The 57,671-nt window shown below is 60.2% G+C and carries 47 protein-coding genes (1 of these 47 only partly in view); 13 read left to right on the top strand and 34 right to left on the bottom strand.

All coding sequences use genetic code 11. The annotated features are described in order from the left end of the window. Positions 1 to 98, bottom strand: the 5' portion of a protein-coding gene (locus tag C1719_RS07590) for an HD-GYP domain-containing protein (RefSeq protein WP_102374550.1). The gene continues 655 nt to the left of window position 1, outside the view; the window shows 98 of its 753 coding nt (coding positions 1-98); its start codon is at positions 96 to 98; its stop codon lies beyond the left edge, outside the window. 333 nt (positions 99 to 431) lie between these two features. On the opposite strand from C1719_RS07590, the gene C1719_RS07585 reads away from it, so the two are divergent. Both C1719_RS07585 and C1719_RS07580 read left to right on the top strand, forming a co-directional pair. Beyond that, on the top strand, positions 432 to 1,085 hold the full coding sequence (locus C1719_RS07585) for a DUF3793 family protein (RefSeq protein WP_102374549.1): 654 nt from the start codon (positions 432 to 434) through the stop codon (positions 1,083 to 1,085). Continuing rightward, positions 1,082 to 1,504, top strand: coding sequence for a flavodoxin (locus C1719_RS07580; RefSeq protein ID WP_102374548.1), 423 nt, complete (start codon positions 1,082 to 1,084; stop codon positions 1,502 to 1,504). Before C1719_RS07585 ends, C1719_RS07580 begins: the two co-directional genes overlap by 4 nt. 192 nt (positions 1,505 to 1,696) lie before the next feature. Here the strand turns inward: C1719_RS07580 and C1719_RS07575 are convergent, their stop codons facing one another. From C1719_RS07575 to C1719_RS07555, 5 genes are all read right to left on the bottom strand, one after another. After that, positions 1,697 to 3,430 (bottom strand): ABC transporter ATP-binding protein, encoded by a 1,734-nt coding sequence (locus C1719_RS07575; RefSeq protein WP_102374547.1) that lies wholly within the window; start codon positions 3,428 to 3,430, stop codon positions 1,697 to 1,699. Then, a complete protein-coding gene (locus tag C1719_RS07570; protein ID WP_102375977.1) occupies positions 3,420 to 5,228 on the bottom strand; it encodes an ABC transporter ATP-binding protein in 1,809 nt (602 codons plus the stop codon). Before C1719_RS07570 ends, C1719_RS07575 begins: the two co-directional genes overlap by 11 nt. Positions 5,229 to 5,603: 375 nt before the next feature. Then, positions 5,604 to 6,245, bottom strand: a complete 642-nt coding sequence (locus C1719_RS07565; protein ID WP_102374546.1) for an MptD family putative ECF transporter S component — start codon at positions 6,243 to 6,245, stop codon at positions 5,604 to 5,606. A gap of 110 nt (positions 6,246 to 6,355) precedes the next feature. After that, complete coding sequence (locus C1719_RS07560; protein ID WP_102374545.1) at positions 6,356 to 7,942, bottom strand: ABC transporter ATP-binding protein; 1,587 nt, start codon at positions 7,940 to 7,942, stop codon at positions 6,356 to 6,358. Beyond that, positions 7,939 to 8,721 carry an energy-coupling factor transporter transmembrane component T family protein gene (locus C1719_RS07555; protein ID WP_102374544.1) on the bottom strand — a complete coding sequence of 261 codons (783 nt, stop codon included), beginning with the start codon at positions 8,719 to 8,721 and terminating at the stop codon, positions 7,939 to 7,941. The genes C1719_RS07560 and C1719_RS07555 overlap by 4 nt, the downstream gene beginning before the upstream one ends. A gap of 41 nt (positions 8,722 to 8,762) precedes the next feature. Here C1719_RS07555 and C1719_RS07550 point away from each other — a divergent pair, with 41 nt between their 5' ends. Then, positions 8,763 to 9,800, top strand: a complete 1,038-nt coding sequence (locus C1719_RS07550; RefSeq protein ID WP_102374543.1) for a helix-turn-helix domain-containing protein — start codon at positions 8,763 to 8,765, stop codon at positions 9,798 to 9,800. Positions 9,801 to 10,065: 265 nt separating this feature from the next. Continuing rightward, positions 10,066 to 10,869, top strand: a complete 804-nt coding sequence (locus C1719_RS16065; protein ID WP_245874418.1) for a cysteine peptidase family C39 domain-containing protein — start codon at positions 10,066 to 10,068, stop codon at positions 10,867 to 10,869. 118 nt (positions 10,870 to 10,987) lie between these two features. On the opposite strand, the gene C1719_RS07540 is transcribed toward C1719_RS16065, so the two are convergent. Further along, the gene (locus C1719_RS07540; RefSeq protein ID WP_102374542.1) at positions 10,988 to 11,860 is read right to left on the bottom strand and encodes a type III pantothenate kinase; all 873 of its coding nucleotides are present in this window, start codon (positions 11,858 to 11,860) and stop codon (positions 10,988 to 10,990) included. Positions 11,861 to 11,994: 134 nt separating this feature from the next. On the opposite strand from C1719_RS07540, the gene C1719_RS07535 reads away from it, so the two are divergent. After that, positions 11,995 to 13,698, top strand: coding sequence for an OPT/YSL family transporter (locus tag C1719_RS07535; RefSeq protein WP_102374541.1), 1,704 nt, complete (start codon positions 11,995 to 11,997; stop codon positions 13,696 to 13,698). A 144-nt stretch (positions 13,699 to 13,842) separates the two neighbouring features. Here C1719_RS07535 and C1719_RS07530 read toward each other — a convergent pair whose 3' ends face one another. Then, positions 13,843 to 15,942 (bottom strand): sodium-translocating pyrophosphatase, encoded by a 2,100-nt coding sequence (locus C1719_RS07530; RefSeq protein WP_180963675.1) that lies wholly within the window; start codon positions 15,940 to 15,942, stop codon positions 13,843 to 13,845. 349 nt (positions 15,943 to 16,291) lie between these two features. Between C1719_RS07530 and C1719_RS07525 the strand changes: the two genes are divergently transcribed. After that, complete coding sequence (locus C1719_RS07525; RefSeq protein WP_102374539.1) at positions 16,292 to 18,346, top strand: LTA synthase family protein; 2,055 nt, start codon at positions 16,292 to 16,294, stop codon at positions 18,344 to 18,346. A gap of 82 nt (positions 18,347 to 18,428) precedes the next feature. Here the strand turns inward: C1719_RS07525 and ribF are convergent, their stop codons facing one another. From ribF to C1719_RS07480, 9 genes are all read right to left on the bottom strand, one after another. Beyond that, entirely contained in the window at positions 18,429 to 19,352 is a 924-nt protein-coding gene (gene ribF / locus C1719_RS07520; protein WP_102374538.1) for a riboflavin biosynthesis protein RibF, read from the bottom strand. Beyond that, complete coding sequence (truB, locus tag C1719_RS07515; protein ID WP_102374537.1) at positions 19,336 to 20,349, bottom strand: tRNA pseudouridine(55) synthase TruB; 1,014 nt, start codon at positions 20,347 to 20,349, stop codon at positions 19,336 to 19,338. The genes ribF and truB overlap by 17 nt, the downstream gene beginning before the upstream one ends. Beyond that, a complete protein-coding gene (locus C1719_RS07510; protein ID WP_102375976.1) occupies positions 20,346 to 21,425 on the bottom strand; it encodes a DHH family phosphoesterase in 1,080 nt (359 codons plus the stop codon). Before C1719_RS07510 ends, truB begins: the two co-directional genes overlap by 4 nt. Position 21,426: 1 nt before the next feature. Further along, positions 21,427 to 21,837, bottom strand: coding sequence for a 30S ribosome-binding factor RbfA (gene rbfA / locus C1719_RS07505; RefSeq protein ID WP_102375975.1), 411 nt, complete (start codon positions 21,835 to 21,837; stop codon positions 21,427 to 21,429). A 101-nt stretch (positions 21,838 to 21,938) separates the two neighbouring features. Next, on the bottom strand, positions 21,939 to 24,752 hold the full coding sequence (gene infB / locus C1719_RS07500) for a translation initiation factor IF-2 (RefSeq protein WP_102374536.1): 2,814 nt from the start codon (positions 24,750 to 24,752) through the stop codon (positions 21,939 to 21,941). 14 nt (positions 24,753 to 24,766) lie between these two features. After that, a complete protein-coding gene (rnpM, locus tag C1719_RS07495) occupies positions 24,767 to 25,057 on the bottom strand; it encodes an RNase P modulator RnpM (RefSeq protein WP_102374535.1) in 291 nt (96 codons plus the stop codon). A gap of 10 nt (positions 25,058 to 25,067) precedes the next feature. Then, entirely contained in the window at positions 25,068 to 26,276 is a 1,209-nt protein-coding gene (gene nusA / locus C1719_RS07490) for a transcription termination factor NusA (protein ID WP_102374534.1), read from the bottom strand. A gap of 14 nt (positions 26,277 to 26,290) precedes the next feature. Next, positions 26,291 to 26,761, bottom strand: a complete 471-nt coding sequence (locus C1719_RS07485) for a ribosome maturation factor RimP (protein ID WP_102374533.1) — start codon at positions 26,759 to 26,761, stop codon at positions 26,291 to 26,293. Between the two features lie 593 nt (positions 26,762 to 27,354). Then, positions 27,355 to 28,377 (bottom strand): DUF559 domain-containing protein, encoded by a 1,023-nt coding sequence (locus tag C1719_RS07480; RefSeq protein WP_146007867.1) that lies wholly within the window; start codon positions 28,375 to 28,377, stop codon positions 27,355 to 27,357. 283 nt (positions 28,378 to 28,660) lie between these two features. Between C1719_RS07480 and C1719_RS07475 the strand changes: the two genes are divergently transcribed. The 4 genes from C1719_RS07475 to C1719_RS07460 are packed head-to-tail and all read left to right on the top strand — an operon-like array spanning position 28,661 to position 32,311. Further along, the gene (locus C1719_RS07475; protein ID WP_102374531.1) at positions 28,661 to 29,314 is read left to right on the top strand and encodes a response regulator transcription factor; all 654 of its coding nucleotides are present in this window, start codon (positions 28,661 to 28,663) and stop codon (positions 29,312 to 29,314) included. 1 nt (position 29,315) lies between these two features. After that, the gene (locus C1719_RS07470; protein WP_102374530.1) at positions 29,316 to 30,719 is read left to right on the top strand and encodes an ATP-binding protein; all 1,404 of its coding nucleotides are present in this window, start codon (positions 29,316 to 29,318) and stop codon (positions 30,717 to 30,719) included. Beyond that, positions 30,716 to 31,447 (top strand): hypothetical protein, encoded by a 732-nt coding sequence (locus C1719_RS07465; protein ID WP_102374529.1) that lies wholly within the window; start codon positions 30,716 to 30,718, stop codon positions 31,445 to 31,447. Before C1719_RS07470 ends, C1719_RS07465 begins: the two co-directional genes overlap by 4 nt. Before the next feature lie 48 nt (positions 31,448 to 31,495). Then, complete coding sequence (locus C1719_RS07460) at positions 31,496 to 32,311, top strand: M15 family metallopeptidase (protein WP_102374528.1); 816 nt, start codon at positions 31,496 to 31,498, stop codon at positions 32,309 to 32,311. A gap of 240 nt (positions 32,312 to 32,551) precedes the next feature. On the opposite strand, the gene C1719_RS07455 is transcribed toward C1719_RS07460, so the two are convergent. The 8 genes from C1719_RS07455 to C1719_RS07415 form a co-directional block, all read right to left on the bottom strand. Beyond that, positions 32,552 to 34,036, bottom strand: coding sequence for an aldehyde dehydrogenase family protein (locus tag C1719_RS07455; protein ID WP_102374527.1), 1,485 nt, complete (start codon positions 34,034 to 34,036; stop codon positions 32,552 to 32,554). 297 nt (positions 34,037 to 34,333) lie between these two features. Then, the gene (locus tag C1719_RS07450) at positions 34,334 to 35,866 is read right to left on the bottom strand and encodes a 2-isopropylmalate synthase (protein WP_102374526.1); all 1,533 of its coding nucleotides are present in this window, start codon (positions 35,864 to 35,866) and stop codon (positions 34,334 to 34,336) included. Between the two features lie 290 nt (positions 35,867 to 36,156). Further along, entirely contained in the window at positions 36,157 to 37,746 is a 1,590-nt protein-coding gene (gene serA / locus C1719_RS07445) for a phosphoglycerate dehydrogenase (protein WP_245874416.1), read from the bottom strand. Between the two features lie 323 nt (positions 37,747 to 38,069). Beyond that, positions 38,070 to 39,152, bottom strand: a complete 1,083-nt coding sequence (gene serC, locus C1719_RS07440) for a 3-phosphoserine/phosphohydroxythreonine transaminase (protein ID WP_102374524.1) — start codon at positions 39,150 to 39,152, stop codon at positions 38,070 to 38,072. Between the two features lie 197 nt (positions 39,153 to 39,349). Then, a complete protein-coding gene (locus C1719_RS07435; RefSeq protein WP_102374523.1) occupies positions 39,350 to 39,889 on the bottom strand; it encodes a flavodoxin family protein in 540 nt (179 codons plus the stop codon). A 381-nt stretch (positions 39,890 to 40,270) separates the two neighbouring features. Beyond that, positions 40,271 to 40,549, bottom strand: a complete 279-nt coding sequence (locus C1719_RS07425) for a hypothetical protein (protein WP_102374521.1) — start codon at positions 40,547 to 40,549, stop codon at positions 40,271 to 40,273. 92 nt (positions 40,550 to 40,641) lie between these two features. Further along, positions 40,642 to 42,096: a hypothetical protein gene (locus C1719_RS07420; RefSeq protein WP_146007866.1), complete on the bottom strand. Its 1,455-nt coding sequence runs from the start codon at positions 42,094 to 42,096 to the stop codon at positions 40,642 to 40,644. A gap of 92 nt (positions 42,097 to 42,188) precedes the next feature. Then, entirely contained in the window at positions 42,189 to 43,421 is a 1,233-nt protein-coding gene (locus C1719_RS07415; RefSeq protein WP_146007865.1) for a hypothetical protein, read from the bottom strand. A gap of 510 nt (positions 43,422 to 43,931) precedes the next feature. Between C1719_RS07415 and C1719_RS07410 the strand changes: the two genes are divergently transcribed. Together C1719_RS07410 and C1719_RS07405 are read left to right on the top strand one after the other, a co-directional pair. Next, entirely contained in the window at positions 43,932 to 44,219 is a 288-nt protein-coding gene (locus C1719_RS07410; protein ID WP_180963519.1) for a type II toxin-antitoxin system Phd/YefM family antitoxin, read from the top strand. A gap of 6 nt (positions 44,220 to 44,225) precedes the next feature. After that, positions 44,226 to 44,546: a type II toxin-antitoxin system RelE/ParE family toxin gene (locus C1719_RS07405; RefSeq protein ID WP_102374517.1), complete on the top strand. Its 321-nt coding sequence runs from the start codon at positions 44,226 to 44,228 to the stop codon at positions 44,544 to 44,546. A gap of 88 nt (positions 44,547 to 44,634) precedes the next feature. Here the strand turns inward: C1719_RS07405 and ilvC are convergent, their stop codons facing one another. The 9 genes from ilvC to C1719_RS07355 form a co-directional block, all read right to left on the bottom strand. Then, entirely contained in the window at positions 44,635 to 45,630 is a 996-nt protein-coding gene (ilvC, locus tag C1719_RS07400; RefSeq protein WP_102374516.1) for a ketol-acid reductoisomerase, read from the bottom strand. A 36-nt stretch (positions 45,631 to 45,666) separates the two neighbouring features. Then, on the bottom strand, positions 45,667 to 46,149 hold the full coding sequence (gene ilvN, locus C1719_RS07395) for an acetolactate synthase small subunit (protein WP_102374515.1): 483 nt from the start codon (positions 46,147 to 46,149) through the stop codon (positions 45,667 to 45,669). Further along, positions 46,146 to 47,939, bottom strand: a complete 1,794-nt coding sequence (gene ilvB / locus C1719_RS07390; RefSeq protein WP_102374514.1) for a biosynthetic-type acetolactate synthase large subunit — start codon at positions 47,937 to 47,939, stop codon at positions 46,146 to 46,148. The genes ilvN and ilvB overlap by 4 nt, the downstream gene beginning before the upstream one ends. After that, entirely contained in the window at positions 47,936 to 49,618 is a 1,683-nt protein-coding gene (ilvD, locus tag C1719_RS07385) for a dihydroxy-acid dehydratase (protein WP_102374513.1), read from the bottom strand. Before ilvD ends, ilvB begins: the two co-directional genes overlap by 4 nt. Positions 49,619 to 50,094: 476 nt before the next feature. Then, positions 50,095 to 50,784, bottom strand: coding sequence for a response regulator transcription factor (locus C1719_RS07375; RefSeq protein ID WP_102374511.1), 690 nt, complete (start codon positions 50,782 to 50,784; stop codon positions 50,095 to 50,097). Positions 50,785 to 50,849: 65 nt separating this feature from the next. After that, positions 50,850 to 52,529, bottom strand: a complete 1,680-nt coding sequence (locus tag C1719_RS07370; protein ID WP_102374510.1) for an ATP-binding protein — start codon at positions 52,527 to 52,529, stop codon at positions 50,850 to 50,852. Between the two features lie 75 nt (positions 52,530 to 52,604). Further along, the gene (locus C1719_RS07365) at positions 52,605 to 53,264 is read right to left on the bottom strand and encodes a TorD/DmsD family molecular chaperone (RefSeq protein WP_180963518.1); all 660 of its coding nucleotides are present in this window, start codon (positions 53,262 to 53,264) and stop codon (positions 52,605 to 52,607) included. 84 nt (positions 53,265 to 53,348) lie between these two features. Further along, complete coding sequence (locus tag C1719_RS07360) at positions 53,349 to 53,927, bottom strand: 4Fe-4S dicluster domain-containing protein (protein WP_102374508.1); 579 nt, start codon at positions 53,925 to 53,927, stop codon at positions 53,349 to 53,351. A 15-nt stretch (positions 53,928 to 53,942) separates the two neighbouring features. Then, positions 53,943 to 56,600 carry a molybdopterin-dependent oxidoreductase gene (locus tag C1719_RS07355; RefSeq protein WP_102374507.1) on the bottom strand — a complete coding sequence of 886 codons (2,658 nt, stop codon included), beginning with the start codon at positions 56,598 to 56,600 and terminating at the stop codon, positions 53,943 to 53,945. A 230-nt stretch (positions 56,601 to 56,830) separates the two neighbouring features. Here C1719_RS07355 and C1719_RS07350 point away from each other — a divergent pair, with 230 nt between their 5' ends. Further along, the gene (locus C1719_RS07350; protein ID WP_102374506.1) at positions 56,831 to 57,391 is read left to right on the top strand and encodes a YdeI/OmpD-associated family protein; all 561 of its coding nucleotides are present in this window, start codon (positions 56,831 to 56,833) and stop codon (positions 57,389 to 57,391) included. Positions 57,392 to 57,671 lie beyond the last annotated feature (280 nt).

Raw genomic sequence — 57,671 nt, 5'->3', positions numbered from 1 at the left:
ACAAGCGATGCCCGCTTCGTCGCACATGTGCCGCATGCCTCGATTTCATACGCGCTATCGCATGCGATCTCGTCGCCAATCGGCCGGTACCCTTTCATAGTTCTTCTGCCTATCGATTCTTCACCATTGTTAGATTTAGCTAACTTTATAGCACAGATGAGGAATCAGAGCAACGAAGTCGACAAAGGCGTCGCAAATGAAGGGCAGCACGCAAAGGTTTTCGGATGGCATGTGTTTTCTTCCGCATATCCCGCTACCTCTTGACAGGGCCATCCTCTATTCGCTATATGTTAGCCATAGTTTACTTTCCTGCCGCAAAGTAGGTTACGATCACTTGAGAGCAGATTGCGGTCAACCAGGATGGCCCGCAATCAAAGGCCCGTGCGCGTTGGCGCGCCGGCATCGTAATCGCATAAGACCGAAGGAGCGCTATGGAAGAACCGCTGACGCCTTTGCGTTCGCTCGAACGAAAGATAGTACGCCATTGCACGCCTACGCTCGCAGGCCTCAAGCCCGCGAATCTTTTCACCATCCCCGCAAAGACGGCGCAAAAAGAATGCGATTCAGGGTTGCTGAACACGTGCCGCGAACGGCTCGAACCGCATGGGGTGCGGCTCGAGATTCTCGCGCGGCGCGACTCGGGGGCGCTTCTGTTCGTTTATCGCCCGACCACCCTGACCGCAAACATCCAGCAAGCCGACATCGCTTCGTACCTCAGGAAGGCAGGCTACGATCCCGACAACCTCGCGAGCTGCATAGAGCGGCTCCACCACCGCATATGCGGAACCGATCTCGAAAGCAGGCTTTTGGGAACCTGCGAGTTCCCCCATGAGATAGGGTTCTTTCTCGGGTATCCGTTTGACGACGTCGTCGGATTCATCGAAAACGAAGGCAGGCACTGCCTCTGCAGCGGATGCTGGAAGGTGTATGCGAACGCCCGCGATGCACAGGCATGCTTTTGCCGGTACAAGAGCTGCACGAACCTCTATCAAAGCCTCTTCGACAACGGTGCGACGCTCGAGAGCCTCACCGCGTTTGACGATCTGAATCAGGTAACCGTCCGAGAAAAGGAGTTAGCAGTATGAAAAGCGTAGCAATCGTCTATTGGAGCGGCACGGGCAACACCGAAGCCATGGCGCAGCTCATCGCCGAAGGAGTGCAGGGCAAAGGAGGCAAGGCCGACTTGATCCAAGCTGCCGATTTCGGACCCGGTAAGCTCGATGCCTATGAATCCTTCGCATTCGGATGCCCTGCCATGGGCGACGAAGAGCTCGAAGACTCCGAGTTTTTGCCCATGTACGACGAAGTGGAGCCGTTGCTTGCGGGCAAGCCGGTCGCGCTGTTCGGCTCGTACGATTGGAACGACGGCGAATGGATGGAGTCATGGGAAGACCGCGCCGTCGGCGCAGGCATCGAGCTTGTCGACTCGGTCATCGCCAAAGACTATCCCGACGACGAGGCTACGGCAGAATGCATGCGCCTCGGAGCGCTGCTCGCCGAATAGGCGATCAGCCCGCTTGAGACGCCCCGGCGCCTCCTGGGCGAGCTACTGCGCGCTCGGCGCTGCGCCGGAGACACCGGAGCGGCGCTGCGCCGGAAGCACCGAACTCAAGCAAGCTACCGCGCGTACGACAAAGCCCCCGGCCGAACAACATCTCGGTCGGGGGCTTTCCTGTCGAGGCCGCTCTCTCAGCCTCTAAATCGCCCAACTTGCACTTGTGCTCTGAAGCTCGACCATGCGACGGTACGCGCCGTCGGGATCGGCCATGAGATCTTCGGGTGCTCCCTGCTCGGACACGCGGCCTTCCTTCAGCACGACGATCTTGTCGGCGTTGGCAACCGTGCGCATGCGATGCGCGATCACGAGCACGGTCTTATCGGACAGAAGGCGCGAGAGGGCCGCCTGAACCTGGCTCTCGTTCTCGACGTCGAGCGAAGCGGTCGCCTCGTCGAGCAGCACGATCGGGGCATCTTTGAGAAGCGCGCGGGCGATCGAGATGCGTTGCCGCTCTCCTCCCGACAGACGTGCGCCGTTCTCGCCGACGAGCGTCTCGTAGCCCTGCGGCATCCGGCTCACGAACTCGTCGCACATCGCCGACCTCGCCGCCGCGAGCACTTCCTCGTCGGTGGCGCCCCGCCTTCCGAGGCGGATGTTCTCCATCACAGTGTCGTCGAACAGGACCACGTCTTGAAACACCTCCGCGTAGTCGGCGAGCAGCGTTTCCGGATCGACTCCCGAAACGTCGACCCCGCCGACGCGCACGCTGCCCGAATCGACATCCCAGAACCGGGCGGCGAGCTTGGCAACCGTCGACTTGCCCGAGCCTGACGGGCCGACGAGCGCGGTCACTTCGCCTTCTTTCGCGCAGAAGCTCACGCCGTCGAGCACGCGCTCCCCCGTCTTGTAGGAGAACGATACGTCCTCGAATACCAGATCATGGCCCTCAGGATCGAACGAGGAGGAACCTGCCATAACCGGCTCAGCTGCGATATCCTGCGTGCGCTTGATGGAAAGCCGCATCGTGAGCAGCTCGCCGATCGATTGGAGAACGATGTTGATAGGGTCGTACACGCGCGTGACCACGAGAAGAAACGCAAAGTACACCATGAAATCGATCTGCCCCGAAACGATGAGCGACGCGCCGACGAAGACGGTCGTTCCGATGCCGAGCTTCAGAAACGCCTGTGCCGAAGTGATGCAGGCGCCCGTCGTCAACTCGGACACGATCTGAGAGCGCTCGAACGCATCGAGTTTGCCGGTCAGCGTATCGAGGAAATCCTGCGATCGGTTGGTCGCGCGAATCTCCTGCGCACACTCGAGGAATTCCTGAACGCCATCGGACATGACGAGTCGAGCGTCTTCCATGACCTTCGCCTTGCGCTGCTGGTACTTGCTCGACAGCGCCATGATCACCAGCGCTACGGGCACCACCCAAAACGCCGCAAGCGCAAGGCGCCAGTCGTAGAAGAAGATGCTGACGACGATGATGGTCGTCGAAATGCCCGTTCCGAACAGCTGGGGCATGATGTGCATGAACAGACGCTCCTGATCGGCGCAATCTTTCATGATGGTGTTCGTGAGGTCTGACAGATCGCGCCGTCCGAAGAACGAAAGCGGAAGCTGCCGCAGATGCTCTGCCAAGTCGGTGCGCTTGCGGGCGCTCTCGTCGTACACCTTGTGATACGTGTTGGCGTATTCGGCCCACTGCGTAAGCGCGATCACGACGAGGATGGCGACAGCACCGAGCATGTACGGCAAAAGCTCGGGAAGGGGCGAACCCGTGGTCAAATGGTTCATGAACTCGTTGACAAGCATGAACAGGATCCCGATGGGAGCCATGAGCACGAGATTGGCGAGTGCGCAGCAGAACACGCCGAGCTTGAAATTCTTCGCACCCTGCTCGGTCAAGCCGAAAGCCCTACGCAACATGGTCGGCCCCCTTTCCTTCGATGCGCCATGAGGCCGAGGTTTGGTAATCAGCCCACATGCGCGCGTACAGGCCGCCTGCGGCTGCGAGCTCTGCATGGGATCCCTCTTCGACCAGGCGCCCCCCGTCTATGACGTAGATGCGATCCGCACCCGTCACGGTCGAAAGGCGGTGGGCGATCATGAGCACGGTCTTGCCCTCGGTGAGCTTTGCGAGCGCACGTTGGATGAGCGCTTCGTTCTCAGGGTCCGCGAACGCGGTCGCCTCGTCGAGCACGACGACGGGAGCGTCCTTCAGGATCGCGCGGGCGAGCGCAATGCGCTGACACTCGCCGCCTGAGAGGTAGGTGCCCTTGGTGCCCACCACCGTGTCGAGGCCCTCGGGGAACTTCGCGATGATGTCGTCGCACTGGGCGGCGTGTGCCGCCGCCTCGACTTCAGCGCGGGTAGCCAACGGCCGAGCTGCGCGTATATTATCGGCGAGGCTCTGCTTGAAGAGCCTGTCGTTTTGGAACACGAACGCGACCCGTTCCATAAGCTCGGCTTGCGGAATGTCGCGCACATCGACTCCGCCCACACGCACCGTGCCCGAATCGGCATCCCAGAACCGCGGCACGAGAGAGGCCGCCGTGGTCTTGCCGCCGCCCGAGGGGCCGACAAGCGCCACCGTCGCGCCCGAAGGCACCTTGAGGGTGACGTCGGAAAGAGCGCATGCGTCGTTTCCGGGATAGCAGAATGTCACCTGGTCGAACTCGATCGAGTCATCTGCCGGGCGTTTCGCCTCTGCGGCTGACACCTCTTCCATGAGGGGCGCCGAGAGGATTCCCTCGATGCGCGTGACCGCATCCTGCGCTTCGGTGACCGCCTGAGATGCGTACATGATCTTGCTCATCATGGTAGTCGTCAGCGCCGAGAAGATGACGTAGAACAAGAAGTTCGTCAGAAACGCCCCGAAATCACCTGCCGAGGCGGCAAGCAGGATCCCTGCGGGAACGAGCACGAAAAACGTCGAGTTGATGGCGACGAGCTGCGCCACCTGAGGAGTTTTGCAGAGCTTCACATATGCGGTCGCGAAATCACGGTACGCGATGATGGACTCCTGGAATGCGCGGAACGACTGCACGGTCTGCTGGAACACCTTCACGACCGGTATGCCGCGCACGTATTCGACGGCGGCTTTGTTCATACGATCGAGCGCGTTTTGGTAGTTCATCATGAACGCCATGGCATTGGAGTTGCCATCGCCGTCTTTGCTTCCCAGGCCCCCTCCCATCATGAGGAACATGCAGAACGCCGAGACGATGATGGGAATGAGGCAGACCAGCCCCATGACCCAGTCGAACACGAACATCACGACCAGAAACGCGATCGGCGTGACGAGCGCCCCGACAAAGTCGGGGATCCGGTGCGCAAGCACGCCTTCGGTCAGCCCCGTCGATCCTTCGATGATGCGTCTGAGCTCGCCGGTGGATCGGGTGCTGTAGAAGCCGAGCGGTACTTTCGCCAGATGGTCGAGCGCCGCCTTTCGCATATTGCGTGCCGTGCGAAACGCCGCCAGATGCGTGCACATGAGCGCTGCGAAGTACACAGCCAGCGCGATGATGGCGAATGCGAACGCCCAGGCGCCGTACATCGGCGCATTCTGCGCGGCAGCCCAGTCGGGAGCGACTGCCACAAGGTCGCGCACCACGAACCACACGCACACGAGCATCGCAATGGACAGCAGGGCGTTCACCGCCGAGAGCACGCACCCAAGCACCGTCAGCCGTTTGTGCTTACCGGCGAAATCAAGCAGGCGCATGATGGGGTTTTTCTGCTTGGACGCGCCGCGCTCTTCCGAGCCGCCTGCGCGGTCGGGTGCACCTGCCGCTTGAGATGGACGGGTCTGCGCCTCGCCTCTCTCCTCGGACATGACAACTTCCTTTCTTGTATGGGGCATGCGCAGCGGACCGCATCTGGCCGAGAACCGGGCGCGGCCCGCTTGGCATGATCCCTTTTGTTAGACTAAGGAAACAATATAGCGATTCTTCTAAAACACAGATCGATATCGCTTCGTTGTGACGCTCAAGCCGAAACAGATGTCAGGTGCACCGAAAAGAGATTCGCAATCGGCGCCGATTAATCAACCCGCAGGCTGCAGCCGATAGCGGTCTTAGAGTTGCTCTAAAGCCTTCGGTTACGCCGCGATTTTCGCGAAGTGCTTCTTGAACAGCTTCGACCCGATCCAGCCGCCGATGAGCGGGCATGCAACGGTTCCAACGAAGGCTACGAGCATGAGCGGACTCGATTGGAAATCGACGAGCGTCTGGCCGTACTCGGCGCTCATGCCCATCTCGACCACCATGGCGACGTACGACTGACCCGCCATAAACACCATGGCTTGCTGGCCCACCCAGAAGCACAGCGTGAACACCGAGAATGCGACGATGCTGCGCACGGCCGTGCGCTTGTCGCCCGCACCCGCGATGAGCTCGGCCGCTATGCCGCCCACCACGATGCCGACAGGACCCGTCCACACCATTCCGAGCAGCAGCGCAACCACCGCGATGAGCACCGCCATGATTGCGAACGCGCCGCGCTTGGGAACCTTCGCGGCGAGATACATCCATACGATGCCCGCCACGAGCGACCCCACCGCATGGGTGAACCAGAACGTGTTCGCATTCATACCGAGGATCATCGAAAAGGCGAAGAACACGACGAAGAGCAGCAATCCGAAGATGGCTATCGTTATGTAGTCCTTCCCGACGAGCTTCCCAGCCTTGGCGTCGCCTCCTACCATTTTCCCTGTGTTCCGCATCCGAGTTGTACCGTCCATTATCTGTGCTCCTTTCGTAGAGGTTGATACCTATCGCATTCGAATCGGCCCGCCTCGGCCCACCGTGGCGCGACGGCAAAGCGAGCGGCCGTACGGCTCGGCGCGCATGCTCAGCTGCCGAACCCGAGAATTTCCCTGATGCGCAGCGCATTCTCCTCGCTCACCGAAAGCGTCTCGCCTACCCGTCCGTCGCATACGACCGCAGCCGCATCGCACGCCGAGCAGATGAATTCGTAGTCGTGAGTGATGACGATGGCGCACGTTCCGTCGTCGCAGACGCGCCGCAGCTCATCGGCCACGCGCTGCATGTTGTCGAAATCAAGCCCGCTTGTCGGCTCGTCGAGCACAAGCACCGCGGCCCCCTGTGAAATGCCGACGGCGATCGCGAGCCTTTGCCGCTGGCCGCCCGAAAGCGAAAGGGGGTGCCGCATCGCCTGCTGTGCAAGCCCGAAACGCGACAGCGCCTCGTCGACCGCCGCTTCGGATGCAGCAGGCTCCCGTGCGCCTCCCTGCGAAAGCGCCCCGCCAAGCTCGCCGCGAACGCTGTCGCTGAAAAGCTGGTAGCCGGGTTCCTGCATGACGAGGAACGCGTGCTTCGGGCGATCCCGCCGTTTCGGGCATTCGCCTTCGAAGCTGATCGTTCCGCCGCTTTCGCGATGAAGTCCCACGATGCACCGTGCGAGCGTTGTCTTGCCCGCCCCGTTCTTGCCGATGAGCGCCGTGATGCTCCCCCGCGAAAACGAGGCGCTTGCGCCGCAAAGCACCTCGGCAGATCTCCGATAGACGGCATGAAGATCGTCGGTCGACAGCGCATCTTCGCCCGACGGGACCCGATTCGCGCCTTTCGCCAAGCGCTCGCCTGAAGGCGCTTGCGAGGACCCGTCTGCTTTGTCGGGGAACCGGCGGCACCGCAGCTTCGTTTGCGAGACGTCCCACGAGCGCAGACCGAGGGCAGTGCTTTCAGCGCCGCTCATCCGTGCGAAACCATCGGCGGAATCGTCGTAGACTATGCGGCCGTCCCTGACGACGACCACCCTGTCGGCAATATCGGACAGCCACCAGAGACGATGCTCGGCGACGACGATCGTTTTGCCGAGGGCCTTAAGCCGTGCGATCACCTGGGCGAGTCTGCGCATCGAAATCACGTCGAGCGAGGCGGTGGGTTCGTCGAACACGAAGATGTCCGGCCCCATCGCACACGCCGAAGCGATCGCGACCATCTGCCGCTGTCCGCCCGAAAGGGCAAAGATGTCGCGATCTTCGAGCTGCTCGATTCCGAGCAGCATAAACGCCTCATCGACGCGGCGCTTGATCTCGTTGCGCGTTATCCCGATGTTTTCGCAACCGAACGCCACCTCGGACGTCGTGTCGAGATTGAAGAACTGGCTTCGCGGATTCTGGAACACCGAGCCGACCGTACGGCACAGCTCGTCTTGCTCCCAATCGAGAAGAGGGATGCCCGCGATGCGAACCGATCCGTCGAGCATCCCGCGATACGAAGCGGGAATGAGGCCGTTGACAAGCCGCGTCATCGTCGTCTTCCCACAGCCCGAGGGACCCGTCAAAACCAGGCACTGGCCCCACGGAATCTCGAGCGACACCCGATCGAGGGCGGAAGCGCCTTGCTCGGCTTCGTAGGAGAAGCTCACATCGCAAAACTCGACCGCGCTGCCGCTTCTCTCGCACGGCGCCGTCATGCAACCACCCCGAATTTGAAAAGGACGACATAGGCCGATACCGCCGTAAACAGGATGAGGAACACGACATCGGCCCCCGACACCTTAAGCTCGTAGTATGAGGTGCGCTTCGCGTCAGAATCGATGCCCCGCACGATAGCGGCGTTCGAAAGCTCGTCGGCAACGATCGCCAAGCGGCTCATAACCGGGACCATGAGGTTCTCGGCGAACAAGGCGGGATGGCGCAGCACCGATGCGGGCGTGAGAGAGTATCCGCGCACGCGCATCGCCTCGGCTACCGACACGAACTCCTTGCCCATGGTCGGAAAGAACCGAAGCGCCACGCTCACCGCCGTCACCATGCCGCGCGGCAGATGAATGAGCTGCAGCGCCGATGCCATCTCCCCCACCCGCGTGGTCGCGATCATGTTCGACGCGAACATGCCAACGCAGAACACGCGCCGAAACGTGAGGATCATGGCTGCGAACGACGCGGTCGCCTCGTTGGGGAACTGCACGATCAAGAGTGCACCGCAGAAGATCACGGCATAAGCGACAAGCCACCGCAGTGCCGCCGCAAGCCTTCCGCACCAGATCATGACGATGGCGCAAAGACATGCCGCGCACACTTCGGGCCATAGGTTCGTCGGCGCGAACGCAGTCACGTTGAGTATGAGCAGTATGTACAGGGAAACGCGCGGGTCGAGGCGCCGCATCGCGCGCGGTGCGGGTTCTGTTGATTCCGCCGCCCAAACGCTTGATGCAAGCGTCGCTTCTGATGTATTCTCTAAGTTAGCCATGTCTAATAATTTAATGAATAGGCCGAAAGGAGAGCAGAAGGATGAACGAACGTGACGTTTCAGATGAAATTCCTGACGCTATCGCCGAAATCGAGCAGATCTTCCCGAGCGGCGGATCCCCGTCATATTTCGACTCGCTGTTCGTTCCGCAAGCGACCGCCATGCACGGCGTTCCCGTCGATCCCGCGCTGCGAGGCCGCGTTGGCAGGCTCTGGGAAATCGACGAGAATTACGGCACGGGTACGTATTGGTTCTACGCGATCGACGACCTGATGGGCGTTGCGGTATACAACCTTCGGTTCAAAACGGCGCTTGAATTCTCATGCGAAACGCCCGATTTCTTCTGCTTCGGCTCGTACGGCAGAAACATGGTGCCCTACTTCGGCATCAAGGAAGATCCCGCCGACCGCACTCTGCTCGGATACGTATGGAAGGGGCAACCTTACATGCAATCGACCAGGGAAAACGAACAGCTCGATGTAACAAGCATCGTCCTTTTGCCCAAAGCGATGCAGTTTTTGAGCATCCGCTGCCACTGCGATCCCGTCGTCCTTTCGCGGGCCATCGCCTCGCTTGACGGCAGCTGCGACGTACTCGGGCTCAACCAGGTTTTCGACGAGATACGGCAGGCCCGCCCCTCGGCAGTGACGGCAAACGCCTACTATGAAGCAAAGATCACCGAAGCCGTCGCCCTTCTCGTCGACTGGAACCTCATTCAGGCCCAAGGGCAGCGAAACACGCTCAGACCCCCTGATCGCGGAGCGCTCAACCGCGCACGCATGCACATACAGGACAACATCGATCGCCATGTGCCCACAAGCGAGCTCTGCCGTCTTGCCTGCATGAGCCCGAGCAAGCTTACGCGACTCTTCAAGCAAATCGAAGGCTCGACGCCGCAAGAATACGCCCGATCGATTCGCATGGAGCGAGCGCGCCGCCTGCTCGAGACATCCGACATTCCCCTTGCCCAGATATCTCGACAGCTCGGATTCAACCACCAGGGAAGCTTCTCCGAGGCTTTCAAGGAACGCTACGGCATAAGCCCGCGAGCCTATCGCGGACTCAAAGGACCACGCTGAATCCCGTCTCGCGCGCCCCGCGGGCATTTGCACGCGAAAGCAATCCCAACCCCGCAGCGGTAAACGAACTGCCAGCCGATCGGTGCGCCCACGCGTCCAACCGTTGCCGAACCGTTATGTAGGTTTCTTGCAGCACTTATGGCGCTTCCCTGCAGGATCGGAGCAACGTGTGTTCAGGCATCCTCCAATCCGATAGCATACTGCCCGCTCTCGAGACCGAACCACACCACCAACCCACCACCGGTCCAGAAAGGCAGGAAATCACTTGCTGGAACGTCGTTTCCGCAGAACCGCCATCGCACTTGCCGCGGTTGCTGCTTGCTCCCTTCCCCCAACGCTCGCGCTCGCCGCCGAATCGGATCACTCGGATGCTCTCCCGCCTGCGCCTTTCGCCATATCGGCAGAATCGAAAAGCTCGGTTGAGTCCGAAATCATCATTCCCGAACCCGACCCGGTCGAAGCCTACGAAGCGGCACAGTCCCTTTCGGCCGCACTTCCCTTTTCGTCGTTCGATATCGAGCAGACCTCGCCGCTCGATGCGCTTAAGGAACGCTACGAGCAGCGGCTCGCTGCCGAAGAGGATGAGGCGCGGAGGGTCGCAGAGCTCGAGAAGACCGACAAACTGCTCGCCTACGATCCCGTCCTGATAGCCGCTGTCGGCAATCAGGTTTCAAGCGGTCACACCATCTGCTGCCCCGGCTACGCCTGCGCCTATGGCGATGCCATCGTTCAGGGCGTCGCCGTCGACCACGCCGCCTACGGCTGCGGCATGTGCACCTGGCCGGGATGGGGCGGCGGGAATTCGTCGTTTCGATCCCTCGGATCGAACGAAGCGCTGCTGCGCGAAGCCTACGACCAGATCGCTGCAGGAAAACCGACCGTCATCCACGTGACGGGAACGTCGAACGAACATTGGATCACCCTCATCGGCTACCGAGGGGCGACGAACCTCGATGCGCTCAGCCTTGATAACTTCGTGGCGCTCGACCCCTGGGATGGTACCGAAATCATCGCGGGAGCGTCGTATTCGCTCTACGGAGATTTTTGCGAGCACATCTCGCAAGCCTGATCGTAAAAGGGGCCGAAAGCGCTCGGGTGCCGGGCACGCCTTGCAAACGACACCCGAGCACCTTGTCCGCTGACGGCGCGGCTTATCTTGCCGCCAGGCGCTCGGCGGCAAAGCGGATTCAGCGCTTGCTGTTCAGCGCATACAGCATGCCGAGCCCCCGCAACACCAGCGGTTCGTCCGCGCACTCGACCCGCTGAGACAGAGCTGCTACGATGCCCGCCTGCACGCCGGTCGCTACAACTTTCGTCGAACACCCGAGTTCGGCCCATATCGCATCGACAAGCCCGTCGATGCGGGCAACCTCGCCAAGCACCACTCCGGCTTGCATGGCCTCGCGCGTGCTTTTCCCGATCGTCGACGACGGAACCTTTATCTCGATAACGGGCAGCCGCGCCGCTGCCTGCGCGAGCGCCTTGGCCGAAAGGGCGATGCCGGGCGCGATGACCCCGCCCGCGAAGGCCCCCTCACCGTCAAGCACATCGAAGTTCGTCGTCGTCCCCAAATCAACGACGATCAGCGGATACCCGTAAGCCTCGCGAGCCGCCACCAACGTTGCAACCCGATCGGAACCGACTTCGGATGGGTCGTTGTAGTGCATCTTCAAGCCGGTCTTCAAACCCGGCCCGACGACGAACGGCTTTCTTCCGCATTCGACAGCAAGCGCGCCTACCCATATATCGGTTAAGTCAGGGACAACCGACGAGAGAATGGCGTCGGTCGGGTTTCCGACGAACCTGCCGTCATCGGAAAAAACGCTATCGAACAGGCGAGCGTCATCGCCCTTTGCCTGCGCGCGCGTCCTTTCGCGCTCGAGCATATTGAGGAAATTCGCGATTTCCAGTCGAGCTTCATCCGAAGTCATGCGCTCGCGCGTTGCAAACTCCCATGAAGCAGCAAGCACGCCGCGGGCGATCAAGCCGAACCTCGTCACGGTGTTTCCGACATCGACCGCCAGAACAAACGCAGCATCCCTGTTCGCATTCGCCGCCATTGCGCAACCACCCGTCTTTCCGCCGTATCGTACAAAATGAAGTGCAATCATCGCGTATGGCGATTATACTGTACGAGTCCGTTCAGTAACCCGACTTCCGAAGGAAGCGGATATACGAGAAGGAGCTTTGCATCATGAACCCTGCGAAAGGTCAGTTGACCGCGCGCGGCATCGCCATAGGATGCGTCGGCTGCGCGATCATCACCGCGGCATCGGCCTATACCGCCCTCAAGATGGGCGCGCTCCCCTGGCCTATCATCTTCGCCGCAATCATCTCCCTGTTTTTCCTCAAAGCACTCGGGAACACGAATCTGCACGAAGCCAATGTCACGCATACGATCATGTCGGCTGGAGCCATGGTTGCGGGAGGACTCGCATTCACCATTCCCGGCATCTGGATCATCACCAAGGCGAACGACGTCAACTGGTGGGAAATGCTCATTGTGGCGCTTTCGGGCGTAATCCTCGGGCTTATATGCACTGCGGTTCTGCGCAAGCACTTCATCGAGGATGCCGATCTCGAGTACCCCATCGGACAGGCGGCAGCCCAAACGCTCATAGCGGGAAACAGCGGCGGAAAAACCGGCAAGAAACTGTTCGGGTCGATGGCGCTTGCGGGCATCTACACGGCGCTGCGCGACTGGTTCGGCATGATACCCGCCATGCTGTTCGGATCGGTTTCGATACCGGGCGTGGCGTTCGGCATCTACAACTCCCCCATGCTGCTTGCCGTGGGCTTTCTCGTTGGAACCGCCTCAGTCGTCGTGTGGTTCGTCGGGGCGATAATCGGAAACTTTGGAATCATCGTCGGCGGCAGCGGACTCGGCCTGTGGGATACAGCGACCGGTCAGGGCATCACCGCCAGCCTCGGCATGGGCGCCATGATGGGATGCGGCATCGGCGCCATTCTCAAGAACATCCTTCCGAAGGCGATCGGCTTGATCAAGGCGACATCGGCCTCGCCGGCGCCTCTCAAACCGACGACGCCCGCAGCTGCCGGGCAGCCCGAGAGCCGCAAGCGGCGCATGCGCTGGACGGCGGGAGCCATCGCACTCGCCGTTGCCGCAGTTGCGTTGCTTCTATGCTTCGGGCTCCGACTCGACCCGCTCGCGAGCGCCATCGTCGTACTGCTTGCTTGGGTCACCACCGCCATGGGAGCCCAAAGCGTGGGCCAAACGGGCATCGACCCCATGGAGATATTCGGCCTCATCGTACTGCTCATCGTTGCCGCCGCGTCGAACGTCGCGCAGGTGCAGCTTTTCTTCGTTGCGGGAGTCATCGCAGTCGCCTGCGGCCTTGCGGGCGATGTCATGAACGACTTCAAAGCGGGACACGTGCTCGGCACCGATCCGAAGGCCCAGTGGATCGGCCAGGCCATCGGCGGCGTGCTCGGCGCGCTTGTCGCCGTTGCCGTGCTGTTCGTTTTAGTGAGCGCATACGGCGCCGATGCGTTCGGCACGCAAGGCACGTTCGTTGCCGCCCAGGCGTCGGTGGTCGCCACGATGGTATCGGGCATACCCTCGGTACCCGCGTTCGCCATCGGCCTTATCGCCGGATGCGCGCTCTACCTGCTCGGCCTGCCGGTCATGATGCTGGGCCTGGGTATCTACCTGCCCTTCTACATGTCCTTCACCGCGTTTCTGGGCGCCATGGCGAAAGTCGGATACGATGCCGTCTGCAAACGCCGCCGCGCAAAACTCCCAGCCGATGAAGCCTCCGATAGAAAGAAGGAGCAGGAAGAAACCGGATTGGTAGCCGCATCGGGCCTGCTCGGCGGCGAATCGGTGGTCGGCGTGCTCGTCGCATTCGCTTCAGTCACCATGGGACTGGGATTGTAGCAGCAAGCGAGAACAGCTGCTCGCGTCCACAGGAAAACGGCTCGGAACCGCGAAGGCTCCGAGCCGTTTCTTCTTGCATGCGCAAACGCTTGGCGCAGATGCGCATCCGCTGGGCGCAAGCGTGCTTCGGCGGATGCGAACGCCCTACAGCATCGTCTGGATGGCGATAAACAGCGGGGTGAACGTCAGGGACACTATAGTCATAAGGTTGATGAGGATGTTCATCGACGGACCGGACGTATCCTTGAACGGATCGCCGACGGTGTCGCCGACAACGGCGGCCTTATGGGCCTCCGAGCCCTTGCCGCCATGCGCGCCGCCCTCGATGTACTTCTTGGCGTTATCCCACGCACCGCCCGCATTCGACATGAAGATCGCGAGCAGCATGCCCGTTGCCACGGCACCGGCCAAAAAGCCGCCGAGCATAGCCGGGTTGAAGCACCCGATGACCACAGGGATCACGATGGCGAGAATGCCCGGGAGCATCATCTCGCGCAATGCCGAATTGGTGGAGATGGCCACGCACTTGTCGTACTCGGGCTCGGCCTTGAACTCCATGATGCCCTTGATTTCCCGGAATTGACGGCGAACCTCTTCGACCATCGCATGAGCAGCACGGGATACGGCGCCCATCGTCAAAGCAGCGAACATGAACGGTATCATCGCACCGATGAAGATGCCTGCGATGATGAGCGGATCCGTGAGCGTGAGCTCGAAGTTCGGAATCGAATGATGCATGGTCGCCTGATAGGAGACGAACAGCGAGATGGCGGACAGGCCCGCGCTTGCGATCGCGAAGCCCTTGGCGATTGCGGCAGTCGTGTTGCCGACCGCATCGAGCGAGTCGGTGCGTTCGCGCACTTCTTCGGGAAGGCCGGCCATTTCGGCGATGCCGCCCGCGTTGTCGGCAACGGGGCCGTAGGCATCCACGCCGACGGTGATGGCGGTGTTGGAAAGCATGCCGGTCGCGGCGAGCGCAACGCCGAACAGGCCGACCGCAATGCCGCCCTCGGGGGTCACGATGTTGGCGAACGCCATGTTGCCGCATGCGTAGGCGCCGATGATGGCGAACGCAACGAGCAGGATCGGGATGATCGTGGAGAGCATGCCCGTCGAAAGGCCCTGGATGATGTTGGTGGCGGGACCCGTTTCAGACGCCTCGGCGATCTGATGGACGGGCTTGTAGTGATCCGAGCAGAAGTACTCGGTCGTCTTGCCGATAAGCAGACCTGCGACGAGGCCGCAGAGAACCGATCCGAACAGCCAGATGGGCTGGTTCGCGCTCTGGCCGTTCCAGATGAAGAAGATCACGAAGATGGCGATGATTTCGATGCCGGCAGCCACGTAGGTGCCGCGGTTGAGCGCCTTGTGCAGCTCGGAGCCTTCCTTGGTGCGAACCGCGAACAGTCCGATGATCGACGTGATGATGCCGCACGCAGCGATCATCAACGGGACGACGACGGCCCACGTCGCATCGACGGTGCCCACCGCGCCGAAGTAACCGAGTGCGCCGAAGGTCACCGCGAGGATGGTCGGAGCGAGAATAGAGCCGGTGTAGGACTCGAACAGGTCGGCGCCCATGCCGGCCACGTCTCCCACGTTGTCTCCCACGTTGTCGGCGATGGTCGCAGGATTGCGAGGGTCGTCCTCGGGAATGCCCGCTTCGACTTTGCCCACGAGGTCGGCTCCGACATCGGCAGCTTTAGTGTAGATGCCGCCGCCGACGCGGGCGAAAAGAGCAACCGCCGAGGCGCCGGTCGCAAAGCCCTCGACCATGCCCACATGCTCGTGCATGAGATCGAACGTGTCGACTCCGAACACAAGCAGCAAAAGCCACAGCGAAAGGCCGAGCAACGCAAACGAAGCGACGGAAAGCCCCATGGTCAAGCCCGATTTGAACGAAATGTTCAAGGCTTTGGCAACGCTTTCCTCAGCTGCATACGCAGTACGGGTATTGGCGCGCGTGGCAACATGCATGCCGATATAACCCGCAAGCGCCGAAAGGATTCCGCCCGTGACGAATGCCACGGCCGTGATCGGCGAGAGGGCCACGGCCATAACGACGGCCACGATAACCATGAAGATGACGAGCAGCTTGTACTCGCTCATCAGAAACGCCTTCGCACCCTGCTGGATCTTCAGCGAGATGTTGTTCATCTTTTCCGGACCGGGATCTTGTTTCAGAACCCACGACCCGAGGTAGCCCGCCATGCATATGCCTATGAGAGCGCAGATGGGGGCCATCCATGCGACTTGGACGGTCACTTGTTCCTCCTTGATTTGTCTTACAGTTTCATGGATTCTTCGGGCCGGGCATCGAGGCCGGAAGAATGCACTCTGCCCATTCTAGGGTATTTGCACCTGCTCGGGAACTGACAACGGGGCATTTTTCGACCGCGCGGGAGCCCGACGCGGCGAATAGCGGGCGGATTACCGCACACACCTACTCCCTCAAGATGATACGCAGGCGCCGTTTGCGGTGTTCGGATGAGGCTGTACTCGAATCTGCTATAATCGAAACGGATATAGTAATAGATTACCGCAGCGCTTAAGCTCGACCGCGCACTGTCGATACGTTGGAGTTTCGCACATCATGGAATGCATCAAGTCCCTCACGGCACCATGGGACAAGGCCACCAAAGCGAGCGTCGTCTCGTTCTTCGTCCTTCTTGCCGCTTACTGCGCGTTCGATGCCGCAGGTTTCGTCATTCACGAGAGCTCCTGGACGACACCTTCGGTCATCGCCGTATTCGTAGCGCTCATTGCCGCGCTGGCGCTTCGACCTCGAGTTCTCGGCCGATACGAGCGCATCGTCGTGCGCGCGAAACCCTTCGTGCTCGGCGCACTCGTGCTTCTCGCCTTCTACTTGTTCGAAAAGCCCTACAACCCGGCGCTTTTCGACATCGGCGCATACTACACCTTCGTCAACCTCTGCGTCATCGCCGTCTTGTTCTGCATCGTCTATTTCGCCGGTCAGCAGACGAAAACGGCGGCGATCGCGTTTCTCGCCGCCTGCTTCATCGCCGGCACTGCAAATTACTTCGTCATCGCATTCAAGGGACAGCCCGTCCTTCCAGCCGATCTGTTCGCGCTGAGTACAGCGGCTGCGGTGGGCGGCGGATACACCTACGCCGTCAACGACAGCGTCGCTATTGCCTTCGCTGCCTTGGCCTGCGGCATCGCTTTGGTTTTGTTTCTTCCGAAAACGAAGTTCGCCGTCAAGCGGAGCGCGGCCAACGCCGCCGTTGCGGCAGCGTGCGTGGTCGCGTTCGGATTCTGGTTTTCCAATTTCGACATAGAAAAAGCCTACGGCTGCCAGGTTGACGGATGGGCCGCGTCGGATTCTTATGCCCAACAGGGCTCCGTTCTCTGCTTCCTGAAACGGGTGCAGGATCTCAATCCCGCCGAGCCGGACGGATATTCGAGCGCTGCCGCCGCCGAAATCCTCGCCGCCTACGAAAGCGAGGACGGCTCTCGCGCCGATATCCCCGACGAGGAAAAGCCCATCGTGATCGCCATCATGAACGAGACGTTTTCGGACCTTTCGCGCTACCCCAACCTGTCGGACGCCTACGACGGACCCGAGTATTTCAATTCCATATCCGATGCCTATCTCAAAGGCACCGCTTACGCATCGGCGCTGGGAGCAGGCACCTGCAACAGCGAATTCGAATTCCTCACGGCAACGAGCATGGGGAACCTCGGCGCCGGCGTCTACCCCTACATGCTCTACGATCTCGACGGCACGGACAATCTTGCAACCTATTTCAAATCGCTCGGGTACGAAACCACGGCGATCCATCCGGCCGATGCGACCAATTGGCGACGCGATACCGTCTACCGACAGCTGGGATTCGACCGGTTCCTCGACGTCACGGCCTTCGAGGGCGCCGATACGCTGCGGGGCTTCACGACCGACAAGGCAACCTACGATGCCATCCTGCAGCTGATAGGCCAAAGCGACGCGCCGCAATTCATCTTCGACGTAACGCTGCAGAACCACGGCGGCTACGACACGGGGCTCATCCCCGACGAAATGGCCCTCGAGGTACCGCTCGATTCGGATCGCACCGACGAGCTCGAGGAATTTGCGAGCTGCATCAGGCAATCCGACCTCGATCTGCAATACCTGATCGAATCGCTCGCAAAACTCGATCGGCCCGTGGTGCTGTGCCTGTTCGGCGACCATCAACCGGGTTTCTCCGATTGGCTGTCAAGCCTCGCCTTCGACAAGGATGTCGCAGATTTCACGCTTGGGGAAGTACAGGCCCGCTACGAGGTACCCTACCTCATTTGGACCAATTTCGAAACAAGCGAAGCACCAGCACGAAGCGGTTCGCTCCTTGCGGAATCCACCGAACCCGACCTGGAACAGCTCGAACGGCCCCTCTATCCCGATTCGACCGATATGAGCCTCAACTACCTTGGGGCGCACATGATTGCCGCAGCGGGGCTTCCACTCGATCCCTACCACAGCTTCCTGCTCGACTCGCAGGCCGTCCTTCCAGCCGTCAACATCAACGGATATCTCGACGCGCAGGGAACGTGGCGCTGGATCGACGAACGCCACGACGATCCCGCCGACGAAGCATCAGCCGCTCTTGCCCGAATGGCGATCGTTCAGTACGACATCCTGTTCGGATCGTAGAAAACCGCACACCGTGCATCCGAACCTCGGATCGCGTTGTTGCCGGCCGCGACGCTGGAAACCGGGTGCGGTGCGCCCGATCTTACATGTTTCCCCTAACCCAAGCAATATTGCCGTTGACGGTGGCGATGAGCTCGTCGATGGTCTCGAACTTGATCATGGGGCGCAGAAAGTGGAGGAATTCGACCTTGATCGCCTTGCCGTACAGATCGCCCTCGAAATCCAGCAGATGGGCTTCGCACGTTGCGTCCGTCTTATCGGCGAACACCGGAGAGACGCCCACCGACACGGCGGCTTTGTAGCGCATCCCATCGACGTGCGCATAGGCTCCGTATACGCCGGCTCCCAACGCCTGGAGCTGAGAGGGAACCTTGAGATTCGCCGTCCTGAACCCGAACTCCTGACCCTCGCCCCGACCTTGCTGCACGGTACCGACCAGATAATACGGCCTGCCCAACAGCTTGTTGGCTTCGATGATGTCGTTGTCGCCCAGAAGCAGCCGGATGCGCGTCGCCGTAATAGGTGCCCCGTCAGCGCTTTTCAGATCATGGGCGCATACTTCCGTTCCGGCATCCCGAGCCCAGTTTGCGAGCTCCTTGACCGTGCCCTTCGCCCGCGCGCCGAACCTGAAGTCGTACCCGACGTGCAGATACGAAGGGGCATGGCCGTTGAAGGTGTTCAGGAGAAAATCTTCGGGGCTCGATGCCGAGAAGCGCTGCGTGAACGGCAGCACGACCACCGCGTCGACCCCGCTTTCCGAAAGCGTCTTGATACGCTCCTCGTTGGTCATGAGCTTTTTAAGGCGTTCGGGATGGAATACCTCGTCGGGATCGATGTCAAACGTGAGCGCCACGCTCGCTCCCCCGTTTTTGCGCGCTGTTTCCTGCGCGCAGGAAAGCAGGTACTGATGGCCGCGATGCACTCCGTCGAACACGCCGAACGCGCACGACGACCATGTAAAGAACGAATGGTCGAACATCTCGTCACATTTAAAAATCTCTGCCACGTGATACCCCCATAGCGAACACGCACCGCGGCTTCAACGCGTTGCGCATCCCATCGTACTCGTACAGTGCAACCAGCTTGTTCTCGGCGATCACCGAGATAACCTCGCCGGACGTTAACGGTTTTTCACTCTGCCTGACGCCTGCCGTGCATGCGCACAGCTCAGCCGCGATACCGGCCCGCCTTCGCTCGAATACCGTACAGCTCTCAGCGAGAAGAAGCGAGCCGTTGGACACCGCAGCGGCAACATTGCCGTCTGCGAACAGGAATCGGAATCCCAAAAGCCTTACCGGATCGAGTGCCGCCGCTTCACCGCGCTTCTCAAGCATCTCGAGCGTCACACACTCGGCCAGATCGAGCGCGCCTGCGCATGTCCGCTCGAGCATGCTGACGTATGCAGGACACCCTATCATGTTGCCGATATCACGGGCAAGCGAGCGGATGTAAGTGCCCTTCGAAACCCACACGGAGACGTCCCATGCGGGAAGGCCGTCTTCGCCTGCCGCAACAACGCGCTCGAGCTCCGCTTCGTAAATCTCGATATCGCGCGGAGCCAGATCGATGATCTTTCCCTCACGCGCCGCTTTGTACGAACGTTCGCCATCGACCTTGATGGCCGAGTACACCGGCGGCATCTGCTTGTGCTTGCCGACGAGCGCAGCGACGAACCGTTCTGCATACTCGTCGTCGAGCACGCAAACGGGAGCATCGCCCCGTTTGATGATTTCACCGCCCGCATCGTCGGTATCGGTTCCGATGCCGAACGATACGCGAAAGCGGTAGCGCTTGTCGTGCTCGGTAAGATACGAGTCGAGCCTGGTCGCCGGGCCGACGCAGATGAGCAGCGCGCCTTTCGCCAAAGGGTCGAGAGTCCCGGTGTGCCCTACCCGGCGCTCGCCGAAAATACGCCGGCAGCGGTTCACCACGTCGTGAGAACTCATGCCGGCCGGTTTGTTGATTCCTACGACTAGGGAAAGCCCCGATGCACCGCGTTTCACAGACGAACAGCCTCCGTATTCGATGCATCGGCAACCCGCGCCGCCTCCGTCTGGCCGCAAGCCTCCGCACAACGTTCGTCATCGTCCACGCCGAGCGCTGCGGCGACGACGGCGTCGACGCGTTTTATCGCCTGGTCGAGCGGCTCGCGAAGCGTGAAACCAGCTGCGGCTCTGTGTCCGCCGCCGCCCATCGCGTTAGCGATTGCCGCCACATCCGTATCGTCCTTTGCGCGGAAGCTGCCGCGAATGTGCTCAGGTTCCTCGCGCAGGATGCAAGCTACGCGAACTCCCGTTATGGCGCGAATGGTGTTGATAAGCGGCTCGGCATCGGTTTTCACCGCGCCGACCTCGTCGAAATCGGCGCGCGTCAGATAGCTCGACACGTAAGCCCCGCCGAATGAGGATCGCATTCGGGACAGCATGATGCGCTCGAGTTCGAGCGAAGCGACAGAGCGGTTCTGGAACACCTCGCGGGCAACGGCTGCCGGATCGGCTCCCGCCGCCACCATCTCGAACGCAGAAGCGAAGGCGGCCTTATCGGTATTTTGGAATTGGAAGCGCCCCGTATCGGTAACGAGGCCCGTGTAGGCGCACGTCGCGATTTCGGGCGTACGCTCGACGCCGAGAAGCGCCGCAAGCTCCCAAACCAGCATGGCCGTAGCGGCCGCATCGGGATCGACGTACGTGTAGGCCGACATGGTCGTTTCGCTTGCATGGTGGTCGATCGTGACCGTAACAGGACATGCCGCCTGCACGGCCGCCGCGTCGTCTCCGATGCGCTCGACGGTTGGCACATCGAGCGCAACGAACACATCGGGCTTCCCGTCGTAGTCGGCCGCAACGACCATATCGTCTACCCCCGGCAAAAAAAGCAGTCCGGTCTCGATCGGGTCGGCCTTTGCAAGCAGGCAGGTCACGTTCTTTCCCAAAGCCTTCAGAGCGTGGTACACGACAAGCTGCGATCCGAGGCAATCGCCGTCGGGTCCCACATGGCCGCACACGGCAAAACTCTCGGCACCGCGCAGCACCTCTGCTATTGCGGCCAGATCGGCATTCGTCTGCGACGTCACAGCCACGCTATTCATCCCCCGCATCGCAGGTGTCGCCATCGATCTCTTCGCCGGCATCGGCCCGCTCGCTCGCTGCATTGCGCGCGGCGTCGCGCTGCAGGGCAGTCGCGATACGCTCCGCTTCGTCGACGCTCTTATCGAGCATGAAGCGCAGCTCGGGCGCAACGCGCCACGAAAGCTCCTTTGCCATAAGCGAGCGAATGCGGCCCGCCGCCTTGGCGAATGCGTCGGCAACGGCTTCGTAGCGCTCCGGCTCGGTTGTGTAGTATACGTTGCAGACGCTGCGATCGTAGCTCACTTCGCAGCCCGTGATCGTAACGAGGGTCAGACGCGGGTCGGATATCTCGAACAGAAGAATGCTCGCGATGACCTCTCTCGCCTGCTCGTTCACCTTCCTGTTGGATGAACTCTGCTTCATGGCATCCATCTCCTTTCGAAAGAAGAGGTTATGGGAAAAACCGATGGCCCGGCAAGCAAACTCCGAGCCATCGGTACATGGTAACGCTTCTCGTGCCGAACTTACTCGGTACGCTCGACTTCCACGATCTTGTAACCTTCGATCGTATCGCCGATCTTGATATCCTGGTAACCGGTGATGCCGATACCGCATTCGTATCCGCTGCGAACCGATTTGACATCGTCTTTGAAGCGGCGCAGCGAATCGATCGTGCCTTCGAAAACGACGGTGCCGTCGCGCACCACGCGAACCTTGTCGTCACGCGAAATCTCGCCCTCGATGATGTAGCAGCCGGCGATCGTTCCGGCTTTGGGCACCTTGAACGTCTCGCGAACTTCGGCGATGCCGGTGTCCTCTTCGACGATATCGGGCGACAGCAGACCGACGCGGGCGGCATTGATCTCCTCGATCGCCTGGTAGATGACGCGGTACAGGCGAATGTCGACTTTTTCCTTCTCGGCTTGCAGTTTCGACTTGCCCGTCGGGCGCACGTTGAAGCCGATGATGATCGCGTCGGATGCCGAAGCCAGCGTAACGTCGGTTTCGGTGATGCCGCCGACCGCCGAGTGCACGATGTTGATGCGAACCTCCGATTGGTCCATCTTGTCAAACGCATCGCGCAACGCTTCGATGGAACCCTGCACGTCCGCCTTCACGATGAGGTTCAGGTCGGTCTGCTTGCCCGCCTCGATGCGGCTGAACAGATCGTCGAGACTCATATGCGACTTGGTTTCCTGCTCGGCGAGGCGCGCTCTCAAAGCGCGTTCCTCAGCCAACTTGCGGGCATCGCGCTCGTCTTCGAACACACGGAACTCGTCGCCTGCGGTCGGAACCGAGTTGAGACCGAGGATCTCGACCGGGTCGGCCGGATACGCTTCGTCGACATGCGTGCCACGCGGATTCACGAGCGCACGGACACGGCCGTAAGACGCTCCCGCAACGATGGAATCACCGGGGCGCAGAGTGCCGCGATGCACGAGCACCGTAGCCACAGGGCCCCGCCCCTTATCGAGATTCGCTTCGATGACGAAGCCGGATGCAAGCGTATCGGGGTTCGCTTTGAGTTCAAGCACGTCGGCCTGAAGCAGAATCGTCTCAAGCAGATCGTCAATGTGAAGTTTCTGCTTGGCGGAAACTTCGACGAACATGTTGGTGCCGCCCCACTCCTCGGGGATCACGCCGTACTCGGTGAGCTCCTGGCGCACTCGATCGGGGTTGGCTCCGGGCTTGTCAATCTTGTTCACCGCCACGACGATCGGCACTTCGGCCGCCTTCGCATGGTTGATGGCCTCGATGGTCTGCGGCATGACGCCGTCGTCGGCGGCAACCACGAGCACGATGACGTCGGTCACCTGAGCGCCGCGGGCGCGCATGGCCGTAAACGCCTCATGGCCGGGCGTATCGATGAATGTGATCTGGCGGCCGTCGATATTGGTAACCGATGCGCCGATATGCTGGGTGATGCCGCCCGCCTCGCCCTCGGCGACACCGGTATGGCGGATCGCGTCGAGCAGCGAGGTCTTGCCGTGGTCGACGTGGCCCATGACGGTCACAACCGGCGGACGCGGCTTCAGATCTTCTTCGCTATCATGGTAAACGACCGCGTACTCTTCTTCCGGAGACACGACGCGCACCTTGCGGCCCATGTCATCGGCGATGAGTTCGATGAGATCGTCGCCCATCGACTGGGTGAGCGTGAGCACCTGCCCGAGCATGAACAGGCGCTTGATGATGTCGTTGGGCTGCACGCCGAGCAGTTCGGCGAATTTGGAAACCGTCGCACCCTGGGGCACCTCGACGACCGAATCGTCGAGCACGAGCGTGGGATCGAGTCCCTTCTCGATGGCTTCCATCTCCAGACGCTCGCGGTTTTCCGCTTCACGCTTCTCCTTGCGCTTCTTGCGGCGTCCCTCGCCTTCTTGCGTCGCCGCTTCAACGGCCGCACGGGCTTCGGCAAGCACTTTGTCGCGCTGGAGCTTCTCGGCCTGAACCGCCATCTGAGCGTAGCGGTCTTCGCTTGTCGCCTGCTGGTTCAGTTCGGGAACCTCGGGTTCGAACGTGCGCTTGGCCTGCTGTTGCGACTGGAATTGGGGCTTTGCGCCACCCTGCTTCTTGTCGGCTCGCTGGGGCTTTTGGCGCTGATTGTTCGCCGCACCCTGCCGAGGAGCGTTCTGTCGCTCGGCCTTCTGCTGCTCGATGCGGGCTTTCTCGGCTTCGATCTGCGAAAGCAGCGAATCGAACGACGATTTCGGCTTCGCACCGAGCACGGGGGCCTTCTTGGCCGGCTCGCTGTGCTTCGCGCCCTTGCCGCCCGATTTCCGTGCCGCAAGCGCCTCGGCGACCGCCTGCTTCTTGGCAACCTCCTTGGCGGCCACTGCCGCGCGGGCTCGCGCTTTCGCCTCTTCGGCCTCGCGGGCAACGCGCTCCTTCTCGCTTTCGATCTGGCTCGCCAAACGCTCGAACGCCGAAGCCGCGGGACGCGCGGCGCGCTCTCCCGATTCGTCTTCGCCGTCGGAATCTTTTTCGTCTTCGGAAGGCTGCTCTGAAAGGCCGCCCATGCGACGTGCGGCTTGCTCGGCCTCGCGGCGCTTGCGCTCCTCTTCGACGGCCTCGCGGCGCTTGCGCTCCTCTTCGGCCTTCCTCTCGGCCAGCGCACGCTGCTCTTCCGCAAGCTCGGCCGCCTCTTTATCTTCGAGCTGGCCGGTGCGTTGCTTTATCTCAGGCTCCAGATTCTTCCTGATCTTGGCAACATAGGCATCGGCGAGCATGCTCGCATGGCTTTTCGCAGGGATCTTCATCTCCTGAAGCCGATCGAGCAGTTCCTTACTGGACATGCCGAATTCTTTTGCCAACTCATGTACACGCATGCTGGCCATACATTCTCCTCATTCTATCCTGTAGCTCCACGGATCGCCTTCTTCACGTCCAAGGCCACCCGTTCGTAATCCTCTTCGGTCAGCGACGCGCGAAGCGCCCGACCCAGCCTTTTCGATGCAACCGCCTTTTCGAGGCAGGCTTCGGAGCACACGTACGCCCCCCTGCCCGCCGCCTTGCCCGACGCATCGAACTCAATGACGCCTGCAGCCGTTTTCACGACGCGGTACAGTTCGCCTTTGGCCGCCTTGCCGCCGCAGGCGATGCAGCTGCGCTGGCGTTTCGGCTTGTTCTGCACCTCGGCCATCGCTTCCCGCTTACGCTTCGTCACCCGCATGGATGCCGCAATACCTGCTGCCCGGACGGGCATGGTTGCGGCAGCGCACGCCATCTTCGCTGACGTGGGCGCATACGAGCTCCTCGTCAGCGGGAAGATCCTCGTCGATGAGCATGTTGTCCACCGCAGGCGGCTCACCCGCGAACGACGCGCTCTTGATATCGATATGCCATCCGGTCAGCCGAGCGGCCAGCCGGGCGTTTTGACCCTCTTTGCCTATGGCGAGCGACAGCTGGTCGTCGGGAACGACGACGGTGGCGTAGTGGTTGTCCTCATCGATGGTCACCCGCGTGACCTTCGCCGGCGAAAGAGCGTTGGATACGTAAACAGCAGGATTCTCATCCCATTGGATCACGTCGACGCGCTCGTTGCGAAGCTCTTCGACCACCATGCGCACACGCGAGCCTTTCGGACCGACGCATGCGCCGACCGGATCGAGGTTGGGCTCGCGCGATGATACGGCGATCTTCGAGCGCGCTCCCGGTTCGCGGGCGATCGATTTGATCTCCACCATGCCATCGTATATTTCAGGCACTTCGATCTCGAAAAGGCGACGGATCAGATCGGGGTGGGTGCGCGAAACCACGATCGAGGGACGCGCCTGCTCGCCACGCATCTTGGGTGCATCCGAATTCGGATCGCGCACATCGATGATCAGCGTCTTGAGGCGCTGGTTATGACGATAGTGCTCGTTTCCGGGACGCTCGTTGCGCTCGGACGGATTGCGTTTGAGGTCATAGTGCGGGAGCTCGGCTTCCACGCCGTCGCGTATCTTGATGATCGTGAAATCGGGAGTGCCCTGCAGCACGGTGCCCGTCACAAGATCGCCGACGCGGCTCGAGAATTCCTCGTAGATGCTCTGGCGACCCGCCTCGCGGACAATCGAAGAAATGACGCCCTTGGCGTTCTGCGCAGCGATGCGGCTCACATCGTCGGGAGTCACATCGCGCTCCTCGAACTCCGAGTATTCGCCGGTCTCCTCGTCGGGTTCGCCGACGGGAACGAGCTCGTACACGTAGATCTGACCGGTCGATCGGTCGATCGTCACGCGAGCGTCCCATTCCAGATCAAGTATGTGCTGATAGCTTTTAGCCAAAGAGGCCTCAAGGCGCTCGATGAGATAGAACTCGTCTATCTTCCTCTCATGAGCCAGCGCCTGCAGGGCCTCGATCAATTCCGAACTTGCCACGATGCTTTCCTTTCCTACGAACCGAAGTCCACCGCGCCCTTAAGGCGGGCTCGCTTGATGTTGCCTATCTCGATCTCCTCTTGCGCGCCGTCGACATCGATGACGATCGCCTGGCCGCGCACGCCTGCGAGCGTGCCCGTCCATTTACTGCGTCCGTTCTGCGGCTCAACGGCCGTGACGACGGCGGTCTCACCGGCAAAGCGCTCGAAGTGCTCGAGCGTGCGCAGCGGTCGGTCGATGCCAGGCGATGACACCTCTAGGGTGTAGGCGCCCGGAAACGGGTCGAGTTCGTCCATGATGTCGTTTATCCACGCCTGGGCGTTCGATAGCTCATCGAAGCTCACGCCCTCGGGTGTATCTATATAAACGCGAATGGTCGGCGATTTCTTCGCCCCCACGACTTCGACGGTCACGATTTCGATACCATGCTCGGCAGCCTGCTTCTCAAGCGCTTCGAGCAAGCTTCGTTCTTTTGCGGTCAACATGCAGGTCACCTCCCAGATAAAAAGAAAGCGGGATAAACCCACTTTCACCTAACGTTCGAAAGTATGTTATCGCCCATGCATATGACCTGTGCATGGACAATCAATATTTATAGCATATTTCTTTCAGCGTGAAAAGGTGTTTCGTGCACAGCGACGCAACTTCGGGGGAAATCCACAGTTCGCAAACGCCACGGGCCGGCAAACCCATGAATGGCAAACCGACGACAAGAAGAAGGCAAGGCAGCAAGACGCCTGTACGCCGCAAAAGCCCAAGGATGAAAATAGGTAAGGTACTTTGGGGACAAAATCAAGGAAAATGCACACCCGAACGGTCGTCCGATCGCCAAAGATCATATCGTTGCAGCTATCTGATCTTCCCTATACCAGGTCAAAGCGATGCCCTCTTCTCCGCTTATGCAGGCAGTCGCGTACCACTCGCACATTCCCCCCGATTCTGTCCCGCTAACTTCTTACCCTTTGCGCGCCGCAACCGCCCGCCGTTGACGTCATCTTTTACGTGTGGTCGACTGCGCACCGCCGACGTCATCTTTTGCACTCCGCCGACGATGCGGCCTCACCGGCGAAGTCCGGGGCTACCGGGAGCAGGTGCGCCAATCGGCAAAGCTTAAGAGCTCGCGCCTGAGGTCGAGCTGTGCGCGAGAGCCGCTGACCCGTTCCAAACGGAGCCGTCTTCCCAGCTTCCGGGCAATGCTGCTAGCAACTTCGTCCATCGATCGGCGCACGACCACCTGATCCCACGTAACGACGATAACGGAAATGCCCATGGCGGAAAGCGCGTTTCGACGCGCCGAATCGTTCGCCTTCTCTTTCCTCTTCAGATGGTGCTCGTTGCTGTCGTACTCAACGTCGAGCTTCGCTGCCGCCCAGTAGGCATCGCAGACGAAGTAGCCTTTCGGCGTAAACTTCCGAGCGCTGGAGGAAACGTCGATCCGATAGTTCATCGAAGGCGTCGGCAGACCGTATCCTCCTTTCTTCATGGGAAGGCACAAAAGCATCGTCATGATCGTTTCCATCGGGGACCAGGATCCCTCGAGAACATGCCGAAGCGCATTGGCGGCGAGGGTGCTTCCTTTCGTCCCCGCCGTCTTTCTCAGGAGGCGTTCGATCGCCTTGACGTTCGTAAGCGGGCGCCGCTCGTAGAATCCGGTTCTTCCCGAATAGCGGCTGTAGGACCCGCAGAACTCGAACCCGATTTCGACAAGACGGGAGAAAGACCGAACGCTTGCAAGCTGCTGAAAGCACAGCTCGGGAGAGCAGACGAATACGCCTTCGGCAACCTTGACAAGGGATCCTTCAGGCAAAGACGAACTGCAAACGTGAGCCGTCACCCGCTTGCCACGGCGGCGGGCGGCGGCTTCTTTCACCAGCACGTGGAAAGGCGCGAGGGGAACCCATTCCAACTGCAGGGGCAATGCCTCGATTTCCGCGGCGGAAGGAGCGCACGACGGCAAGACGGAAATCCCCTTCGGGCGCACGCGCGCAAACGTCGAAGAGCGTTTCAAGCGCCAGAATTCCAAGGCCGTTGTATGCGACAGCACGATGTCCATGCGCGCAGGATAGCACGGCTGCGACCGCCCTGTTTCGACTATTTTCACAGTGTATGATCTGGTGTTACTCCGGTTCTCCCCCAGTGTCGTTCCGTGTAAGGAACAGCGTTGATTCGCTTCCGGTTTCGGTATGATCCGATGAAATCCCGAGCTACAGGCAGGTCTGGTCTGACTCCTTTTCCGGCGAAAAGCGCCGCGAGCTCCCAGACGGAACCGCGCGCGAGGCCGAAATCCAGAAGTCCGGCCGGCTGGACGCCAAAAACCTGCGCGGTTTCAGGATGTTTGCCGTTTCGATGCCGAAACGAGGTATCGTGTCATCAGGAGGTGTTTCGTGGTAAAAATCCTCATTGTCGAAGACGAACCGCCCATTTCGAACCTGCTGCGCCTGAGCCTCTCGAAGGCAGGCTACGTCTGCATATGCGCCCCCGACGGGGCGTACGCGGCCGACATCATCGAGCGCGAGCGCTTCGACTTGGTGCTGCTCGACATCATGCTGCCGGAAATCGACGGCTACGCACTCATGGACTTCATAGCGCCTAAGGACATCCCCGTCATCTTCATCACGGCGAAAGGCGCGCTCGACGAGCGGGTCCGCGGACTCAAAGCCGGTGCCGAAGACTACATCGTCAAGCCGTTCGAGATCGCCGAGCTGCTCGCGCGGGTCGACGTGGTGCTGCGCCGCTGCAAAAGAAGCGACGCCGTCACGACGATCGGCGACCTCGAAATCGATACCTGCGCCATGCGCGTGCGCAAAGGCGGCGAAGAGGTTGGCTTGACGAAAAAGGAATTCGACCTCGCCGTCCTGTTCTCCCAGAACCGTGGGCGCGCCCTTTCCCGCGAGACAATATACGAGCGGGTATGGGGCGAGCCGTACCGCTACGGCAGCAAAACGGTCGACCTCCACGTGCAGCGGTTGCGCAAGAAGGTCGGCTGGGAGGACGATCTGCGCGCCGTCAACAAGGTCGGCTACCGGCTCGAGGCATAAGATGACCTTCCGCCTGAAGATCACGCTTTGCATGGTGGGGCTTTTGTCGGTGCTCTTCGGCATCGGCGGAAGCCTGCTTGTCGCCCTCTCCTTCCAAAGCTCGCTCGAGCAGGAGCAGGAGGCCGCATACGGAGCCTATCAGATGGTGATCGGAACCCTCACGGTCGTCGACGACGTGAACGGCAGTTTAAGCGATGACGACATAGCCCGCACGCTCAAACAGCTCACCGAGCAAAGCCGCAACGGATGGACGTTCTTGCGCCTCGCGACGGCCGAAAACACCCTCTACGAGCACGGCGCGAGCCTGCATTCCAGACATTTCGGCACGTACCCGGAAGCGGGTACCTGCACGATCCGCTACGAAGCGCCCGCCTCGGGAGAGCATGCCGTGGTGCTTTCCGGCGCGCTCGAGACCAGCGGCAAGACGCTCTATCTGGACATGACGCGCGACGTCTCGGCCCTCATTGAGGCGCGCGACGCGCAGCAGCAGACGTTTCAACAGGTGTTTCTCCTAATGGTCGTCCTCTGCGCCCTTCTATCCTACACGGTCGCCCGGGTACTCACCGCCCCGCTCGTCGACCTGTCCCGCACCTCCCGCTCCATCGCGGCCGGACGCTTGTCGAGCCGTGCGAACATCGCTTCGCGCGACGAGATCGGCCGGGTCGCGCGGGATTTCAACGAGATGGCCGATGCCCTCGAATCGACCATCGCAGAGCTCGAGGATGCAGCGGAACGGCAGAACCTGTTCACGGGCAGTTTCGCGCACGAGGTCAAAACCCCGATGACATCCATCATCGGCTACGCCGACCTGATACAGAAACAAGCGCTCGAACCGGACGAGCTGACCGAAGCCGCGCGCTATATCTTCACCGAGGGAAAGCGGCTCGAAAGCCTTTCGGGCAAGCTTCTCGACCTGCTCGTCTTGCACGGGCAGAGCATCGCCCTCGCGCCGGCAAGCCCCGCCTCGATCGTCGAGGAGCTGACAGGGCGGCTCGCGCCGATCTACGCCGAACAGGGAATCGCACTCGTCTGCGAATGCGAAGAAGGGACCTGCCTTCTGGAAGCCGACCTGGTCGCCTCGCTGCTCGTGAACCTCTGCGACAACGCGCGCAAGGCGATGGACGAGGCAGGCGGCACGCTCTCCGTGCGCGTTGCCATGGCCCCCGACGGCTGCAGGATCGCGATCGGCGACACCGGGCGCGGGATCCCTCCCGAAGCCCTCGCCCACCTCACGGAGGCGTTCTACCGCGTCGACAAATCGCGCTCCCGCAGCCAAGGCGGCGTCGGCCTCGGGCTCGCGCTCTGCCGCGAGATCGTCGCGCTCCACAACGGAAGCATGCGCTTCGCAAGCTCCGTCGGCAAAGGAACGATCGTCACGGTCTGGCTCAAAGGAGGTGCGGCATGAAACGGATGGCATCGGTTGCGGCGGTGCTTTGCACGGCAGCGCTCGTCGCGCTTGGCGCGGCTCTTCCCGGGCTTGCCGTGAATGCGCTCGACCGGCAGCTCGAGCAGGAAAGCACCGAGCGCGACAACGGTGCCGCCGCCCTTGCGCTAGGCGAGACGGCCGATCTTTTGCAGATGTTGGATCTGTTCGGATCCAGCCCCTCGGAAGTGGAGCTCGCCGAAGGCGTCCGCCTTGATGAGGAAGGAGCGCTGCAAGCCGCCGAAGAGCTGATCGACGCAGTCGGCGCGAAACCTTTCGCGCCGGACAGCGCGCACACATCGCCGGTCCTCATCACCGGTACGAGCACAGGCGCACCTTCGGGCATCGTCTGGATCTGCACGGGAAACCAGAGCGCCGGCGACGCGCAGGAAAGCGTCTGGATCGACGATGCGAGCGGAAAGGCGGTCGCGTTTTTTCTGCAGACCGGCAACACGACGCTCGTCGTATCGGAAGACGGCTTGCCCGAAGAGATCGAATCCCTGCTCTCCTACTACCGCGAAAACGGCGAAATCGATTCCGCTGAAGCGAGCATCGGGCTCTACGACGAACTCTCGAGCGAATACGCGATCGAGCTCAAACGGACCGACGAAAACACGGCCGCATCGTACACGGCTCCCGCCCTGCTGATGGAAGGAACGCTCCTTTTCAACCTCGGATGGCAAAACGATGCCCTCGCGATGCCGTCCTGATAAACCGCTCTCTTACGGTAGCGATACCGAAAGAGAAAGGCGGTTTCCATGGGTCCGACAAAACGAGTTCGCTACCGCAGCGCACAAGGCCGCTCCATCACCCGCAGAGGGTTTTTAGCAGGCGCGCTTCTCGCCGCCGGCTGCGCGGTCGCCACGGCTAGCCGAGTGATCGGCAGCGCGCCGCCCGCAGGGTCAAACGCAACATCATCACCAGAAACAGCCGATGCAGGCGACCTCCGGCAAACGGACCTGCCGGTTGACGCCGCATCGCCCGCCCGCACGTACAACGGATCCCCGAACGATTGGAGCCTCGTGCTCGTCAACGCGGAAAACCCGCTCCCCGAAGGATACGAGCCCGCACTCGCGCCCCTCGAACAGGGCTTCTATGCAGACGAGCGCTGCACAGCCGAGGCGATGTCCATGATGGACGCCTGCCGCGAAGCAGGGCTCTCCCCCCTCATCTGCTCGGCGTACCGCTCGAAGGAAGTGCAGGAAGGCCTTTTCGCCAACAACGTGCAAAAAGGCCTCGCCGCAGGTCTTTCGCTTGAGGACGCGCGGGCGGAGGCGGGGAAATCGGTTGCCGTGCCAGGCGCGAGCGAGCACCAGCTCGGCTTTGCGCTCGACATCGTCGATCTCAACAACCAGAACCTCGACGAGACCCAAGAGAGCACGCCCGTCCAGCAATGGCTTATCGAACACTGCGGAAAGTTCGGGTTCATTCTGCGCTACCCCACTGGGAAAAGCGCCGTGACCGGCATCATCTACGAGCCGTGGCACTACCGCTACGTCGGCAGAGAGGTCGCCGAGGAGATCCGCGAACTCGGCGTTTGCCTCGAAGAGTACCTGGCTCTGATCGGCGGCTAGCGCATCCGGATGCGCGGGCGGGCGCAAGGGACCCGGCATGTTCTCGTTTGGTGCGATTCGAAAGAGGCTCCGGATGCGCGGGCGGGCGCAAGGGGCCCGCCCGAAAACCTAACGTGGAGCTCGTCGCAAGCGCCATCCGTTCGCGCGCCGCCTCCCGCAAACGGCCCCGAACGCACGCGTGCCGACCCGAAGGCCGGCACGCGGTTGCGCGCTTGGCGAACGCGCGGTTTCAGACGAGGGCTACTTCGCCGGATAGAAGCCGCTCGGTTCCTCGCTCAGGTTGATCATGATGTTCTTGGTCTGCGTGTAGTGCTCGAGCATGATCTTGTGGGTTTCGCGGCCGATGCCGGATTCCTTGTAGCCGCCGAACGGCGCACCCGAAGGAATCTGGTTATAAGTGTTCACCCACATGCGGCCGGTCTGCACGCCTTGCGCCACGCGGAACGCGCGGTTGATGTCGCGCGTCCATACGGCACCGCCGAGGCCGTAGACCGAGTCGTTGGCCATGTCGATGACTTCCTGCTCGTCTTTGAACTTGATAACCACGGCCACCGGCCCGAAGATCTCTTCTTGGGCAACGCGGCACGAATTGTTCGGAACCTCGAGAAGCGTCGGCTTGAGGAAGGCGCCTTTGGCAAGATCGCCTTCAGTGGCGCGCTCGCCGCCAACCAGAACCTTACCGCCCTCGTCCTTCGCGATTTGGATGTAGTCGAGGATCTTGTTCATCTGGCCTTCGTCGATCTGGCTGCCCATCTGCGTATCGTCCTCCCACGGAAGGCCCACCTTCACGTTCTCGAACGCATGTACGGCATCTTCGACGAATTTATCGTAAATATCCTCGTGCACGAAGATACGGCTGCCGGCACAGCACACCTGGCCCTGATTGAACAGGATGCCGAGCTGAATGCCGTCGAGCATCATATCCCACTTCGCATCCGGGAAGATTATGTTCGCGGATTTGCCGCCCAGCTCGAGCGTTGCGGGAATCAGGCGCTCCGCCGCAGCGCGGGCAACGTCGCGGCCGACCTCGGTCGAACCGGTGAAGGCGAGCTTGGATATCTTCTGGTTCTCGAGGATGTACTGCCCCGATTTCGAACCGCGACCCGTAACCACGTTGAACACGCCTGCGGGAATGACATCCTGGGTGAGCTTGGCAAGCTCGAGAACGGTAAGCGATGTCGTCGAGGAAGGCTTGAACACCGTGCAGTCACCCGCAGCGAGTACGGGGGCGAGCTTCCACGCCGCCATAAGGAACGGGAAGTTCCATGGCACGATTTGGCCGACGACGCCGATGGGCTCATGGAGCACGAGCGACATCATATTGCCGGGAAGCATATCGGCCTCACCGGTATCAGCCAAAAGCACGCCCGCGAAGTAGCGGAAGTGATCGACGGAGTAGGCAACGTCGATGGCGCGGGTCTCGCGGATCGGCTTTCCGTTGTCAAGCGTCTCGAGCATAGCGAAATGCTCGGCGTTCTCTTCGATGATATCGGCAACCTTGTTCAGGATGATCGCACGCTCCGCCTTGGTGGTCTTGCCCCACGACGCAAAAGCCTCCCAGGCGGCGTCAACCGCACGGTCGACATCCTCGCGCGTGGCATCTGCGATCTCGGAGAGTTTCTCGCCGTTTGCGGGACAATAAACATCGAGTTTCTTCCCATCGGAAGAATCGACCCATTTGCCACCGATATAGAGTTGATAGGAGCTCTGAGCAGGGTTGTTCATACGGAATCCTTTCGTACGTCTGCGCGCAGAAGCACGCTCTGCCTAGCTGAAATCCAGCTGTTAGGCAAACCATACACCCCGTTTGAGGATATGCCGTGATGCGGGGGCGAACCGTTACGAATGCCACGTAAACGGCACATAGGTAGTATCATATATGCCGTTCGCAGGACGATTTTCGCCGCTTGCTCTCAGGGTCGAATACGGCTTTTTCAAACCGGAAAACAACGATCCGCCCAAAGGGGCGGATCGCTTTGCTTGCTAGATTGCCAACAGCTCAACCGTACCAGCGAACAAACCCTACTTGCGATGTTCCTTCTTGTCGTTCAACAGGCGATTCAAAGCATTGAGATACGCTTTGGTCGACGACACGACGATGTCGCCGTCGGAGCCGCGACCCGTGTAAATGGCGCCTTCGGGATCGGTCACGCGGATGGTCACTTCACCGAGCGCATCGATGCCGCGCGTAACCGACTGCACCGCGAATTCGGTGAGGTCATTGTCAACCTGTACGATCTTGTCGATGGCCTTGCACATCGCATCGATCGGGCCCGTGCCGAACTCGCAGGCGGTGACCACCTGGTCGGCCTGATTGCGCAGCGTGACCGTTGCAGTCGGCGTGAGCGGGAACCCGCAGCTGATCTGCACGCCTTCAAGCACGTAAATCGCGTTTTCGTTGCGATCACGCTCATTGACGAGGCTTTCAAGATCCTCGTCGTACACTTCCTTCTTCTTATCGGCCAGATCGAGAAACGCTCCGTACACCTGATCGAGCGCCTCGCCCTCGAGGTCGTAGCCGAGCTCTTCAAGGCGGTGCTTGAGCGCCGCATGGCCACTGCGAGCCGTAAGGACTATCTGGCTCTGCCCCGCACCCACATCGGCCGGATCGATGATTTCGTAAGTATCGCGCTTTTTGAGCACGCCATCCTGATGGATGCCCGACGAGTGGGCGAAGGCGTTGGCGCCGACGATCGCCTTGTTTGCCTGCACGCTCATACCTGTGATCGAGGATACGAGGCGGCTTGCCTTCAAGAATTCGCGCGTGTTTACATCGGTATGGGCGTCAAGCTCCTGTTCGTGCATCTTGATCGCCATGACAACCTCTTCCATGGCGGTGTTGCCTGCACGCTCTCCGAGGCCGTTGATGGTGCACTCGATCTGCGTCGCGCCGTTTTTAACGCCTTCCATCGCAAGCGCCGTCGCCATGCCGAGATCGTTGTGGCAATGCACTGCCACGGTTACGTTCTCGATCCCGTCTACATTGTCCATGAGGTACTTGATGCGGCGCCCGAATTCCTCAGGCAGCGAATAGCCCGTGGTGTCGGGGATGTTCACGACCGTCGCGCCGTTATCGATGGCAGTTTGGATAACGCGCACAAGGAAATCGTAATCAGATCGACCGGCGTCTTCGGCGTAGAACTGCACGTCTTCAACGTACTGCTTCGCATAGCTGACGCAATGGGCCGTGCGCTTGAGGCACTCCTCTTCGGAGATTCGCAGCTTGTCCTGCAAATGACTCGGGCTCACGCCGATGCCCGTATGGATGCGAGGGCGCTTGCAGTACTTGAGCGCGTCGGCCGCCGAATCGATATCCTTTTCGACCGCCCGGGTGAGCGCGCAGACCGTCGCCTGATCGCCTGCCAATTCGGCGATGCGGCGGACGCTTTCGAAATCGCCCGGACTCGAAATCGGAAATCCCGCCTCGATCACATCCACGTTGAGCCTAAGTAGCTGACGCGCAACAACCAACTTCTCTTCCGTGTTCATGGATGCGCCAGGCGATTGTTCGCCGTCGCGCAGCGTCGTATCGAAGATCTGGATCTTGCGTGTCATGAGCTGCCCTTTCTATTCGCTCAACATTACTTCGATAATCATAGCAAACATAAGGGATTTCACCTCGGAATTCTCAACAAGGCACCTGTTTCATCACGGCATCGCCATCGATGGCGCAGAAGCGACGGGAACCCGAACGGCGCGACGCTCCCAACGGCTTGCGGTTGCAGCACGGCAACACGACCCGCATGACGCCCGAGCATCAGTCGCCAACAGCGTCGAGCAGCCTGCGAAAAGAGCCCGCGCGTTGCATGAGCGGGCTCCGAGTTCCCTTTCGTCGCCTTTGGACCCTACAGCTTCACATACCAAAGGTTTTTGAGCTCGCCCAATCCTTCGCGCAGCTTGCCCATGATGGCATCGTCGACATCGCCTTCGACGTTCATGTACACGAGCGCGTTCTTCTCCTTCTCTTTCATGCCCACCTGCATCGTGGTGATGTTGATGCCGGCCGAGCCGAGTATGGTGCCGATGGTACCGATTTTACCCGGGGCATCCACGTACTCGAAGATAAGCGATTGCGATGCGGGCGCGATGTCGATCTGGTAGCCGAACAGAGAAACGATGCGCGGAACCTGGGCGGTATCGGCAAGCGTGCAGGATATCTCGGTGCCGTCTGCCACAACCGAAACCGCAGAAGCGTACCCCTGCGCATCGGGGCGCGATTGCGTCTCAACTTTGATACCGTGACGCTTCGCCACAGCTTCGGCGTTGACGGGTGTAACCGCCACGTTCTTGTAGGAAAGAATGCCGCCGAGCGTACCCGCGACGAGAATCGAAGGATCGGCTCCAGCGAGCGAACCCGCAGCCGTAAGCTTCAAATACTGCGGAATATCACCGTCGATCTGGGCGAGCATCGAGCCCATAAGCTGACAAGCGGGCACATAGGGGCCCACCGCATCCATGATCTCGGGCGGTACAAGCGCCATGTTGACCGCTGTGGGGACGATGGAGCCCTCAAGGCCCGCCGACACGTACTCGGCGATCTGGATGCCGGCGCGCGTCTGGGCTTCCTTGGTGGAAGCGCCCAAGTGGGGCGTCAGGATAACGTTATCGAACTCATGCAATGGGCTTTCCGTGCAAGGCTCGGCCTCGTACACGTCTATCGCCGCGCCGCCGATTTTGCCCGCAGCCACGAAATCCGCCAACGATTCGATGTTGTAGATACCGCCGCGAGCCGTGTTCACGAGGATGACGCCATCCTTCATGGCGGCGTATTGGGCAGGCCCGAACATCCCGATGGTCTCCTTGGTTTTGGGTAGGTGCACCGTAATGAAATCGGCCAACGGCACGATGTCGTCAACGTTGTCGTACAGCTCGACTCCAAGCTGCTCGGCCCGTTCGGGGCTGCAGTACGGATCGTAGCCGATAAGGTTCATCCCGAACGCGCGGGCGCGTTCGGCCACAAGTCCGCCGACGCGGCCGAGTCCGAATATGGCAAGCGTCTTCTCGAAAAGCTCGGTGCCGCTGAACTTCGAACGCTCCCACTTTCCGTCCTTCATGGATGCAACCGCTTGCGGCGTTTTGCGTGCGCAGGCGAGCATCAGGCACATGGTCTGCTCTGCGGCGGAAACGATGTTTGATGTGGGCGCATTGCATACGATAACGCCGCGCTCGGTAGCCGCCTCGACATCGACGTTATCGATGCCTACGCCCGCACGGCCGATGACCCTCAGGTTGGCGGCGGCTTCGATGACTTCGCGAGTCACCTTCGTGGCGCTGCGAACGATGAGCGCGTCGTATGCGGGTATCGCATCGACGAGGCCTTCGGGATCCAGCTCGAGCAAAACATCGACCTCGTAGCCCTTGCTGCGCAGAATATCGAGGCCCGCTTCTGCAAGCTTCTCGGTAACCAGCACCTTCTTCGCCATAACGGCAACCACTCTTCCTTCCTTACCGCTGTCGTTTCGCCTAAAAAGGCTCAAGCCCGTTGCAGTCTTTTCACGAGCTTGCATTCTACCGCACCGAAACCGGCGAGTTCCGCGTAAAACGGCACACGACGCAAAACCATATCCGGAATTCGAAACCAAATCGCAAGCACGCCGCCCACCCGTCCCGCAAAGCCGTTCGACCGTCCCGATCGACCGCTTCTAAGCAGAGACGGGAAGCAGGTCCTGCGCGGGCAAGCCGCACGGTAAAACGCGGGGCGGCTACCTTAAAGGTTGCCGCCCCGACAAGATTTCGTCTGCCTGTTAGCGCATTTCGCTTACGCGTGCGCCTTCTCGAAGCCGTCCATGAACTCGACAAGCTTCTCGACGCCCGCTTTCGGCATGGCGTTGTAGATGCTCGCACGCATGCCGCCCACGCTGCGATGGCCCTTGAGGTTCACAAGCCCCGCTTCCTTCGCCTCGGCCACGAACGCCGCATCGAGCTCATCGGATCCGGTGACGAACGGAACGTTCATGAGCGAGCGGTCCTCCTTGCGAACCGTACCCTTGAAAAGCTTGCTCTGATCGAGGTAGTCGTAGAGGATCGCCGCCTTCTCCTCGTTGCGCTTGCCGATGGCCTCGAGACCGCCCTGATCCTTCAGCCATTTGAACACCTTGCCGCAGATGTAAATGCCGTAGGCGGGCGGCGTGTTGTACAGCGAGTCGGCATCGGCCTGGGTCTTCCACTTGAGCATGGTCGGCGTTCCCTCAAGCACGTCATCGGTAATGAGATCCTCGCGGATGATGTCGATCACCACGCCGGCGGGGCCGATGTTCTTCTGCGCGCCACCGTACATGACCGCGTATTTTGTGATGTCAACCGGCTCGGAGAGGAAACACGAAGAAACGTCTGCCACGAGATCCTTGCCCTTGGTGTTGGGCAGCGTATGGAACTTCGTGCCGTAGATGGTATTGTTCTCGCAGATATATACATAGTCCGCATCTTCCGAAATCGGCAGATCGGAGCAGTCGGGAATATAGGAGAACGTTTCGTCTTCGCTCGAAGCGATGGCGCGGGCGTCACCGTAGATCTTCCCTTCCTTCCACGCCTTTTTCGCCCACGAGCCCGTGATGATGTAGTCGGCCACACGATTTCTCATAAGGTTCATCGGCACGGCGGCAAACTGCTGCGAGGCACCGCCCTGCAAGAACAGCACCTTGTAGTTGTCGGGAATGCCGATGAGTTCGCGCAGGTCGGCTTCTGCAGTCTCGATGATTTCGGCGAAGGGCTTCGAGCGATGGCTCATCTCCATTACCGACATGCCAACACCGCGATAATCGAGCATTTCGGCTGCGGCTTCCGCCAGAACCTCTTCCGGCAGCACGGCCGGTCCCGCTGAGAAGTTATACACCCTACCCATGTTCACGATCTCCTATCAATCAACGAATCGGTTGAAGCAGGCTTCCGCACGCATACCGCGATAAGGCGATGTTGCGGCAGCGCTTTAGCTCCCTAAAGCATTCTAGCGTGCGTTTCGATGATCGGAGGCCGCGATGCGACAAAAACGGCTGCCGACCAGATTATCGGCGCAACGGCACCCCTGCCCCAGGCGCACCCCTACCGCAGGCTCGCTCCCAGTTTGCGTGCCTCTTCCAATCCGGGGTTGCCCTCTATCGCGCCCTTCTCGAACACGCTGCCGACCGCGACGACGCCTTTGTCCTCCATACCCGAATACGCAGTGAGCGCCCGGTACGTATCGCTCATGTACTTCGATATGGAATGGTCTTTGTCCTCGAACGCGGTCAAGAGCACCGTCGATTTGACCGAGAACGGCTTGGCTATGCCGCAGAACATACGGTCCATGAACGCCTTGATCTGAGCCGAGAACGTGAAGCAGTAGATGGGCGTCACGTAGGCGAGCGTATCGCAGCGATGCAGCAGCGGATATATCTTTTGCATGTCGTCCTCTTGGCAACATGCGCCCTCGTGCGAGAAACAGTAGTTGCAGCCGAGGCATCCCGCAATGTCCGCCCGCCCGACATCGATGCGCGTAACGGCGTTTCCCGCCGACTCGGCCCCCTCGATGAACGCATCGGCGAGCATCGAGGTGTTTCCGCCCGCACGCGGACTTCCCGTAACCACCAGAATATCTGCCATCTTCTCCCCTTTTCGCCTGCTTCGTCTCGATATCTACAGTGTAGCGATTTCTCATCTATACGGTGCGAACGGATTCCGCTTATTGGAGTAGTTAATACTTATGAAAGATTTTGCACACCGTACAGCGAAGAAAGCCAAAGATACCGCGCCTGCACCGTTGCCGCCCATTCGGACCATCAGCGACTCGCAAACCGACCTCAACGATATTTGCGAAAGGCACGGCGAGGCCAACAGCCGCTGCGCCATAACCGAGCCTCTAAGCCGTCTCATTTTCTGCATCAGCGCAAAATCGAAAACGCAACATGCAGAGACCGCCTTCGTGCCCTTTGCCCCCCAGCGAGGCAAAGGGCACATGACCCCTGCGCATCCCCATGCATTGCGCTATTTCGCCTTGTGGTCTCGATAATCACCTCCCCAGCGATCCCGCGCGCACTCCTCGCAGATCGCGCCGACGCCCTCGTACAACTCTCCCCCATCTTCCCGATAGGGGTTGTAGCTTGCATTCGACACATAGCTTTGGTAGTAAGCCTGGCCGGAAAACGTTTTCCCGCAATCGTCGCATTCCTCCGAAGAACAGCCCGACACGATGCTGAGACCTATCAGCAACGCGATCGCTATTCCGATCATCCGGGAGGCAATGCCCGATGCATTCAATCCCATCGGTCTTCTTCCGCAACCAGCATTCATGATTGTTCCTCCTGTCGTTGTCCTGAACAAGATACGCCCCTTGCTGCGAAACCGAACGGCGTGCGTCAGTCAATCGGCACACCGTTCTCGTCGCGTACGCGGTCGAACTCGGCGAATGCGCCATCGCCCAAGCGCTGCCCACTCGGATAGCCCGCCTCCTGCCCCCAGACGTACCACGCGGGAGCCTCGCCGCCGGTGTAGGCGTAGACGGCACGAGCGGTATCGTCCCACTCCCATCTGCCCGAAACGCCATCGAAAGTGCCGGATCCGTCGACATGCAGCTCGAGCACCGGCTGCGACCCATCGTACATGCTTCCGCTCCTAGCCTGATAGCTTCCCGCCACGTACACGGCCGCCAAATCGAGGTAGCTCTCCCTCAAGCGATCGCTTTCGTATTGCGATGCCGCCTCTTCCATGCCCTCCTCGGAAGAAGATGCCTCGGTCAGACCCAGATCGTACTGGTACACCGTCAGGGAGGGATACCATGCGATGGGGGCCAGGCCAGAGACGCACTTGCTCGCGACGACACGCCCGCGCTCGTCGCGAGCGTACGTCCGCACCTCATCGCCCATGTTAGACCGCTCGATTTTCTGCGTCATCCTTCCGCCGGCGCCGAACGTGCGCTCGATACGGTACGCTTGATGGACGTCGGCAAGGGTCTGCTTGAAGGTCACGTACGTTTCGAATCCGTTTTCATCGTAGGCGTAAGCGCGCTCGCTGTACGATTCCCCGCCGCCGTCGACGGGAAGCACCTGAATGGTCTTCAGCGACGGGGTGCCGTCTTCGTTGTAGACAAACTCGTCGTGCTGTTTCATCTCGCCTTCCGCAGTGTAACCATCGGTGGATATCATGCGTCCCCCGTCGTAATCGAGGGGATTACCTTCCCAAGGATGATTCGCATCGAAGCGCACCACCAGGGTCTCTTTCAAGGCGCCGTCCGCGTAATACCTGTCGACCGTAAGGGCGCAGGCGTCATCGTCGTATGAATACGTTTCGACGGAAGAGCCGCTCGACTCTCCCCCCTTGCACGTCGTCGCCTCCGCCTTTGCCAGCCTTCCCCGTTCGTAGACATAGTCGAGAGAGGCGATGTCTCCGTCATCCGTTTGAACCCGCGCCGATAGGAGTCTGCCATCCGCATCGTACTCGTAGGAGGACGTCGTGTTAGCGAGAACCGTCTCTCCGAACGTCGCCGTTTTCACGAGGCGCCCAGACTCGTCATAGAAGTAGTTCGTCCACTCCTGCATGTGCAGCGCTTCCTGAGCAGCCACACCTGCGCCTGCATCCACCCCCAGCTGCATAACGCGCGAAGGACGCTCTTCAACGGGCAGCGCCTGACCGGCATTGCCCACGATATAGGATATCTGTTCTTCCGCGCCGGCAGGACCAGTAGACGCGTCCAGCTGAGGGGGCGCGAAAACCGCGCCTCGAGCTCCTGTTTCACCCGAGCACCCCGTTAAGCATCCGCACAACGAGAAAACGGCAGCAGCCAGGATGAGCATCGACCCGAGCTTCAACCGCATCTTGGCTTCTCCTCTCAAATCCGCTCCATTTGCTTCGCCCGAACCCATCGCAAAGCGCATTTTGGGGGAGCGCGACAAACCGATTCTCGTGCTCATCGCACTTCCCCCCTCTCTTGGCTGCGCGAGGAAGCGCCTTCGATGAGCTCCTCGTCCATGGCATCGGTCTCGCGGAAGTCTTCGGGTAGCACAAGGTCCTCCACACAAGTCGGCTGGAGCGAAGGATTCGCAGCATCGATCAGATAGCTACGTTCGCTATCGCCTTTGCCGACTTTCGCAAGCCAGTAAGAGCCATGCAAGTACGTAAACTCGCTGCATATCTCGCCATCGTAGAGAACGTCAGGTGCAAACAGCCACATTCCGTCCGGGGACATAAGGCCGCACGAACCGCCTTCGTACGATTCGTTGTATTTCCCTTCGATACTGACGGGGAAGACGTCGTAGTGGGCCGCCTGCGCACTGCCGCCCAACACGGGCTCGACAACCCACGAACCTGCCTCGAAATCATACAGGCCCGTCAGCACACGCTCCCCTTTGGCTGTGTTCGACTGCGCGTTAATGATGACCACCGGCCCATCCCCCGCCATACCGACGATCTGGGCGTCGTCGAAGTCCTCGGCTTCCAAGATGTCGACGATATCGAATACGTCGACGGGGTTCGCCTCGGGCACCCATGCCTCATAGGAGCACACGTTGTACAGACCGCCCACGACATAGCGAGAGTTCAGCAAGTCCGAGCTGCGCACGTAGCTGTCCGACCCGTAGAAGTTCGCATACACCTCCCCATCCGCATCGAGCAGGATCGTATGGTCTTGGGCCAGAGACGTGCCCAAACTAGTCTGCAGAAGCCCCTTCTCGTATGCGCTGGAGATATCGAAATTGGGAAAGTTGACGAGCTCCATTGAGTCGGGAAAGCTCGTATAGGGCAAAGAGGCCGCCGCCCCGACGTCCATGCGCCCGCCATCGAGCCCCGTCCAGGCGACGACGCTTCCCTGCGCGTCAATCACCAGCGAGAAATGGTACCCGTTGCCAGACGCACCGTACCGGCAGTCCAGCACCGCCCGGTCTTCCTGAAAGTACGCACCGGGCGTGCATCTCAGAGCGGCGCCTTCGTCGTTTTCGGCCGGCAACCCTATGGAAGCCGCCGCATCGTCCACTTTGATTTTAAGGTTGCCCGACGCGTCCATAAACCCGTAGTCGAAGTTCCCGTCGGTACCGACTCCCCATCGGTCGTCTGAGGTTTCAAGCCAGCGCACCATAGCCAAACCGTTTGAATAGGGTCCTACGACCTGGTATCCGTCGGGCAGATCAACAACCTCCCCCGACACGGAGGTCAGTTGGGTTGCGGTTTTTCCGCGCGCGTATCGAACGTAGTAGGTATCGACCGAGGCAGCAGCCGGGCGCTCCTCTGTTCGGGGCGGTTCGCTCCGAACCGGAGCGGATGCACCATCGCCCGCTGGGGCATTGCCCCCACTTGAAGAATCGGTACCAGCGCATCCCGCAAGGGCCAACGCCGCCAAGCAAAATGAAAGAGCCAGCAGAGCCGCTCTTAAACAAGAACCCCCCCCCGACACGCTTTGCGCCGCACCGTTGACGCCGAAACGCCCGCACTGCCTGTTTTCAACAACATCTTCTTCCAGCCTTTCTGCTTCGCGATTACCCATTGCTTCAGATCAATCTGCCTCCAAGCATTCGAAAACGATTGGCAAATTGCAGCTCGTTCAATAATACATGACAGCTACCAGAGCATAAAGATCTGCTTCATACGCAGATAGGTATTCAATATTTGTGCAAAATTTTGTATACTGCAAGGCACGAGAAACAAAGAAGGAGTGCTTATGCCGTCACCATTGCCTCGAATTCGTCCCATCAGTGATTTACGCACCGATCTCAATGGCATTTGCGAAGACGCTCGACAGAGCCAACAACCGCTGTACTTAACAAAAAACGGCGTTGCAGCACTCGTCGTCATGGACTGCGAGGCCTATGAGCGGCAACGTCACCATGAACGATACGTTCTCAAACTTCGGGAAGCAGAGATCGAAGCGCGGTACCGTCCGGAGGCAGTCAGCCAAGAAGAGCTTGACGCGCGCATGCAGAGCATCTTTTCAACCTGGAACGGCTAGCCCGGCATGCGCACGGCAATCTATCGCCCGCGGGCTGCCTATGACATCGAATCAATCGTATTGTATCTCGGACAAGTTGCACAATCCCCTGACAAAGCCCGTACCTGGTATGACAGTCTGCAAAGCAGCGTCAAGCTTCTCTGCGAGTTTCCCGACCTCGGTCGAACGTTCGAAGACGAACGCCTGACGATCCAAGGAAGGCGCACCTACCTCGTAGGCGCCTATCGGCTCTTCTATTCGTACAGCGAATCCGAGCTTATCGTCTGGCGGGTCGTTCACACATCGCAAGACATCGATGATTACGCCATCGTAGACCTATGCGATTAACCGATCCTTTGCGAAACGGGGGCTGCGTCGCCTGACACAGTCCCCGTCGCGAACCCTTGAGCGAAATCCGCGTCGAACGTCCGAGCGGCTAGCGCTTGATCCAGCTGAACATCGAGCGGATATCCGCACCGACTTTCTCGATCGGGGCGTTCGCGTGCTCCTCGCGTTGCGCCTTGAGCCACTTCTGGCCGTTCTTCGAGTCCTCCATGAACTCGTGGGCGAACTCGCCGTTCTGGATGCGGTCGAGAATGGTCTTCATGGCCGCCTTCGACTCGTCGGTGATCACCTTCGGACCGGCGTAGTAATCGCCGTACTCGGCCGTGTTCGATATCGAATAGCGCATGTTGGCCATACCGCCTTCGTACATGAGATCCACGATGAGCTTCATCTCGTGGAAGCACTCGAAGTACGCCATCTCGGGCGGATAGCCCGCCTCGACGAGCGTCTCGAAGCCGGCGTTGATAAGGGCCGTCACGCCGCCGCAGAGCACCGCCTGTTCGCCGAACAGGTCGGTTTCGGTTTCGTTCTTGAACGTGGTCTCGATGACCCCGGCGCGCGCTCCGCCGACCCCCCACGCATACGAAAGCGCCGTGGCCATCGCGTTACCCGAGGCATCTTGGGCGACGCAAGCCAAGCACGGGACGCCCGCACCTTCCACGAACACGCGACGAACCATGTGACCGGGACCCTTCGGCGCGATCATGATGACATCGACGTCCGCCGGAGGCTCGATGTAGCCGTAGTGGATGTTGAAACCGTGCGCGAACGCAAGCGTATCGCCCGCCTTGAGGTTCGGCTCGATCTCGCTTTTGTAGGTTTCGGCCTGGGTCTCGTCGGGCGTGAGGATCATGATGAGATCGGCCTCAGCCGCAGCCGTCGCGATGTCGACGACCTTGAGCCCGGCCTCCTGCGCATCGGCGCAGGATCGAGACCCCTCGCGCAACCCGACGCGCACATCGCACCCCGAGTCTTTCAGATTCAGCGCATGGGCGTGCCCCTGCGATCCGTACCCGATGATCGCGATCTTCTTGTCCTGGATGATCTGCGGGTTGCAATCGTTCTCGTGGTATACCGTTACAGCCATTGTTTTTCCGTTCCTTTCGTCTGACTGGTAATCCCATTAATCCTTGCTGTTGCGCGACATGGCGATCTTGCCGGTACGCGTGATTTCCTTGATGCCGTAGGCGCGGAACAGATCCTCCATGCCCTTAAGCTTGTTCTCGTCGCCGGTCGCTTCGATGGTGAGCGAGTTTCTGCCCACGTCGACGATCTTCGCGCGGAACACGTTCGCGATCTCGATGATCTCGTTTCGACGCTCGGGGGCGGCGTTCACCTTGAACAGCACGAGCTCACGCTCGATCGCCGCATCGTTGGTGAGATCGGTGATCTTGTGCACGCTGATGAGCTTGTGGAGCTGCTTGGTGATCTGCTCGTAGGACACGTCGTCGGCCTTCACGATGGCGGTCACCCGCGACATCGTAGGATCTTCGGTCGGGCCGACCGACAGCGATTCGATGTTGAACCCGCGCCTCGAAATAAGTCCCGTCACGCGGCTCAAGACGCCCGGTTTGTTCTCTACGAGAACCGAAAGAATATGCCTCATCGCCGGCTTCCCCCCTTATCGTCTTCGTCATCGCCCAGCGTGCGCACCGCGCCGACCGCAACGTCGATCGCACCGATGACGTCGTTCATCGCCTTGCCGGGCGCAACCATTGGATACACGTTCTGATCGCGGGAGATCACCACGTCGAGCAGGTACGGGCCCTCGGCATCGAGCATGGCGCGCAGCGCCCGCTCAAGATCGTCGGGATGGCTGACCTGGGCGGCCTGCCAACCGTAAGCATCGGCCAGCTTGACGAAATCAGGCACCGCATCGAGCAGCGTCGAAGAATAGCGCTCGTTGTAGAAGAGCTTCTGCCACTGATGCACCATTCCAAGGCAGCGGTTATCCATGATGAGAACCTTCACAGGAACGTTCTGAATGGCAGCCGTCGCCATTTCCTGGCTGTTCATCTGAAACGATCCGTCGCCTGCAACGCACACGACCGTTTTGTCAGGACACCCGAGCGCGGCTCCGATCGATGCGGGAAAGCCGAAGCCCATCGTGCCCAACCCCCCGCTCGTGATGAACGAACGCGGCGTTTCGCGCTGAATGTGCTGGGCCGCCCACATCTGGTGCTGACCCACTTCCGTTACCACGATGCTCTTTTCGGGGTCAAGCATGCCCGAAAGCGTGCTCATGACGATTTCGGGTACGATCTCGTCGGGTCGGTCGCCCACGCCCGGATGGTAGAACGGGAAACGGCGGCGCCATTCATCGGCCTGTTCCACCCATGCGGCGGGCGCAGGCGGAACCGCCTGCTTGGAAAGCTCGGCCAATGTGTTGGCGAGCACCCCCTTGAGGTCGCCCACGATGGGCACCCGAACCTCGCGCACCTTGCCGATCTCTGCGGGGTCGATATCGATATGAATGATCTTCGCATCGGGAGCGAACTCGGAAAGCTTGCCCGTCACGCGATCGGAGAACCGCGCGCCGCAGGCGATGATCAGATCGGCCTCGGTCATGATCATGTTCGCGAACTTAGACCCGTGCATGCCGATGGGCCCGTAGTTCAGGTGATGCGACGCAGGAAACGCTCCCTTACCCATGAGCGTGGTAACCACGGGAATCTGCATGGTCTCGGCAAGTTCTACGAGTTCGGGAGTGGCACCCGACGAGATGATGCCGCCGCCCACGTAGAGCGCGGGGCGCTTCGATTCGCGCAGAAGGTTCACCGCCTGCTTGACCTGTTTGGCGTTTCCCTTGTAGGTGGGTTTGTACGAAGGCAGGTTCACCTCGTCGGGATAGTCGAACACCATCTCTTCGCTCGCCAAATCGCTCGGCACGTCGATGAGCACCGGACCCGGACGACCCGTGCTCGCGATGTGAAACGCTTCGCGGAAGGTCTGCGTGAGCTCATCGGTGGTTTGCAAGAGGTAGCTGTGCTTCACAACCGGCATCGTGATGCCCACGATGTCGGACTCCTGGAACGAGTCGGTGCCGATGACGCCGCGCGGCACCTGTCCGGTGATAACCACAAGAGGCACGCTGTCCATGTAGGCGGTCGCGATGCCCGTGACCGTATTGGTGGCGCCCGGCCCGCTCGTCACGATGGCCACGCCGACGCGGCCCGTCGCCCGCGCATAGCCGTCCGCCTCGTGCACGGCACCCTGCTCGTGGCGCGAGAGCACATGGCGGAGCACCTTCGAGTCGTAGAGCGCGTCGTAGATCTTGATAGCCTGCCCACCCGGGTAGCCGAATACCAGATCGACTCCCTCGGCCTCGAGCGAGGCGATGACCGCCTGGGCTCCCGTCATGGTCGTGCCCTGTTTCTCCGTCTTGTTCGCGCTCATGAGAGAACAGCCCCCTTGTCTGCCGATGTGACGAGTTTCGCATATCGCGCCAAAACACCGTGATCATGCTTCTGCGCGGGCGGCTGCCATGCTGCTCGCCTGCGCTCGAATTCCGCTTCTTCGATATTGAGAACAAGCGCGCCACCCTCGATGTCGACGGTGACGCTATCTCCCTCCTCGATGAGCGCGATCGGACCGCCCGCGGCAGCTTCGGGGCTCACGTGCCCGACAGCCGGCCCCTTCGTCGCACCCGAGAACCGCCCGTCGGTGATAAGGGCGACCGATTTCGAGAGGCCCATGCCCACGATCGACGATGTCGGCATGAGCATCTCGCGCATACCCGGCCCGCCCCTCGGGCCCTCGTAGCGGATGACCACGACATCGCCTGCCTTGATCTTGCCTTCGTTGATGGCCGCGCAAGCCTCTTCCTCCCCGTCGAACACGCGGGCGGGGCCGGTATGGTTCATCATCGCTGGATCAACGGCGGATTTCTTCACGATGGCACCATCGGGAGCGATGTTGCCATGGAGTACCCTGAGCGCGCCCGCTTCCGAAAACGGGTTCTCGAAGGTGCGGCACACCTCGCCGTCGGCGCCGATGCATTGCTCGTTCATATGCGCGAGGTACTCGGCCATCGATCCCATGCAGGTGGTTGCGCTCTCGTCGATGAGCCCGAGTTTGGCAAGCTCGGCGATCACCACGGGCACGCCGCCCACCTCGTACAGATCGGACAACGGGCGCGGACCCGAGGGCTGAAGCTTCACGAGATGCGGCGTGCGCGCAGACGCCTCGTCCCAATCGTCCATGGTGATCGGATGGCCGGCCTCGGCCGCGATCGCCGTCAAATGCAGCACGGTGTTCGTCGAGCCGCCGAAGGCCATATCGCATTCCATCGCGTTATGGATGGCCGCCTCGCCCACGATGTCGCGCGCCGTGATGCCCTTTTCGAGCAGCTCCATAACCTTCATGCCCGCATGCTTCGCCAAGCGGATTCGCTCGGAATACACAGCGGGAATCGTGCCGTTGCCCGGAAGCGCGATGCCGAGCGCTTCGGTCAGGCAGTTCATCGAGTTAGCCGTGAACATGCCCGAACAGCTGCCGCAGGTGGGGCACGCGGTGTCCTCGTAGTATTTGAGCTCGTCTTCGCTCATGGTTCCGTTCATCACCGCAGCAGCCCCGTCGAAAAGCGTATTGAGGTCGGTTGACGGAGCGCAGCCGCCCGGCTGTTTGCCCGCAAGCATCGGGCCGCCCGACACGAACACGGTCGGGATGTCGACGCGCAGCGCGCCCATGAGCATGCCCGGTACGATCTTATCGCAATTGGGGATGCATACCATGGCGTCGAACCGATGGCCCTGCACGGCACACTCGACCGAGTCGGCTATGACCTCGCGGGAAACGAGCGAGTAGTGCATCCCCTCGTGGTTCATCGCGATGCCGTCGCATACGCCGATAGTCGAAATCTCGAAAGGCACGCCGCCTGCCATGTAGACGCCCGCCTTGACGGCCTCGGCGATCTTATCGAGATTGTTGTGGCCCGGAATGATGTCGTTTCGCGAGTTGACGATGGCGACGAGCGGGCGGCCCAGCTCCTCGTCGGTTATGCCATCGGCTTTAAGGAGGCTGCGGTGCGGAGCGCGCGCAACCCCCGTCTTCACAGCATCGCTGCGATAGTGCATGTCATGCCTTCCTTCCGTCCGTCATATGCCGCGGTGCAGCCCGAACAGCCGATGCCGCCCTGCGGGCGATCGGTGTGCGGCCATTGCACCCTGAAAACAAAAAATCCCGCCGCAAGAAGCTTGCACCAGGACCATCAGGTAAAGGAAGACACGCGCGCTTCGGACGCTGCGCTCTTCGATCGGACTGATAACGGTTGTCACCGGTTCAAGACTACTTGCCATGGTGCACGCCAGGAGTTGCCTGGCTGCGGCCATGTCGTTCGAACTCGACTGCTCAAAGGTGGCTTTCGGGCCGTCCACCACTGGCTTGCAGCAACCGCCAGCTCTCTGAAGATGGATTCGTCCGTACTTTCCTCGTCAACGCATTTGAAGCTATGGATTTGTTGGGTACCGAGTATACTCGCGATTCCCCTGCGCGCAACCATGATTTTCGAATCGGCGAAAAAAACTTTAAGAACCTAAGGAACTTCGCCGAGCTACGCCGAACCGAACCGATACCCGGCGTGCCAGACGGTTTGGACGAACTGAGGGTTTGCCGGATCCTCTTCGATCTTTCCGCGGAGCCGATGCACCAGCACCGTGATGCTCGTAATCTCCCCCGTATAGCTTTCGCCCCATATTTCTTCGGTAAGCTCTTTATGCGAGTACACCTGTCCGGGATTGCTCGCCAGAATCGCAAGCAACTGAAACTCCTTCGGCGTCAGCACAATCGAATCGCCGCGAACGACGACCCGATGATTCACCGCGTCGAGCTCGAGTCCACCCAGCTTAAGAACGTCGGAACCCAAAGTCCTTTTGGCACCCATGAGCGAACGCCGTGCGAGAGCCTCCATGCGCAGCAGAAGCTCTTGGGAGACGAAGGGTTTGACAAGGTAGTCGTCTGCCCCCATCTTGAAACCTACGCTCTTGTCAACGATATCGCCTTTCGCGGTAAGCATGATGATCGGCACAGTCTGCCCCATCGTGCGCAGCCGACCGCACACCTCGTAGCCGTCGAGCTTCGGCATCACCACATCAAGTAGGACCATGTCGGGATGCTCCCGCTCGAACAACCCAAGCGCCTCCTCCCCATCTTTAGCGCATATGTACTCGTAACCGTTTTCCTTGAAAATATGTTCGACGAGCGTACGCATCCCCTCGTCATCGTCTGCAAACAATATCTTCATGCATCCTCCCGTTACCTTGTTTCACCAACGCTTCCACCCGCCAAAGCGAAAGCAGGAAATAGCTCCTATTCGTCGATCGTATCCAGCGGCTCGACCGGCAGCACAACCGTGAACACGCTGCCTTGCCCTATCCGGGATTCGACTTCGACGACTCCCCCAAGCAAATCGGTCAGATCTTTCACCAGCGCAAGCCCCAGCCCGCTGCTTCCGTACGAACGCCCGATGGCATGGTTTGCGTTCGACCCCTTGACGAACCGTTCGAACAGAAGCGGCATGTCCTCGGGATCGATGCCGCACCCGTCGTCCGCCACCGACAATGTAAGCTTCCGGGAAGCCTCGCTGTAACTCCCGCTCAAACGCACATGCCCGCCCGAGTCGATGAATTTCACCGCGTTCGACGCGAGGTTCTCGACGATGCGCCTGAGCTTTTCGCAGTCGGTCATGATGACCGGAACATTCTCGTCAACCGCAACGGATACGCTCGCCGCCTTCTTCTCGGCAAGGAACGTCACGCCGTCTCTGACGATGCCCAGCAGATCCGCCACATCGACGGGGCCAAGCGACAGCTCCGTACGACCCGCCTCGATACGTGACAGGTCGAGCATGTTGTTCACCATCGATAAAAGCACTTGGCTGCTGAACTTCATTTCGCCCATGATCTTCTTTTCGTCGTTGTTGCGGGGCGCATTTGTCTGCTCCCAAATGTCGACGAACGCCAGTATAGAGGTGAGCGGCGTACGCATCTCGTGGCTTACCGTAGCGAGAAAATCCTCTTTTAACTCGTTGTCGTGCTGAAGCATGCGGTTCATGTTTTCGAGTTCGACGCGCTGCAGCTCGAGCACCTTGTTCGATTCGATGATCTGCGCCGTGCGAACCTCGACTTCCGATTCCAAATGCTCGTAAAGCGTCTTGAGCTCCTTGGCCATCGAATCGAATCGCTGGGCAAGATCCTCCATCTCGTCGCGCTGCCCGATACCGTCAAGGCTCACATCGAAGTCGTGCCGCTCAAGCCTCTCCGAAACCGCACCCAGCTTCCGCAGCGGTTTCGTAACCAGCCGAGATATGCCATAGAACGCCACAAGCATACAACTTGCCAAAAAGAGGAAGAACACGAGCGTCTCGCGTGTCGCACTCTCCTGTGCTCCGGCAAGATAGGTGTCCGCGGGGATGATGATGCTCGCAGCACCCGCAAGATCCCCCACTTCTCGCCCCTCTTTCGGAAAGCCCATGACATCGAGCTCTCCCTCGGGTCCACCGTGGCACTCGAGACACGATTCCGCCATCCACAGGGGCTCGACGTACCGAAACGCTTTGGATCCCTGATAGTCGACCAACCCGTAGTAGGCTTTGCTGTCGGGGTTATCGCGCAGGGCGTACAGCGCTTCGAGCTCGTATTCGTCGGGGGCATCGGCGGGTTTGCGCGTCTCGATGTTGGTATAGTGGATAATGATGCCGCCGCTGCTGTTGGTGAATTTCTGCGCAACAACCTTCGCCGCAACCACACAGTACACATTGTAGGTACCGTCTTCGTTTCGAACGAACTGGCTTTGGTTCACCTCCATGAAATCCCAAACCGCATTCATCTCGGTGGCCAGCATATGCGCTGATTCGAGCATCTCGCGCTCCACCTGATCGTGCTGGACCGATTCGCGCCACACGGCGTTCACGGCGAGCAAAACCACCGCAGTAGCAACGAACAGCACTGCGAATTTTGCCTTGATACCCACTTTCCTTCGAACGGCCATACTCCCCCTTGGCGCTCTGCCCGAACACGTTGCCCACACGTCATCGCTTGCGTTTCGATCCTTCTATGCTACACGCTAACCGCACGCCGCTTCAAGCCTTCGGGCATCAGCGACCATGAAAGAGGCAAGCGCTTTCGCAGCGCAAGCGTAAAAGTCGGACCCGCCTTTTTCTTCCAGATCGCATGCAAACGCATCGATCCACTTCAGCGGATGATCGGCGATGAAATCCCCGCTCGCCTCCAAGGCGTCCCGCATCCTTCCCTCATCGCCCCGATCGTAAGCATCGCACGCCTCCGCGGCCAAAGAAGCCAAAAAATCGAGCTCGAGTGCAAGATGGTCGTCAGGAACACGTGGGTACAAGGCGGGAAGAAAGCCGTGTGCGCGATAGACGTTGCGGATATCGAGCGTAGAAGGCTGCATGACCATGCGTTTCCCCTCAAGGTAAACCGATTCCCACGGCGGAGCGGGAAGCGCTGCGGGACCGACGAACAGACGAGTGTAGTCCGAGAGCCTCGCCGCAAGATCCCTGTTCTCGGCTTGGGCAAGATCAAGAAGCTCCCTGCCATAGGCTGCGGTCTTTCCTTCGACGTCTACGAAGCCGAAAGCGCGTGTGGCGACGTCCTCGTCGATCGCATCGAACAATTCGTCACTCGGTTCGGTTCCGAACAGCCGCTGGAACAGCAGGTATCCGAACCTTCTTGCCACCAGATAATCAAGCGTCGCATCTTCAATCATGGTTTCCCCCTTATGCCCAAGCGCCCCGCCGAGGCTCGCTCGGCGGGGCATCTCGGTGCGTATCGAGTATTTGTCGCACTGCCGCTATACGATAAACGGCTTGAACTGCTCGTTCAGCGCCGCTTCTTTCGGTGTGACGAGAAGCGACGGGTTGGTTTCACTTGAGCTGGGCAGGATAGGAAGATCGCTGACGGCATCGCCGTGCTTCGCCCTCAGCTCTTCGATATCGCCCCATTCGATCGCACGCATTACGCAGGCGTCAACGCATACAGGGTTCTGTCCCGCATCGCGAAACGGCTTGCACCCGTCGCATTTGCCCGACGTGCCCTTGTCTTCCTGCAGAACGGGGACGCCATACGGACACGACTTCACGCACGTTCCGCATCCAATGCATTCGGCATAGTCGATAAACACCGTACCGTCGTCGGGGTCTTTCTGCATAGCACCCGACGGGCAATTTGCAACGCATGCAGGGCTCGCGCAGTGATTGCAGGTCAGCGAATAATGATACAGGGTGGCATCGGGGTAAGAACCCGTTTCGTACGATTCGACACGGCGAAATGTGATACCGGGCGCAAGATCGTTGCGATCGCAGCACACGACTTGGCACACCTTGCAGCCGATGCAGTCTTCTTGATTGAAATAAAAACCGAATTGGGTCATGGCTTCTTCTCCCCCTTATTCCTCGATCGCAGGAATGCGCTGCGCGAGCAGGTAGTCTTCCTCGAGCGAGGCGCCCTCGTATTTTTCGAAGTTGATCAGGTTGGTGTTGTAGCCGGCAACGCCCATGCCCGACGTAACCGGCGCGGTGAACAGATTCTCGGCACCCACATGGTCGACGCCGTCTTTATCCATATCGACCCAAGGGCCATGAGGGAGGGCTACAACGCCGGGCATAAGGCGCTCGGTTACGCTGGCGGGGCGCAGCGACTGGGATCTCTCGTTGTAGATGCGCACAGTATCGCCGTCCTCGATGCCCTTCTCCGCTGCGTCTACCGCCGAGATGAACACAGGGTTCGAGAATGCCTGACGCAAGTACGGCAGATTGTCGAACTGAGTATGCGAACGACGCAGGTAGTGGGGATTGAATATCTGGTAGGGATAATCGCCCTTCACGCCGCCCTCGAAGTCAGCGAACGAAGCTTCGTAGCCATTCACAGGAGCCTTGTAGGTCGGATAGGGTTTCCAGACGAAACCGTCGGCGGTGTATCCGCATCCGTTGAGCGCATCAGCCTTCGTCTGGCTGTAGATTTCGAATTTGCCGCTCGGAGTGGCGCGTGGATTCGCTTCGGGATCCTCAATGAACGCTTGGTATCCGTAGTAGGTGTAGGCGTCGCCCGGCTTTCGCTCAACCTTGTAGATTCCTTTTTCAAGAAACTCGCCGATCGAGATAACGCCTTCCTGCGGCTCGCCCTCGACACCCCGCGAAGCAATGTCGTCCTCGGTAATCGTGAGGAACGGAACGAACTCACCGGTTTCGGCGGATTTCATCGTCGTGCCGGCAAGAATGTTGAAGAACTCCTGTTCGTCGCTCAACGGGAAAAGCTCGTCAGCATTAAGCCCGAGTTTCTCAGCAATCCCCCGAGCGATGTCCTTGTCGGATTTTGCCTCGAAAAGCGGTTCGCACACCTGCGTCGCGCCGATGAGGGCCTCACGATTCTTGAGCGTCATCACCGAACCGCCGCGTAAATCGCCGACTTTCTCCCATTCGGTGATCACCGGCAAAACCACGTCCGAATACTGCGCCTGGGTGGTAAACGCGCGAGCCGTAGCGAACACGAAGTCGACCTTCCTGACGGCATCGATTGCCGAAGCAGTGTCGAGCAGCGTGTTCATCGGGCTTGCCTCCGTAAACACGATGAGACGCGTATCGATTTCCCTGCGGTCCTCAGGCGGGCACTCGAGGACCGATCCCCGACAATTGAACTTGCCGGTCAGGATGGCACTCCATTGCTCGGGATCGTTGACGACATCGGTAACGGGGTTCGCCGGAGCAGCCGGGGCGCCCGAAGCACCCGGATGGAAGATGTCATCGATGCAGCTGCCCACGCAGTTATGGTAAGCGGTGCCGGTGGAATTTCCGGGCTTGCCCAGATGCCCGCCCATCAGACTCACCGTCATCCATGCGTAGTTCGTATCGTCGGAGTCGTTCGTGCGGAACGCAGCATAGCTCCGCAGCGTGGTAACCGCATTGTCTTTCTTAAGCATGTCGGCGTAGAACTCGATGTCCTCGACAGGCGTGCCGCAAATCGCCGATGCCCACTCGGGCGTCTTCGGCTGACCGTCGTAAGCACCCATCACGTAGTCGCGGAAGTTCTCATCGACCTTCGCATCATCGGGCATGCTATCGCCGTCGATGCCAACGGTGTACTTGGCAAGAAAATCCCAATCGATGACCGACCCCGGATCCTGCTCGTCGTTTACGAACATCTGATAGGCAACGGCCAAAAGAAACGCCAAATCGGAACCGGGACGCACCTGGATCCACTTCGCGTTGAAGTGCGCAGCGGTCGCATTGTACTCAGGACCGACGAAGACGAATTGAACTCCCGCCTTCTTGGCCTCGTTAAAGTAGTACATATAGGTTCCCGGGGACGCCCATGCCTGATTGCATCCGTACAGCACGATATAATCGGCGTTGACCCAGTCAGTGCGATCGTTCTCTTCGCCCAGCCCCATCACCGGCATACCCATGACCGTCGAATGGTATACGGCGGTACCCATGGAGCCGGAGGTGATGGAAGTTGTAGCGCCGCCGATCGAGTTGATCACGTTCATGATATTGCCCTTGCACTGACCAGGGAACAAAATGGCGCGGTTGCCGTGCTGGTCGATCGTGTTCTTCAGCTCGTCGGCGATGATCTCGGATGCTTCGTCCCAGCTGATGCGCACCCACTCGTCTATACCGCGCAACTCCTTTTTACCGCCAGTATGAGGCTCCCAGTTCTTACGTTTCATGGGGTACTTCAAGCGATCGGCGCCAAAGGTGTGCTGCTTCTTCGAGCGGCCGCGCGGGCATGCGCGCAGCTGCGGTGCTGCCATGGAATCCTCGGTCGTGTCATCGGTCTTCTGCCGGACAACAACCCCGTCGACAACGTAAACCCTGTTCAAGCACATGCCGCCGCAGTTGTTGTTGCAACAAGCCGTAACCCATTTGCCCTCGATTGTTGGATCGAGTTCCGCATCAGCCATTGCACCTTCAGCCTGAGGCTCGACTTCTTCCAACTTGTTTTCGGGCTGGCAGCCCACCATCGCCAACCCGGCAATGGCTGCGGCACTCGCGCCGACGAACGAACGCCGCGTAATGGCGTTTTTTGTCGCACCATGATTCCCCATGAGCGATCCACCCCTCTCATCTCTCGTCCATCAACCTCGCCCCGCATAGCTTACTGCACGGGCGAAGCACATGAGCCACAGTATTCCCAAGAGGATTCGCCCGTTCAATTGAATCATCCGTAATAGATATTTCATTTTTGTAATAACCATCCCGTTTGCACGAGAACAGGCGGGTACCATATAGTATGATACCTTTTCAAATGGAAAACCCGTGAGCGACGGAGGCCGCCATGAACGAGCCGATCTGCTTTCCCACCCGCGAAGATTTCAGAACCTGGCTCGCCGACAACTGCGAATCAACCGACGGCGTCTGGCTTTTGTTCGGGAAAGCAGGCGGTCCGAAGACGCTCAAAGCATCCGAAGCGCTCGAAGAGGCTCTCTGCTTCGGATGGATCGACGGGCAGATGCAAAGCATCGACGGCGCAACCTACCGCAAGTATTTCTCGCAGCGCCGGGTGAACAGCAAATGGTCGGAGAAGAACAAGGCCCTGGTCGAAAAGCTCGAAGGCCAGGGATCCATGACCGACCACGGGCGCGCGAAAATCGAAGAAGCCAAGCGAAACGGCCAATGGGATGCGCCAAAACCCCAGCAGGCAACCGAGGATCAGATCGAACAGGTTGCCCGGGCGCTCGAAGGGCACGAACCCGCACACGCAAACTTCCTTGCCATGTCGCCGTCGGTCAAGAAAACCTATACGCGCGCGTACTTCGATGCGAAAACCGATGCGGGCCGAAACAGGCGCCTCGCATGGATGATCGAACGGCTCGATAAGAACCTCAAGCCAATGTAGGCATGCGCCTGCTCGTCTCGCGAAGCCCCCCGCAAACGACGGGCCATACCGCAACGGCAAACGCAACTGCAGGCAAAGCTGCGCCTGTCAAAACGCAAAGGCGGGCCCGGAGCAGCTCCGATACCCGCCTCGATACGCCAACCGCACCACAAACGCAACGCCCTTGCAAATCTGACGACGCCGCAGCGGGTGCCGCCTCTACGCCCCTGGTGCCTTGGGGGCTCCCGGCGCTTTGGGAGCGCTCGGCGCGCCAGGGGCCTTCGGGGCAGCCGGCGCGCCG

The organism is Raoultibacter massiliensis (assembly GCF_900199545.1).
GTDB classification, from domain to species: Bacteria; Actinomycetota; Coriobacteriia; order Coriobacteriales; family Eggerthellaceae; genus Raoultibacter; species Raoultibacter massiliensis.
This window is presented reverse-complemented; position numbering and strand designations above follow the sequence as displayed.

Coding starts and splice junctions, on each gene's coding strand:
- C1719_RS07530 (WP_180963675.1), bottom strand. CDS start 15,942: ATGGCCCCCATCTGCGCTCTCATAGGCATATGCATGGCGGGCTACCTC.
- C1719_RS07525 (WP_102374539.1), top strand. CDS start 16,292: ATGGAATGCATCAAGTCCCTCACGGCACCATGGGACAAGGCCACCAAA.
- rnpM (WP_102374535.1), bottom strand. CDS start 25,057: ATGGCCGAGGTGCAGAACAAGCCGAAACGCCAGCGCAGCTGCATCGCC.
- C1719_RS07550 (WP_102374543.1), top strand. CDS start 8,763: ATGAACGAACGTGACGTTTCAGATGAAATTCCTGACGCTATCGCCGAA.
- C1719_RS07435 (WP_102374523.1), bottom strand. CDS start 39,889: ATGGCAGATATTCTGGTGGTTACGGGAAGTCCGCGTGCGGGCGGAAAC.
- infB (WP_102374536.1), bottom strand. CDS start 24,752: ATGGCCAGCATGCGTGTACATGAGTTGGCAAAAGAATTCGGCATGTCC.
- C1719_RS07485 (WP_102374533.1), bottom strand. CDS start 26,761: ATGTTGACCGCAAAAGAACGAAGCTTGCTCGAAGCGCTTGAGAAGCAG.
- C1719_RS07555 (WP_102374544.1), bottom strand. CDS start 8,721: ATGGCTAACTTAGAGAATACATCAGAAGCGACGCTTGCATCAAGCGTT.
- ilvC (WP_102374516.1), bottom strand. CDS start 45,630: ATGGCTGTAACGGTATACCACGAGAACGATTGCAACCCGCAGATCATC.
- C1719_RS07375 (WP_102374511.1), bottom strand. CDS start 50,784: ATGAAGATATTGTTTGCAGACGATGACGAGGGGATGCGTACGCTCGTC.
- serC (WP_102374524.1), bottom strand. CDS start 39,152: ATGGGTAGGGTGTATAACTTCTCAGCGGGACCGGCCGTGCTGCCGGAA.
- C1719_RS07460 (WP_102374528.1), top strand. CDS start 31,496: ATGGGTCCGACAAAACGAGTTCGCTACCGCAGCGCACAAGGCCGCTCC.
- ilvD (WP_102374513.1), bottom strand. CDS start 49,618: ATGCACTATCGCAGCGATGCTGTGAAGACGGGGGTTGCGCGCGCTCCG.
- ilvB (WP_102374514.1), bottom strand. CDS start 47,939: ATGAGCGCGAACAAGACGGAGAAACAGGGCACGACCATGACGGGAGCC.
- C1719_RS07465 (WP_102374529.1), top strand. CDS start 30,716: ATGAAACGGATGGCATCGGTTGCGGCGGTGCTTTGCACGGCAGCGCTC.
- C1719_RS07350 (WP_102374506.1), top strand. CDS start 56,831: ATGAACGAGCCGATCTGCTTTCCCACCCGCGAAGATTTCAGAACCTGG.
- C1719_RS07540 (WP_102374542.1), bottom strand. CDS start 11,860: ATGGCGGCGAATGCGAACAGGGATGCTGCGTTTGTTCTGGCGGTCGAT.
- C1719_RS07360 (WP_102374508.1), bottom strand. CDS start 53,927: ATGACCCAATTCGGTTTTTATTTCAATCAAGAAGACTGCATCGGCTGC.
- C1719_RS07585 (WP_102374549.1), top strand. CDS start 432: ATGGAAGAACCGCTGACGCCTTTGCGTTCGCTCGAACGAAAGATAGTA.
- C1719_RS07370 (WP_102374510.1), bottom strand. CDS start 52,529: ATGGCCGTTCGAAGGAAAGTGGGTATCAAGGCAAAATTCGCAGTGCTG.
- C1719_RS07570 (WP_102375977.1), bottom strand. CDS start 5,228: ATGCGCCTGCTTGATTTCGCCGGTAAGCACAAACGGCTGACGGTGCTT.
- C1719_RS07565 (WP_102374546.1), bottom strand. CDS start 6,245: ATGGACGGTACAACTCGGATGCGGAACACAGGGAAAATGGTAGGAGGC.
- C1719_RS07560 (WP_102374545.1), bottom strand. CDS start 7,942: ATGACGGCGCCGTGCGAGAGAAGCGGCAGCGCGGTCGAGTTTTGCGAT.
- C1719_RS07365 (WP_180963518.1), bottom strand. CDS start 53,264: ATGATTGAAGATGCGACGCTTGATTATCTGGTGGCAAGAAGGTTCGGA.
- C1719_RS07535 (WP_102374541.1), top strand. CDS start 11,995: ATGAACCCTGCGAAAGGTCAGTTGACCGCGCGCGGCATCGCCATAGGA.
- C1719_RS07580 (WP_102374548.1), top strand. CDS start 1,082: ATGAAAAGCGTAGCAATCGTCTATTGGAGCGGCACGGGCAACACCGAA.
- rbfA (WP_102375975.1), bottom strand. CDS start 21,837: ATGAAGCAGAGTTCATCCAACAGGAAGGTGAACGAGCAGGCGAGAGAG.
- C1719_RS07405 (WP_102374517.1), top strand. CDS start 44,226: ATGCGCACGGCAATCTATCGCCCGCGGGCTGCCTATGACATCGAATCA.
- C1719_RS07425 (WP_102374521.1), bottom strand. CDS start 40,549: ATGGGATTGAATGCATCGGGCATTGCCTCCCGGATGATCGGAATAGCG.
- C1719_RS07410 (WP_180963519.1), top strand. CDS start 43,932: ATGCCGTCACCATTGCCTCGAATTCGTCCCATCAGTGATTTACGCACC.
- C1719_RS07450 (WP_102374526.1), bottom strand. CDS start 35,866: ATGACACGCAAGATCCAGATCTTCGATACGACGCTGCGCGACGGCGAA.
- C1719_RS07355 (WP_102374507.1), bottom strand. CDS start 56,600: ATGGGGAATCATGGTGCGACAAAAAACGCCATTACGCGGCGTTCGTTC.
- C1719_RS07420 (WP_146007866.1), bottom strand. CDS start 42,096: ATGCGGTTGAAGCTCGGGTCGATGCTCATCCTGGCTGCTGCCGTTTTC.
- C1719_RS07455 (WP_102374527.1), bottom strand. CDS start 34,036: ATGAACAACCCTGCTCAGAGCTCCTATCAACTCTATATCGGTGGCAAA.
- C1719_RS07470 (WP_102374530.1), top strand. CDS start 29,316: ATGACCTTCCGCCTGAAGATCACGCTTTGCATGGTGGGGCTTTTGTCG.
- C1719_RS07575 (WP_102374547.1), bottom strand. CDS start 3,430: ATGTTGCGTAGGGCTTTCGGCTTGACCGAGCAGGGTGCGAAGAATTTC.
- ilvN (WP_102374515.1), bottom strand. CDS start 46,149: ATGAGGCATATTCTTTCGGTTCTCGTAGAGAACAAACCGGGCGTCTTG.